Source organism: Thauera phenylacetica B4P (assembly GCF_000310225.1).
Taxonomy (GTDB): domain Bacteria; phylum Pseudomonadota; class Gammaproteobacteria; order Burkholderiales; family Rhodocyclaceae; genus Thauera; species Thauera phenylacetica.
The window spans coordinates 1-42,134 of record NZ_AMXF01000013.1 but is presented as its reverse complement, the minus strand read 5'-3'; the positions used below and the strand labels follow the sequence as shown (position 1 = coordinate 42,134).

At 63.3% G+C, this 42,134-nt stretch carries 30 protein-coding genes, 1 tRNA gene and 1 pseudogene; 26 read left to right on the top strand and 6 right to left on the bottom strand.

Annotated features, from left to right (window positions below; genetic code table 11):
* The 6 genes from C667_RS03865 to C667_RS03840 all read left to right on the top strand — a co-directional run.
* Positions 1 to 339, top strand: a 339-nt coding sequence (locus tag C667_RS03865) for an SPOR domain-containing protein (protein WP_004357379.1), incomplete at its 5' end; no start/stop codon positions are given.
* A gap of 108 nt (positions 340 to 447) precedes the next feature.
* Positions 448 to 1,575, top strand: a complete 1,128-nt coding sequence (locus C667_RS03860; protein WP_004357378.1) for a D-alanyl-D-alanine carboxypeptidase family protein — start codon at positions 448 to 450, stop codon at positions 1,573 to 1,575.
* A gap of 73 nt (positions 1,576 to 1,648) precedes the next feature.
* Positions 1,649 to 1,933: a YbeD family protein gene (locus C667_RS03855; RefSeq protein ID WP_004357377.1), complete on the top strand. Its 285-nt coding sequence runs from the start codon at positions 1,649 to 1,651 to the stop codon at positions 1,931 to 1,933.
* Positions 1,930 to 2,610 (top strand): lipoyl(octanoyl) transferase LipB, encoded by a 681-nt coding sequence (gene lipB / locus C667_RS03850; protein WP_004357376.1) that lies wholly within the window; start codon positions 1,930 to 1,932, stop codon positions 2,608 to 2,610. Before C667_RS03855 ends, lipB begins: the two co-directional genes overlap by 4 nt.
* Positions 2,611 to 2,676: 66 nt before the next feature.
* The gene (gene lipA, locus C667_RS03845) at positions 2,677 to 3,624 is read left to right on the top strand and encodes a lipoyl synthase (protein ID WP_004357374.1); all 948 of its coding nucleotides are present in this window, start codon (positions 2,677 to 2,679) and stop codon (positions 3,622 to 3,624) included.
* 2 nt (positions 3,625 to 3,626) lie between these two features.
* A complete protein-coding gene (locus C667_RS03840; protein WP_039920737.1) occupies positions 3,627 to 4,349 on the top strand; it encodes an SIMPL domain-containing protein in 723 nt (240 codons plus the stop codon).
* A 101-nt stretch (positions 4,350 to 4,450) separates the two neighbouring features.
* On the opposite strand, the gene C667_RS03835 is transcribed toward C667_RS03840, so the two are convergent.
* On the bottom strand, positions 4,451 to 5,098 hold the full coding sequence (locus tag C667_RS03835; RefSeq protein WP_004357372.1) for a pentapeptide repeat-containing protein: 648 nt from the start codon (positions 5,096 to 5,098) through the stop codon (positions 4,451 to 4,453).
* 20 nt (positions 5,099 to 5,118) lie between these two features.
* The gene (locus C667_RS03830) at positions 5,119 to 5,616 is read right to left on the bottom strand and encodes a TlpA disulfide reductase family protein (RefSeq protein WP_004357371.1); all 498 of its coding nucleotides are present in this window, start codon (positions 5,614 to 5,616) and stop codon (positions 5,119 to 5,121) included.
* A 203-nt stretch (positions 5,617 to 5,819) separates the two neighbouring features.
* Here C667_RS03830 and C667_RS03825 point away from each other — a divergent pair, with 203 nt between their 5' ends.
* Together C667_RS03825 and C667_RS03820 are read left to right on the top strand one after the other, a co-directional pair.
* Positions 5,820 to 6,260 carry a bacteriohemerythrin gene (locus C667_RS03825; RefSeq protein WP_004357369.1) on the top strand — a complete coding sequence of 147 codons (441 nt, stop codon included), beginning with the start codon at positions 5,820 to 5,822 and terminating at the stop codon, positions 6,258 to 6,260.
* Positions 6,261 to 6,400: 140 nt separating this feature from the next.
* Positions 6,401 to 8,392 carry a UvrD-helicase domain-containing protein gene (locus C667_RS03820; protein ID WP_004357368.1) on the top strand — a complete coding sequence of 664 codons (1,992 nt, stop codon included), beginning with the start codon at positions 6,401 to 6,403 and terminating at the stop codon, positions 8,390 to 8,392.
* Between the two features lie 97 nt (positions 8,393 to 8,489).
* Here C667_RS03820 and C667_RS03815 read toward each other — a convergent pair whose 3' ends face one another.
* A complete protein-coding gene (locus C667_RS03815; protein ID WP_004357366.1) occupies positions 8,490 to 8,936 on the bottom strand; it encodes a c-type cytochrome in 447 nt (148 codons plus the stop codon).
* A gap of 148 nt (positions 8,937 to 9,084) precedes the next feature.
* Between C667_RS03815 and C667_RS03810 the strand changes: the two genes are divergently transcribed.
* Positions 9,085 to 9,161 (top strand) — tRNA-Arg (locus tag C667_RS03810).
* 142 nt (positions 9,162 to 9,303) lie between these two features.
* Here the strand turns inward: C667_RS03810 and C667_RS03805 are convergent.
* Positions 9,304 to 9,522, bottom strand: coding sequence for a helix-turn-helix domain-containing protein (locus C667_RS03805; RefSeq protein ID WP_004357365.1), 219 nt, complete (start codon positions 9,520 to 9,522; stop codon positions 9,304 to 9,306).
* Between the two features lie 148 nt (positions 9,523 to 9,670).
* On the opposite strand from C667_RS03805, the gene C667_RS03800 reads away from it, so the two are divergent.
* The 9 genes and pseudogenes from C667_RS03800 (at position 9,671) to C667_RS03770 (ending at position 20,458) form a co-directional block, all read left to right on the top strand.
* Positions 9,671 to 9,904, top strand: a complete 234-nt coding sequence (locus C667_RS03800) for a hypothetical protein (RefSeq protein WP_004357363.1) — start codon at positions 9,671 to 9,673, stop codon at positions 9,902 to 9,904.
* 25 nt (positions 9,905 to 9,929) lie between these two features.
* Complete coding sequence (locus C667_RS03795) at positions 9,930 to 11,204, top strand: Arm DNA-binding domain-containing protein (RefSeq protein ID WP_004357361.1); 1,275 nt, start codon at positions 9,930 to 9,932, stop codon at positions 11,202 to 11,204.
* Positions 11,197 to 12,159 carry an HD domain-containing protein gene (locus C667_RS03790; RefSeq protein WP_004357359.1) on the top strand — a complete coding sequence of 321 codons (963 nt, stop codon included), beginning with the start codon at positions 11,197 to 11,199 and terminating at the stop codon, positions 12,157 to 12,159. Before C667_RS03795 ends, C667_RS03790 begins: the two co-directional genes overlap by 8 nt.
* A 1,263-nt stretch (positions 12,160 to 13,422) precedes the next feature.
* Positions 13,423 to 15,702 (top strand): NACHT domain-containing protein, encoded by a 2,280-nt coding sequence (locus C667_RS25550; protein ID WP_004357357.1) that lies wholly within the window; start codon positions 13,423 to 13,425, stop codon positions 15,700 to 15,702.
* A 224-nt stretch (positions 15,703 to 15,926) separates the two neighbouring features.
* Positions 15,927 to 16,163, top strand: a complete 237-nt coding sequence (locus C667_RS24725) for a putative quorum-sensing-regulated virulence factor (protein WP_083881263.1) — start codon at positions 15,927 to 15,929, stop codon at positions 16,161 to 16,163.
* Positions 16,164 to 16,347: 184 nt separating this feature from the next.
* Positions 16,348 to 17,427 carry a tetratricopeptide repeat protein gene (locus C667_RS03785; RefSeq protein WP_004357355.1) on the top strand — a complete coding sequence of 360 codons (1,080 nt, stop codon included), beginning with the start codon at positions 16,348 to 16,350 and terminating at the stop codon, positions 17,425 to 17,427.
* 19 nt (positions 17,428 to 17,446) lie between these two features.
* Positions 17,447 to 17,977, top strand: coding sequence for a hypothetical protein (locus C667_RS03780; RefSeq protein WP_004357353.1), 531 nt, complete (start codon positions 17,447 to 17,449; stop codon positions 17,975 to 17,977).
* A gap of 22 nt (positions 17,978 to 17,999) precedes the next feature.
* Positions 18,000 to 18,683 (top strand): annotated as a pseudogene (locus tag C667_RS03775) (SOS response-associated peptidase).
* Between the two features lie 152 nt (positions 18,684 to 18,835).
* Entirely contained in the window at positions 18,836 to 20,458 is a 1,623-nt protein-coding gene (locus tag C667_RS03770; RefSeq protein ID WP_004357349.1) for an NERD domain-containing protein, read from the top strand.
* Positions 20,459 to 20,538: 80 nt separating this feature from the next.
* On the opposite strand, the gene C667_RS03765 is transcribed toward C667_RS03770, so the two are convergent.
* Entirely contained in the window at positions 20,539 to 22,362 is a 1,824-nt protein-coding gene (locus C667_RS03765; protein ID WP_039920733.1) for a hypothetical protein, read from the bottom strand.
* A gap of 24 nt (positions 22,363 to 22,386) precedes the next feature.
* The gene (locus C667_RS03760; protein WP_004357344.1) at positions 22,387 to 25,500 is read right to left on the bottom strand and encodes an SNF2-related protein; all 3,114 of its coding nucleotides are present in this window, start codon (positions 25,498 to 25,500) and stop codon (positions 22,387 to 22,389) included.
* A gap of 125 nt (positions 25,501 to 25,625) precedes the next feature.
* On the opposite strand from C667_RS03760, the gene C667_RS03755 reads away from it, so the two are divergent.
* The 8 genes from C667_RS03755 to C667_RS03720 are packed head-to-tail and all read left to right on the top strand — an operon-like array spanning position 25,626 to position 42,014.
* A complete protein-coding gene (locus C667_RS03755) occupies positions 25,626 to 26,513 on the top strand; it encodes a helix-turn-helix transcriptional regulator (protein WP_004357342.1) in 888 nt (295 codons plus the stop codon).
* Complete coding sequence (locus C667_RS03750) at positions 26,510 to 27,109, top strand: DUF1819 family protein (protein WP_004357340.1); 600 nt, start codon at positions 26,510 to 26,512, stop codon at positions 27,107 to 27,109. The genes C667_RS03755 and C667_RS03750 overlap by 4 nt, the downstream gene beginning before the upstream one ends.
* A 2-nt stretch (positions 27,110 to 27,111) precedes the next feature.
* The gene (locus C667_RS03745) at positions 27,112 to 27,696 is read left to right on the top strand and encodes a DUF1788 domain-containing protein (protein ID WP_004357338.1); all 585 of its coding nucleotides are present in this window, start codon (positions 27,112 to 27,114) and stop codon (positions 27,694 to 27,696) included.
* A 43-nt stretch (positions 27,697 to 27,739) separates the two neighbouring features.
* Positions 27,740 to 31,351 (top strand): BREX system P-loop protein BrxC, encoded by a 3,612-nt coding sequence (gene brxC, locus C667_RS03740; RefSeq protein WP_004357336.1) that lies wholly within the window; start codon positions 27,740 to 27,742, stop codon positions 31,349 to 31,351.
* 53 nt (positions 31,352 to 31,404) lie between these two features.
* Positions 31,405 to 32,022: a hypothetical protein gene (locus C667_RS03735; RefSeq protein ID WP_004357334.1), complete on the top strand. Its 618-nt coding sequence runs from the start codon at positions 31,405 to 31,407 to the stop codon at positions 32,020 to 32,022.
* The gene (locus C667_RS03730) at positions 32,009 to 32,998 is read left to right on the top strand and encodes a nucleotidyl transferase AbiEii/AbiGii toxin family protein (protein WP_039920730.1); all 990 of its coding nucleotides are present in this window, start codon (positions 32,009 to 32,011) and stop codon (positions 32,996 to 32,998) included. Before C667_RS03735 ends, C667_RS03730 begins: the two co-directional genes overlap by 14 nt.
* Before the next feature lie 3 nt (positions 32,999 to 33,001).
* Complete coding sequence (gene pglX, locus C667_RS03725) at positions 33,002 to 36,598, top strand: BREX-1 system adenine-specific DNA-methyltransferase PglX (protein ID WP_004357330.1); 3,597 nt, start codon at positions 33,002 to 33,004, stop codon at positions 36,596 to 36,598.
* Positions 36,591 to 42,014 (top strand): sacsin N-terminal ATP-binding-like domain-containing protein, encoded by a 5,424-nt coding sequence (locus C667_RS03720; RefSeq protein WP_157302170.1) that lies wholly within the window; start codon positions 36,591 to 36,593, stop codon positions 42,012 to 42,014. The genes pglX and C667_RS03720 overlap by 8 nt, the downstream gene beginning before the upstream one ends.
* Positions 42,015 to 42,134 lie beyond the last annotated feature (120 nt).

Below are 42,134 nucleotides of genomic sequence, written 5' to 3'. Positions count from 1 at the left end.
TCGGTGCGGCCCGCCGACACCGCGATCGCGCTCGCCCCGCCCGAGTGCGAGGAAGGCCCCGCCTGCGGCGCGGCGGGCGGGTTCGCGCCGCCGGTCGCCTCGGCGAGCGCGGGCATCTTCCTGCAGCTCGGCGCCTTCTCCTCGTTCGCCAACGCCGAAGGTTTCCGCGACACCGTGCGCGGCCAGGCCTCGAACCTGGCGGAGCGTTTCGAATTGTTCACCGACGGCGAACGTTTCCGCCTCCACGCCGGTCCCTATGACACGGTCGAGGCGGCACGCGATGCCGCCGAGCGCATGGGCACCGTGCTCAAGCTCAAGCCTTTCGTGGTGGTGCGCTGATCCCGAGGCGCCACGCCCGGGTTGCAACAAAGGCTTTCCATTTTTGGCCCGTCCACGAGCGGCGCCTATAATCCGCCGTTCCCTTTCCCGCTTCTCCAGGTTTGTCCGATGCGTTTTCTGATTGCCGTCCTCGTCTCGCTGTTTTCGCTGTCCGCGCTCGCGCAGACGGTGCCGCCCCCCGCGCTGGCCGCCAAGGCCTGGGCGCTGGTCGACCACGCCACCGGGCAGACGCTCGCCGACAGGGACGCCGACGCCCGCATCGAGCCGGCCTCGCTGACCAAGCTGATGACGGCCTACATCACCTTCTCCAAGCTCAAGGAAGGCACGCTGAAGGCCGACCAGGTGGTGCCGGTGTCGACCAAGGCCTGGCGCATGGAGGGCTCGCGCATGTTCATCGAGCCCAACAAGCCGGTCAGCGTGGACGAGCTGATCCGCGGCGTGATCGTGCAGTCGGGCAACGACGCCTGCGTGGCGCTCGCCGAGACCATCGCCGGCAGCGAGGAGGCCTTCGCCGCGCTGATGAACCGCGAGGCCCAGCGCCTGGGCATGACCAACACCCACTTCACCAACTCCACCGGCCTGCCCGACCCGCAGCTGTACACCAGCGCGCGCGACCTCGCCCTGCTCGCGAGCGCGATCATCCGCGACTTCCCCGAGTACTACGGCCTGTATTCGCTCAAGGAGTTCACCTACAACGGCATCAAGCAGCCCAACCGCAACCGCCTGCTGTACATGGACCCCTCGGTCGATGGCATGAAGACCGGCCACACCAGCAGCGCCGGCTACTGCCTGGTGTCCACCGCCCGCCGCGGCGAGCGCCGCCTGATCTCGGTGGTGCTGGGCGCGGCCTCGGACACCGTGCGCGCGCAGGAGTCGCTCAAGCTGCTCAACTTCGGCTACCAGTTCTACGAGACGGTGAAGCTCTACTCCGCCGACGAGGCGCTGTCGAAGTTCCGTGTGTGGAAGGGTAAGCTCAACGAGCTGCCGGTGGGCTTCCTGAACGACTTCGCGCTCACCGTGCCCAAGGAGGCGGCGAACAAGATCCAGGTCAGCCTGGAGAGCCGCCAGCCGCTAGTGGCGCCACTGCAGCGCGGCCAGGAGGTCGGCACGCTCACGGTCGCGATCGACGGCAAGCCGCTCGGCCAGTACTCGGTGGTTGCCCTGCAGGACGTCGAGGTGGCGGGCTTCTTCGGCCGCCTGTGGGACGCGATCGTGATGTTCTTCAAGAGCCTCTGAGCGCTCGACCGAGGTTGGTTCGCGGCGATGCCGCGCCGCCTCGACCAGGAATCGACGGATACGGTGATGTGCCATGGCTGACCAGCAGGACGCGCAGACGCGTCAGAGCCTGATCGAATATCCCTGCGACTTTCCCATCAAGGTGATGGGCGCGCGGGTGGACGGCTTCGCCCAGGCGGTGATCGAGGTGGTGCTGCGCCATGCGCCCGACTTCGAGCCCGCGGGTGCCGAGATGCGGCCCTCGAGCAAGGGCAACTACCTCGCGGTGACCTGCACCTTCCGCGCGGTGTCGCAGGTGCAGGTGGACGCGATGTACCGCGAGCTCACCGCGCACCCGATGGTCAAGGTGGTGCTGTGATCGTCAAGCGCCTCGGCGAGGTGGAGTACGCGCCGGCGCTCGAGGCGATGCGCGTGTTCACCGCGCAGCGCGGGGCCGACACGCCCGACGAGCTCTGGCTGCTGCAGCACCCGCCGGTCTACACCCTCGGCCAGGCCGGCAAGCCCGAGCACCTGCTGCAGAACCCGGCCAACATCCCGCTGGTGCACATCGACCGCGGCGGCCAGATCACTTACCACGGCCCCGGCCAGCTCGTCGCTTATCTGCTTCTCGACCTGCCGCGCCGCCGGCTCAAGGTGCGCGAGCTGGTGAACCTGATGGAGCAGGCGATCATCGACACCCTGGCCGCATACGGCATCGAAGCCGAGCGCAAGGACGGCGCGCCGGGCGTCTACGTCGCCGGCGACAAGATCGCCGCGCTCGGCCTGCGCGTTCGCAACGGCTGCAGCTACCACGGCCTGGCGATCAACGTGGACGCCGACCTCGCCCCCTTCGGCTGGATCAACCCCTGCGGCTACGAGGGCCTGAAGACGATCCGCATGAAGGACTTCGGCGTCGACGCGGGCGTGGAGCAGGTCGGCGAGGTGCTGCTCGGCCACCTGCAGCGCCTGCTGCCGCCCCCATCGTCGGACATTGGGGAAACCGATAATGCGGCTGCGGCCTCGCCCGTCGCCGTGGCGGCGCGTGCCGGGTCATAATCGCGCCGACGGATCCGTCCGAGATCAGCCCCCTTCCCACCCGGAAACCAACAGAGAACAGCGACCATGGAAACCCCTGCGCGCAAGCAGCGCGGCGCCGACAAGACCGCCCGCATCCCGATCAAGATCGTCCCCGCCGAACGCCTCAAGAAGCCCGAGTGGATCCGCATCAAGCTCGGCGCCGGCATGGAGGCCGAGCGCTTCAACGAGATCAAGGCCACCCTGCGCGACCACAAGCTGCACACCGTGTGCGAGGAAGCCTCCTGCCCGAACATCCACGAATGCTTCGGCAAGGGCACGGCGACCTTCATGATCATGGGCGACATCTGCACCCGGCGCTGCCCCTTCTGCGACGTCGGCCACGGCCGCCCCGAGCCGCTCAACGCCGACGAGCCGCGCGACCTCGCCAAGACCATCGCCGCGATGCGGCTGAACTACGTGGTGATCACCTCGGTGGACCGCGACGACCTGCGCGACGGTGGCGCCCAGCACTTCGTCGACTGCATCCGCGAGACGCGCGCCGCCTCGCCGAGCACCCGCATCGAGGTGCTGGTGCCCGACTTCCGCGGCCGCATGGAGATCGCGCTCGACATCTTCGACGCGGCGCCGCCCGACGTCATGAACCACAACCTCGAGACCGTGCCGCGCCTGTACAAGCAGGCGCGCCCGGGCTCGGACTACGCCTACTCGCTCGAGTTGCTCAAGCAGTTCAAGGCGCGCCACCCGGACGTGGCCACCAAGTCGGGCCTGATGGTGGGCCTGGGCGAGACCGACGACGAGATCCTCGAGGTCATGCGCGACCTGCGCGCGCACGACGTCGAGATGCTCACCATCGGCCAGTACCTGCAGCCCTCCGGCGGCCACCTGCCGGTGCTGCGCTACGTGCATCCGGACACCTTCAAGATGTTCGAGACCGAGGCGCTGAAGATGGGCTTCAGGAACGCCGCCTGCGGCCCGATGGTGCGCTCGAGCTACTGGGCCGACCAGCAGGCGCACGGCGCCGGGGTGGTGTGATCATGGCCGAGGGTCGGATCGGGATCGTTCCGGCGCTCATCCTGGCCGTCGGCATCGGCTTCGCAGGCATGCAGGTGGCGGGAGGCATCGAGCGCTTCCGCATGGCGGAGCGCACCCTCACCGTGAAGGGCCTGGCCGAGCGTGATGTGAAGAGCGACTTTGCGGTGTGGACCGTCCCCTTCCGCCGCGCCGAGAACGACTTCGGCAGCGTGCAGCAGGCCCTGACCGCCGACCGCGAGCGCGTGGTCGCCTTCCTGCGCGAGCAGGGTTTCAGCGACGACGAGATCGAGGTGCGGCCCTTGCAGGTGCAGGACCTGCTGGCGCGCGAGTACGGCTCGGACCGCGTGGCCCTGCGCTTCACCGGGCAGGGGCAGGTCGTGGTCAAGTCGGCCCGCGTCGATCTCGTGGCCGCGGCGTCGAATCGGGTCGATCCGCTGGTCGAGGCGGGCGTGCAGCTGGGGGGTGATGGCAGCGACGGCACGCCGCGCTACCAGCTGCGCGGCTTCAACGACATCAAGCCGATCCTGCTCGAAGAGGCGACCCTGAGCGCGCGCGAACTGGCCAGCAAGTTCGCGGCCGATGCGGGCGCGCGCCTGGGCCCCTTGCGCAGCGCAAACCAGGGCGCGATCCGCATCACCGACGACGACGACTCCGACATGGACACGTCGCGCACGATCGGCAAGCGCCTGCGCGTGGTCAGCACCTTCCAGTTCGGCCTCGAGTAGGGCGGGCCGCGCCACCCGCGCACGCGCTGCCGGAACGTGGCGGCGGGTGCGGGAGACGCCGGGCACGCCCCGCCCGGCTCATGCGCGCCGCCCATCGTCGATCAGGGGCAGCCCTTGCAGCCGTCCGTCTGCGCGTTGAGGAAGATCGCCTGGTCGAGGTTGGCGCCGGTGAGGTCGGCGTTGGTCAGCTGCGCGCGGGTGAAGTTGGCGCCCTGCAGGTTGGCGCCGGCGAAGGAGGCGCCTGTGAGCTTGGCTGCGCGCAGGTTGCTGCGGGTGAGCTCGGCGCCGTCGAAGCGGCTGCGCTCGGCGCGCGCGTTGGTGAGGTCGGCGCCGCCGAGGCGGGCGGCGGACAGGTCGGCGTCGTGCAGGTCGGCGTTCTGCAGGATCGCGTTGCGCAGGTCGGCGTCCTTGAAGCTGGCGCCGGTCAGGCGGGCGCCGCGCAGGTTGGTGCGCAGCATCGAGGCGCCGTCGAGCGTGGCGCCCGCCATCTCGGCCTGGGAGAAGTTCGCCTCGTTCAGCGTGGCGCCGCGCAGGTTGGCGCCGGACAGGTCCGAGCGGGTGAACTGCGAGTTGGCCAGGTTCACCCCTTCGAGGTTCGCCCCGTTGAGGTTGAGGTTGGTGCACAGGGTGCCGCGGCGGATGTCGCAGCCGCCGATGTTGCCGCTGCGCTGGGCGTGGGCGGGCGGGAGCAGGGCGAGCAGGAGGCTGGCCGAAAGAGCGGCGTACAGCGTGGCGCGGATCATGGGCATGGGGAGCGTGGGCTTTCCTGTCAGGCGGGTTCGGCGAGGAGCTGCTCGAGCAGGCCGTGCAGCTTGTCGAAGTCGGGCTCGCCGAGGATCTTCTGCACGATCTGGCCGCGCTTGTCGAGGATGTAGCTGGTCGGCGTCAGGCGGACGCCCTCGAAGCCGCGCGCGATGTTGCCGTCGCGATCGAGGACGAAGGTGAAGGGCAGGGCGCTGCGCTCGACGAAGGCGGCGACCTGGGCGGGCGGGTCGTAGTCCATCGCCACCGCCACCGTGCGGTAGCCGCGCGCCTCGAACTTCTCCTGGGTCGCCTTCAGCGCCGGCATCTCCTTGATGCAGCTGGTGCAGGTGGTGGCCCAGAAGTTCACCAGCACCACCTTGCCGCGCAGGTCGGCGGTGCGGAAGCTCTGTCCCTGCAGCGTGGAGAAGGCCACGTCGGGCGCGGCCGGCTTCTGGGTGAACACGAAGAAGCCGGCGACGGCGAGGACGAGGACCGCGACGGCGGCGGCGATCTTGAGCTTCATGGCAAGGTCCGGAACGGTTGAAGTGCGCGGCGGCAGGCGCTTTGCGGGCGATTTTGAGCGAGCCACCCGGGCTTGTCACCCTCGCGCTGTCGGACAGGCGCTGTCTGCAAAGGTGCCCGGCTTGCTAGACTTGAAGCATCGGGGACGCGCGACCGGCGTCCCGGCGCTTGTTTTCCCCACATTCGATCCGAGGTAAGACCGCAATGAGCAACCCGCCCGTGTTCACCTGGAGTGACCGTTTCCTGCTCGGGCACCGCACGATCGACGACACCCACCGCGAGTTCGTCGATTGCGTGGATGCGCTGCTGCGCGCGCGCGACGCGGAGATCCCCGCCGCGCTCGACGCGTTCGCCCGCCACGCCGAGGCGCACTTCGCGCAGGAGGACGCCTGGCTCTCCGCGGCCGATTTCCCCACCGGCGGCGACTGCCACATCGACGAGCACGCCAAGGTGATGGCCTCGGTGCGCGAGGTGCAGGAGCTCGTCGCCAAGGGCGAGGTGGAGATCGCCCGCGAGCTCGCGCAGGCGCTGATGGACTGGTTCCCCGGGCACGCCGACTACATGGACTCGGCGCTCGCCACCTGGCTGGTGAAAAAATCCCACGACGGGCGTCCGCTGGTGCTGCGGCGCAAGGAACACCTTTGAGCCTCGCGCCGGCCGGGCGCACGCCGCCTCGCCTCCGGCGCGGCCCGGCCGACGCCCGCTGACCCGGACGCGCGATCGGCTAGAATCGTCTTCCACGCCGCCCGGCCGGGCGGCTTTGCTTTTCTGCGATCCAGCCCACGATGTCCGCCCTCCTCAACGCGCCCCAGCGCGAAGCGATCCGCTATCTCGACGGCCCCTGCCTGGTGCTGGCCGGTGCCGGCAGCGGCAAGACGCGGGTGATCACGCACAAGATCGCGCACCTGATCAACGAGTGCGGCATCAGCCCGGCCAACATCGCCGCCATCACCTTCACCAACAAGGCCGCCAAGGAGATGCAGGAGCGCGTCGCCCACATCATGGGCGGGCGGGTGCCGGGCGGGCTTACCGTATGCACCTTCCACGCGCTCGGCGTGCGCATCATCCGCCAGGAGGCCAAGCACTGCGGCTTGAAGCCGCAGTTCTCGATCCTCGACGCCTCCGACACCGTGCAGATCGTCTCGGACGTGGCCGGCGACAGCGACAAGGGCATCGCCAAGCAGATGCAGTGGCAGATCTCGTCGTGGAAGAACGCGATGATCACGCCCGAGGAGGCCGCGCAGCTCGCCGACAACGAGATCGCCTCGGTCGCCGCCAAGCTCTACAAGGAATACGAGCGCACCCTGCGCGCCTACCAGGCGGTGGACTTCGACGACCTCATCTCGCTGCCGGTGCGCCTGTTCGACGAGCACCCCGAAGTGCGCGAGCGCTGGCAGAACAAGCTGCGCTACCTGCTTGTGGACGAGTACCAGGACACCAACCGCGCCCAGTACCGGCTGCTCAAGCTGCTGTCGGGCGTGCGCGGCGCCTTCACCGCGGTGGGCGACGACGACCAGGCGATCTACGCCTGGCGCGGCGCCGATGTCGAGAACCTGAAGCTGCTGCAGCAGGACTATCCCAAGCTCAAGGTCATCAAGCTCGAGCAGAACTACCGCTCCTCGCGCCGCATCCTCGAGGCCGCCAACACCGTCATCGCCAACAACGAGAAGCTGTTCGACAAGCGCCTGTGGTCCGAGCACGGTCAGGGCGAGCAGATCGTCGTCACCAACTGCCGCGACGCCGAGCACGAGGCCGAGTGGGTGGCGACCAAGATCGTCGCGCACAAGTTCGAGCACCGCACCCGCTTCAAGGACTACGCCATCCTCTACCGCGGCAACCACCAGGCCCGCCTCATCGAGCAGCAGCTGCGCAACCACCGCATCCCCTACGTGATGTCGGGCGGGCAGAGCTTCTTCGACAAGGCCGAGATCCGCGACCTGATCGCCTGGCTGCGCCTGCTGGTGAACGAGGACGACGACCTCGCCTTCATCCGCGCCATCACCACGCCGCGCCGCGGCATCGGCGCCGCCACCATCGAGGCCCTCGGCGCCTACGCCGGGCATCGCCACAGCAGCCTCTTCGCCGCGGTGTTCGAGGAGGGGCTCACCCAGCACCTCAACGCCAAGCAGCTGCAGGGCGTGCAGGAGTTCGCCGCCTACATCAACCGCCTGCAGTACCGCGCCCCGCGCGAGCCCGCCGCGCAGCTGCTGGAAGACCTGCTCGGCGCGATCCGCTACGAGGCCTGGCTGTTCGAGCACTGCGACACGCGCGAGGCCGAATCCAAGTGGAGTAACGTGCGCGACTTCGTCGGCTGGCTGGGCAGGAAGGGCGAGGAGGACGGCAAGAACCTGCTCGAGCTCACCCAGACCATCGCGCTGATGTCCATGCTCGACAAGGAAGACCCCGACTTCGACGGCGTGCAGATGGCGACCCTGCACGCCTCCAAGGGGCTGGAGTTTCCGCACGTGTTCCTGGTCGGCGTCGAGGAGGGCCTGCTGCCGCACCAGAGCAGTGTCGACGAGGACAAGGTCGACGAGGAGCGCCGCCTGATGTACGTCGGCATCACCCGCGCCCAGCGCAGCCTCAACCTCACCTGGTGCGAGCGGCGCAAGTCGGGCAAGGAGTTCCGCGCCTGCGAGCCGAGCCGCTTCATCGCCGAGATGGGCGGCGACATCCGCATGAACGACCGCAAGACCGCGCAGCCGGTGACGAAGGAAGAGGGCAAGGCGCGGCTCGCCAACCTGATGGCGATGTTCGAGAACCGCGACAAGGGTTGAACGGCTCGGCGGCGCGTGCCTGGCACAGGCGTGTGCGGCGCGCGCACGAAAAAGGCAGCCCGCAGGCTGCCTCGTCCGTCGTGGTGCGCTTGCGGGCTTACTGCTCGACCGGCGGCTCGGTGTAGCCGGCGCCGGCGAGGTTTGCCAGATAGGCGACCGCGCGCGACACCTCGGTGTCGGTGAGGTCGCTGCCGCCGCCGCGCGGGGGCATCGCGCCCTTGCCGGCGATCACCGAGGCGGTCAAGCCTTCGAATCCGAGCGCGAGACGCGGGCCCCAGGCAGCGGCATCGCCGGTCTTGGGCGCACCCACTGCACCCGCGTCGTGGCAGGCAGCGCAGATGGCCTTGACGATCTGCTCGCCGGTGCGGGTGCCCGGCGTGATGGTCACGGCCTGGATCTCGACGCGCGCGACCGGCTGGATCAGCGTCGCGGTGGTTTCCGGATCGATCTTGCTCTGGTCGCCACAGCCGGCCAGCAGCGCGGCTGCGACCAGGGCGACGGGCATTGCGAGGCGGGCGGGCCGCAGGGTGCGTGGGTTCGACATGCTTTGGTCCTCGGACGGGTGGCGCAAGACGGGGTCTAAAGCACGGATTATAGCGGGCTAAAAACCATTGTGGCAGCGCGCCATGGACTTTGCCGCAGAAGCGGGCTATGCTTCCGCGCCTTGTCCGGGCGCTTCACCCGGACTCCGCGCGCCCGTAGCTCAGCTGGATAGAGTACTGCCCTCCGAAGGCAGGGGTCGGACGTTCGAATCGTCTCGGGCGCGCCATATTTTTCAATGGGTTAGGTCTTCGCGGACCTAGCCCATTGTTCTTTGTGCCCACCCTGTGCCCATTTTGTGCCCGCGTCGTGCCCGACGTTTTTGGCGCAAGACGTACTAAGTCACCACTTCGACCTTTGCCCGCCGTGCCTCACGCGGTGTTCGTTGCGTCGGGGATGTACTCGAACAACTCGCCAACCGTGCATTCGAACAATGCACACAAGCGATCAATGGTTTCGAGATCAACCCGATTTGCCGTCTCGTTGTAGAGCAGGGTGATTGTGTTACGGTGCAAGCCCGTTTCACGGGCTACATCGGCGATCTTCAGTTTGTGCTCGCCCATCAGGCGTGAGAGGTGGCAGCGCACCATTGTCGTCCCCTAGGACTAAATGTCGTTCAGAATGACAAAAAAGCCTTGACAAGGGCGTTTTGCGTCTTAGAATGTCATTCAGGGTGGCAAAAAGATCTTCTCGAAGACTTTCTGTCGTTCTGCATGATTCTAACGAGTGGAGAAAGCCATGTCACTGACTTACCTGACCACCGACGAACTGGCCGGAAGGATCAAATACGACCCGCGTACGATTCGCGAGCGCCTTAAAGACAGCGTCCTGTTGGAGGGAACGCACTACATCCGCCCCTTTGGCGGACGAAAGATCCTCTACATCTGGGAGCACATCGAGCGCGACATGGGCTGCACCTCCGAGCAGTCGTTTGCGATCCCAATGGCCAACGGAGGCGTCTGCCATGGCTAGCATCCGTGCCAGAAAGGATAACGGAATGCTCTTCATCGACTTCCGGTACCAGGACAAGCGTTACCGCGAACAGACCGCGCTCGGCGACACCGCAGCCAACCGCAAGCGCTTGCAGAAGGTGCTTGACCGCATCGAGGCCGACATCGCCGCCGGCACCTTCGACTACCGCCGCTTCTTCCCAGGCAGCAAGAACGCCGCGAAGTTCGATCCAGCCCCTGGGGGGATGGTCGGGCCGGTCAGCGCTGCTGCGGTTGCGTTGCCGTCGGCGGCAGCCAGCGTCGCGAGCACTCCGCTCTTCAAGGACTTCGCAGAGACCTGGTACGGCGAGAAAGAGGTGGAGTGGCGGCGTTCGTACAAGACCACGCTGCGCGCGACCCTCGATCGCGCCCTCATCCCGAGGTTCGGGGAGAAGGAGGTCGGCCAGATCTCCAAGGCGGACGTCCTTGCCTATCGCGCCGAGCTCGGGAAAGCGACCGCGAAAGGCAAGCAAACCAAACTGTCTGCGGCAAGGATCAACAAGATGCTGAACCCGCTCAGGCAAGTCCTCAATGAAGCGGCCGACCGGTTTGATTTTCGCACGCCCTTCGACAGCGTGAAACAGCTCAAGACGAAGCGCACCGACGTCGATCCCTTCACCCTCGCCGAGGTCAAGCAGATCCTCGACACCGTGCGGCCCGACTTCAGGAACTACTTCACCGTGCGCTTCTTCACCGGCCTGCGCACCGGCGAGGTCGACGGACTGCAGTGGAAGTACGTCGACTTCGACAACCGCCTCATCCTGGTTCGCGAGACCATCGTCGGCGGTGAAGAGGAATACACCAAGACGGACGGCAGCCAGCGCGACATCCAGATGAGTCAGCTCGTCTTCGATGCGCTGCAGGCGCAGTTTAAGGCCACCGGCAAGCTCGGCAAGTTCGTGTTCTGCAATCGGCTGGGGACGCCGCTGGACCACAAGAACGTCACCAACCGGGTGTGGTACCCGCTGCTGCGGCACCTCAACCTCAAGCAGCGCCGGCCGTATCAGTGCCGCCACACCGCCGCCACGCTGTGGCTCGCCAGCGGCGAGGCGCCCGAGTGGATCGCCCGTCAGCTCGGGCACACCACCACCGAGATGCTGTTCCGGGTGTATTCGCGCTACGTGCCCAACCTCACGCGGCGGGATGGCTCGGCCTTCGAGCGCCTCATCACGCAGACCCTCGGCACCCAGCTCCTGCCGGTGAAGACCGCCCCTGCGGAGGAGGCGGAGCAGGAGGCCGAGCTGCTGGCAGAGAACGCCGCTCAAGGAGGAGACCATGAGTGAATACCGCCTGCCCATCCCCACGGCCGCCCCGGACAACGTAGTGGCCAAGCTCCCGCCCGTGTTTCGCGTGCAGTCGATCAGCCGCCTGCCACTGGATAACCATTGCGTCCTGAACCGCGCTGGGCTGTTTCATGAGCGGGCCAGTCTGATGGTCGAGTGGCCCTCGCGCAAGGTCGATGTCCGGCTGGGTGCGGGTTGCCTGGTGTCGATTCGCTGGCTCGGTCGGCCTGTGAGCCTCGGCGGTGCGGTGCGCATCAGCCGCCTGGTCGTGCTCGGGCGCCCCGAGGCCAGCCTCGATCTCTTCCAGACGATCCCGACGGTCTGGGTGAAAGAGCGCACGCTCGTCCGTCGCGCCAGCGCGCTGTGGCAGCGCCTGCCAGCGCACTTCCAACATTTGTTCAACGCCATCTTCTGGGACAGCCGACGGCTGCATCGCTACCTGGTGGGCGCCAGCTCCTTGAAGGGCCATCACAGCTGCGTGCACGGCAATCTGTGGCACACCCTGGAGGTTGCCGAGCAGGCGCTCAGGATGGCCCAGGGCCAGCCCCTCGCCTGCCCCGAGGTGCTCCTGATGGCCGCCCTGCTGCACGACGCGGGCAAGGCGGACGAGTACCGTCTCGGCTACAGCGGTCTCGAGCTGACGACCCGCGGCAAGCTCGTCGGCCATCGCAACACCATCATCGAGTGGATCGCCGCCGCCATCGCCCACGCGCGCATCGCTCTCCCCGAGTCCCACTACCTCGGCCTGATCCACGCGCTGACGAGCGCCCGTGGGGCGCCGGATTGGCTCGGTCTGCGCGAGCCCTGCACGCTCGACGCGGTCCTGCTCTCTGCGGCGGACCGGCTCTCGGGGCAGATCGAGTTGATGGCGCGGCACTCGCCGGCGGAGGCCGGGTTCGGGCGGTTTCATCCGCATCTGCGCGGGCGCCCCTACGTGGTTGGGGCGGCTTTCTGAAGGGGGAGTCCGGGAAGGACTCCGCTGCGCGGACCTACATGAAGCAGGCAAGTCAGAGGGGCCTTTCCGCGATGTGGGGACGCGGCGAAGATCGGGTTGTCGGCCGATCCGGCCGTTCCAGTCGCCTCGAATGAACGACCGTAGTTTGCTCTATCGGTGCCGCTCATCGCGCTTCGCCGGTAGAACGGCAGCACCGAGCTGAGAAGTAATACCGAAACCACCTTGTACTAGGTGTAGTGGTTGCTCGGGCACAGCACGCATTCACCCCAAGCCACGCCCGCCTGAGCGTCACCAAGGGACGCGCCTCGTGAGCAAAATCTCAGCGGTGATCTGCGCGACCGAACAGAACACGACCGGTCAAGGGGGAGGAAAGGAAGGAAGCTTGTTTGTCTCGATGTCCTCGCATGCCCAAAGGACCGACGCCCCCAAAAAAATCGGGAGATGGAAGGTTGAGCATCGTCATTGACGGTGGCACATCGATGCTATGCTCACGCCGTAAATCAGAGGAGACACTGTGCCGACACTGACCATGTTTATCGACTACGACAATGTCGATCCCGCTCTTACGCGAGCAGGGCCTGTCAGCCTTACAAAGCTGCTAGTACCAGCCATACCAGCCAGCGTCTTTGCTAAGTACAACACGCTGAGAGCCCGGCTTTACGGCGGCTGGCGGGTTAACGGGGCTCTTACGGTCTCAGCCCAACGACTAGTACCCGACATTCGGTCGAACTCGCCAACCATCGTCAGCAATCCTAACTATTCCCCCGGAAAGCCAATACGGCTAGTAGTTGAACTTGCAGAAGGTCCTATTGGAACGTCTGTAACTCTTCAAGAAACTTTGGCTCGAGATCGCACCCTGCGAAAATTTAGAGCACGAGCTTCCCCCTGGACCGAATGCCATAATTCCGCCGGCAGCTGCGGGTTGGCACACGTTGCTTCCTTGACTCACAATACTTCGTGCTCTACTCCGGGTTGCACAACTCGGATAGGTAACGTACTTGTACGCGACGAACAAAAGATGGTCGACACATTACTAGTTGCAGACCTAGCGCATGAGGCGCTGGTGCAACGTGTCACCGACGTCGTCGTGGTTTCATCAGATGTAGACATGTGGCCTGGAGTGTTGTTAGCTGCCCATTCTGGCTGCAATGTTGTCCACGTACATACAAAGCACGGATGGCGAACGCAGCGACATCTCATTAATACTCTTAGCACCCACACCGCGCCTCGTTATCAACAGCTCAGCGTCTAGGCAAACACAAAATGGATATTAACGATTTTAGGCGGATTCTTACGACGTTTGCCGACGAACCATCCGACGTAGACATCCGTGCTGGAAAGGTCGTAGCACAAGTTCGCGATGAAGTAATCGAGGCGGGCATAACCTATTCTTCCGGCGAAGAACAACAACTACGCATTGTCGAGAATGAACAGGAATACGCCGCCCGTACTTGGCTGATTAACAGAGTAGCGCGACTTCCCCAGCTTGCGGATCGCATTATCAACTCCGCAAGCCCCACGGCAAAGACATCCACCAAAGCGGCATTCATCGTGCCTTCTGGGTTCATCTCCCCCGATCTTTCAAGCGCGAATGAGACGGATGACCCTGTGCCGGATGTACTGCAATGCATGCTTGCCAAGGCGTCTCACCCCATACCAGGCGCTACGTCTGTGTTGTACGTTACCTCAGACGCAGGAGAGGGGAAGACCACGGTTATTAACCGGGCCGCTTACCTCCAAGCTGAACGCTATAAGCAGAAACAGACCCACTCGCTGATAGTGCCTATTCCGCTAAGCGGCAGAGCGTTTCTAACATTCGACGATGCCGTTATTGCTGCCCTGGTGAATAAGCTCCGTTTTAACTATCTCTATTTTGATGGATTCATCGAACTAGTTCGCTTAGGAGCAATTGTTCCCGCCTTTGACGGCTACGAAGAAATGCTTGTTGAAGGGTCGAGAGGCGAAGCAGTTTCTGCGCTGGGGAACTTGGTGCAGCGATTGGACTCTTCCGGGACAGTATTCGTCGCAGCGCGTAAGGCGTTCTTTGAGTACCTTAGCTTTCGGACCCAAGCACGACTGTTCGATGCCATTGGCGATCGCTCTGCGGCGTTTTCTCGTCTTGCGCTATCCCGTTGGAGCAAAGAGCAGTTCTGCGAATACGGCAGGCTTCGTTCCTCAGGGCCCCCTGAGGAAGTGTACGAGATCGTCGCCGCAAGGCTTGGCGACGGACATCCCGTATTGACTCGTGCCGTACTAGTACGCCGCTTATTTGATGTCTTAGAGGGCGTAGCCCGCACCGAGTTGGCTGATCTTCTTGGCGCGAATCCGCACGACTATTTCTTTACGTTTGTCGACGCAATAGTGAAGCGTGAGGCCTCCGAGAAATGGATTTCGAAAGTATCGGGCGATGTTATGGAGCCCCTACTTGAGATCGGAGAGCATCATCAGATCCTGTCTCAAATTGCCCTGGAAATGTGGCAGTCATCAACCACCTCACTTCGCTACGACGTGCTGGATGTGATTGTCGACCTATTTTGCGAGTCGCAAGGGAAGAATGCTGTCGCGACGCGCCAAATTAAAGAGCGGATTAAACAACACTCATTGCTTTCAACCGATACTGCACGAGGACAGGGAGTCGGTTTCGATCATGAAGATTTTCAGAATTTCTATCTGGGTGAAGGGCTGGGGGTGCTGCTAAGCCGAGGAAGTCGTGCGGAGCTTCAAGCATTCTTATCTGTCAGTATCGTTCCGTTAGCAACGATTGAACAGGCTGTGCAGTACCTGATCAGAAGTAACCTTGACTCACAAAACGCCTTAAATGCAGTTGTGGCAATCGATCGGTTCGAAACAGGCTATTCCTTCTGCAAGGAAAATTGCGGTTCACTGGCCATTCGATTGGCAGAATGTAGCCAGGATGCTTCAAGCCCATTAGTGCTTAGCGGGATGTTCTTCCCGTCAAGTGCCCTTGCCGGGCGCACTCTCCGCAGAGCGGAGTTCAAAGAATGCCACTTCCAACCGACGCAGATCTCTAATAGCTCGCTTGATGAAGTAACCTTTACTGCGTGCGAGTTTGAGCGCCTTGAGATTGATAGTAGAGACGCGTCTCTTGGATGCAGGTTCTTGGAATGCAAGGTCGACTCGATCGTAATTCAACCAGAGGAAGAATACGTCTACGATCCGAATCTTATCGAACAGTACCTTGAACAGTTTGGAGCGAGGATCGGCGGCAGCGCAGGGAGCATTACGCCGATTTCGGAGGCGGATGACCGAACCAAGATCGTCGAACGAGTTCTGAGGTCATTTCTTAGGCATAGTCATATCGACGATGAGGGCATCCGTATTCGCCTCGGAAAGGCTTTCACCTCTAAATTTTATGATCAAGTGCTCCCGGATCTGATCGGCAACGGAATCCTTGAAGAAGTGCCGTGGCGAGGCCAAGGGGTGCAGAAGCGCTATAAACTTGTAAGGCCGATGTCGGAAGTAGGGGCCGCGCTGGAGAAGTCGAGCGGAAAATTTGATACCTTTATCGCCGCTTTGAAATAACGGGGTCTTGTGAACGCGCGCCGTGAGATTGCTGATCCTAGACTTGGGGTTGGGCGGTTTTCGACGGACGATTGACATGAACTTGGAAGACGCGTCTGCGGAGCAGCGCCAATGAACGGCAGCAGTGGAGCGCCATGCAGCTGCTCGTTCTGCGGAGCATGAACGGCCGCTCCGGCCGAGGACTTGACATCGCCCCAGCGCGCACCTGAGCTCCCTCTGGGAAGATGCAAGGCGGCCGGGCCATCGCCGAGTTGTCGGGGCACAACCTCGCGTGGTTCGTGCGGCAGAGTTCTCCACCAGGTCAACTAGGGCCGTCGGCACTGATGCATGAACTCGACCATAACAACCTGGTCGGTCTGGTTGAGCCCTTGCGTGGGCGCGGGACATGGGGGAAAAAGTTCGGGCAACGCGTCGTGCAGGGGCGTGCCGGTTGTCAACACTCGATGGGCACAGGTGTGTGAGCAGGGGCGTGGATAAGTGGTGCGACGCTACGCTGGACAAGGTTGCCCGGCCGTCGCTTATTAATTAGGCAACGCACTTTTCCGCGCCACGGCGTCAGGCGGTACGGGGCCCCGTGGGCGAAGCGCCATTTCCGTATGAGACAATCGCGACCGCATACATCCTTTCAGAACTGTCACCGCTCCGATGACCACCCGCCAAGCCCCCGAAATCTTCCAGATCCCGCTCGACGACCTCGACCCAGCGGGCCTGCCGCCACGCGGGACGCCCGAGTTCGAGCAGGCGGTGATCGGGCGCTACGCGCTCGACTACGCGGCGCGCGGCTGGCAGGCCGTGGTGGCGGTCGATGACGCGTTCGTGCGCGTGGTCGCGGTCCCCGAGCGCGGGGTCGAGCCGAAGGCCTACGTGCTGGGGCTGCTGCAAAACGGCTTCCTGGAGGATGCGCTGCCGGTGCTCGAGGCGCTCGACGGCATGCTGGACGACGCCGAGCTCGCCTACAGCCACGGGCTGTGCCTGTCCGAGCTGGGGCGACCGGCAGAGGCGGTCGCCCCGCTGCAGCGGGCGGTCGAACTCGACCCCACGCACGCGAACGCGTTCATCGCGCTCGGGGTAGCGTTCGCGCGCACCGGGCGCACCGATGAGGCGGCCAATGCGCTGCGCGACGCCGTCAAGCTCGAGCCCGCGAACGCCTTCGCCAAGCGCAACCTGGCGGCGGTGCTGATGCGGTCGGGGCGGGCGGCCGAGGCGCTGCCGTTCTTCCGCCAGGCGGCCAGTCTGGCGCCGGCCGACCCGGGGGCGCAGCTCGGGCTCGCGCAGTGCCTGGAAGAGCTCGGGCCGTCGCACGTGAAGGAGGCGGCCGAGCAGTACAAGGCGGTGGTCAAGCGCTTCCCCGATCACCAGGCCGGCGAGATGGCCGAGGAGGCGCTCACGCGCATCGGTCACGAGGAGATGCGTGCGGCGGTCGACGGCGGCCTGCGCATGGACGCGGTGATGTACATGCAGGCGGCGCTGGACCGCTTCGCCAAGCTCGACCAGGCGAAGGTCGGGCAGATCGTGATGGAGATCGCGCTGCTCGGCCGCAACGGGCTCGAGATCAACAAGCCGGCGGTCCGCTACACGCTGCAGAACCTCGAGGGCGAGTTCTCCGGCCTGGCGCTCCTGGCGTACATGCATGTGGGCTTTCGGATGTTCGACGCCAAGGGCGACGCCGGGACCGGGCTCGATCGAGAGTACGAGGCGGCGGTGAAGATGCGCCGCGAGCGCTGAACCCGGCGAGGACCCCGACATGAGCCAGCTCCCCGAACGCTACCGGGCGGCGATCGCGCCGCTGATCGACAAGGCGCGCGAGTTTCTCGAGAAGGGCGAGGAGCTCGCGGCGATGGCCTTCGTCGGCAACTTCACCACCGGCGCCGTGGTGCCGACGCCGCTCTTCGGCCGCGGGCCGGCCGACAAGGATGTCGCGGCGCGCGCGGTGAAGATGCTCGCCGAGCAGCTCGACGCCGACTTCGTCTTCGTGCTGATGGAGGCCTACAGCCTGAGCGCCGACAAGGTCGCCCGCTATGAGGAGATCCTCGAGGAGTACGGCTCGCTGGCCGACTGTCCGGCGAGCTCGCGGATCGACGTCGTGAGCCTGTCGCTCGAGACCCGCCACGGCGTGTGGGTCGCCCAGGTGCCGATCAAGCCGAAGGGCATCAGCAAGAAGAAGCGCACGATCGGGGCGCCAGAGTTCCGGCATTACACCGAGGTGCAGGGGCGGTTCACGGATCTGCTGCCGGTGAAGGAAGGCGAGGGCGGGGCAGGCGGCACGCTGCACTGAGGCCACCGGGGAGGGCGCGCGCATGTGCGGTCGTTACGCCCTCTACGGTCCGGTCTCGCGCCTGCGCGAGGCCTTCGACGCGGTGCCCGAAGGGTTCGAGTTCGAGCCGCGCTGGAATGCGGCGCCGCTGCAGTGGCTGCCGGTGGTGCGCCAGCGGTCGAACGGCGAGCGGGTGATCCACCGCCTGCGCTGGGGCCTCGTGCCGTCGTGGTCGAAGGACGAGGCGATCGCCACCAGGTTGATCAACGCGCGCGGCGAGTCGGTCGCCGAGAAACCTTCGTTCCGGGCGGCGTTCCGCCGCCGGCGCTGCGTCGTGCCGGCGAACGGCTTCTACGAGTGGCAGCACCTCAGTGACCGGCAGGGCGGCGGCAAGCAGCCGTTCTACGTCCACCCGGTCGGGGGCGAGTTCTTCGCGCTCGCCGGGCTGTGGGAGCGCTGGACGAGGCCGACCGACGGCGAGGAGCTCGACACGTTCACGATCGTCACCACCGAGGCCAACGCGGCGATGCGCCCGCTGCACGATCGCATGCCGGTGATCCTGGCGCCGGGGGATTGGTGGGCGTGGCTGAACGGGGCGACTGCGGTCGACTAGGTGCAGGGGCTGGTGAGGCCGTGTCCGGAGGCGGCGCTCGCGGTGTATGCGGTGGGCAGGGCGGTCGGCAATGTGCGCAACGAAGGCGCCGGGTTGATCCAGCCGCTCGTCTAGCTGCTCTGCTTCCCGTCGCTCATAAGTTGCGCGTGATTATCGAGTATCAATGGCCGCATCCAGGCCGCCACTCACGCGGCAGCCGAGCTGCCGTCGGCGCGTTCTCATTGTGGGAGAATCCATGCCGTCATCCTCAACAACAAGCACACCCGATGGCGCAAATATCCCCGGCTCTGGATACCCTCCGGCACGATGCCGGCCTGTACCGCGAGCTTGATGTTCTGGACCGTCTGCAGCAGTCGCTGCCTGGCGGTTACGAGGTCTTCCATAGCGTCGCCTGGCAGACCGCGCATCAGGGCGAGGACCGGCACGGGGAGATCGACCTCGTCGTCCTGGCGCCGAGCGGCAACATCCTCCTTGTCGAGGTCAAGGCGGGCGAGCTCGCGCTGATCGAGGGCAATCTCGTCAAGCTCTACGGGCAACGCGAACACGATGTCGCCCGCCAGACCCGAGTGCAGCATGCGGCCATGCTCAACCGCCTTGCCGAGGCCGGCCTGCATGCGCACGTCACGGGCTGCGTCGTTCTGCCCGATTATCAGGTGGAAGAGGCCCGCATCGTCTCGATGCCGCGCGAGCGCATCATCGACGCGAACGACTACGCGCACCTTGGGACCCGTGTGCGAGAGCTGCTCGAACATGGCAGCAGTCGCAGCGACGTGCAATCGCTCCGCCGTTTCCTGGGGAACGTCTTCAAGGTCTCGATCGACCTTCAGGTGCTCGGTGACCAGTTGCGGCAGACGAGCCGTCGCCTCGCCGATGGCCTCGCGACCTGGGTTCCGCGTATTGACTCACCATCCGGCGTGGTGCGCATCCAGGCGACAGCGGGGGCGGGAAAAACGCAGCTTGCGCTCCGCCTCCTCGACGACGCGGCGGCCGCAGCGCAGCGGGCGCTTTACGTCTGCTTCAACCGGACTCTGGCGGACCACATCGGCCGCATCGCACCGGCGCGTGCGCGGGTGTCGAGTTTTCACGAGCTCTGTGTGGAGCACTGGCGGCGCACGCAGGGTGAGCCGGACTTCACCGCAGAGGGCATCTTCCAGGCGGTCGTCGACCGCTACGGCAGCGACGCGCAGGACTTCGAGGCGCTGTACGACCTCGTGATCATCGACGAAGGGCAGGACTTCGACCCCGAGTGGGTCGCGAGCCTGCTGCCGCAGTTGAGGGAAGACGGGCGGCTCTATCTGCTCGAGGACGAGGCGCAGCGTCTCTACGAGCGCGACGGCTTCGATCTCGACGGTGCGGTCAGCGTGCGCTGCAACGACAACTTCCGTTCGCCGCGCGCCATCGTCGATGTGATCAATGCGTTGGGCTTGGCGGAGGGCGTGGTCGAGGCACGCAGCCCCTACGTGGGCGAACTCCCGGGGTTTCTTGCCTACGACGACGAGCGTGGCCTACGCCGCGAGACGCTGGCGGCGGTGGAGTCTTTGCGCGAACGCGGCATTCCCCTCGCCGACATCGTCGTCCTGAGCGCGCGCGGACACGGTCGTTCGCACCTGCTGAAGGAGGCGAAGCTGGGGGCGTTTGCGCTGCGGAAGTTTCTGGGGCGGTACACGGCCGACGGGGAACCGGTGTGGTCCGAGGGCGAGCTCCTGATCGAGTCCGTGCATCGGTTCAAAGGGCAGAGCGCCATGGGCGTCGTGCTGGCGGAGGTGGACTTCGACCAGCTCGACGAGGCAGCACGCAGGCGCCTGTTCGTGGGGATGACGCGGGCGCAGTTGGGGTTGGAGGTGGTGGTGTCGAGGCGAACAGAGGCGGATCTTGCCGCCTTGCTGTAGGGCGTCTTTTGTTGATCGACGCGGTATTGCATTACGACGCCCTACCGCGTGCCAGACATCGTTAACGGTGAACCTGCCGCTCAGCAGTGTTCCTTTCCGACATAGTTCTCTGCCCAGGATGTGTCTGGCTTTAAGGACAGCTTCGGGGGAGGGAGTGCTCTCGTAACCTTGCCCACCTCGAGGAAGCTCAGGCCATACGCCACGGTCATCCGGTCGTAATTGCTTCGGTGAAGCCCCGGGGCCTCGAGGTTCTTGGGCAACTCGATTCGCCGGGGTTCAGCCCTGAGCCAACTGTAGCCAGGCATCGACTGCATCTGGCTCTGCAGCTTGCTGTAGAACTCCATACGCATGCCGCCTCCGCAATAGAACGCAGGTACGCCGATCAACTGGGCGGGGGTGAGATGCCCATCTCTCCATGCTCGCCAGTAGCTCTTGCCACGCACCTGGCTGACCACCTTTTTCTGGAAGAAGGTGTCGTCGGGGTCGTCCGAGGGCTTGCGTAAGAACACCTTCGCATCATGGACGTAGCGAGTGAAGCGACTCGGCAAAGCGACGGTCCGATCCGTCGGATACTTGTGCTCTGCCAGCGCGCTCGAGATGAGTCCGGCCGCAGGTTCGCTGCACTGCGAAAGCGCCTCTTCCCACCAACCCACACGATGACGATGGAGGTTCATGACACCGTGCGGTTCGACGATCGAGGTGAAAAATTCGAAGTCCCATTTTCCCCCGCGCGCCGGCTTGACGTGGAACAGCGATGAATCGACCGAGCCGGCGCCGACGTCCACCATCAGGTAGATGTTCTGCTCCCTACGATTGAAACGGCTCGAATTCACGAAGCCGTAGATCTGCGCGGCGATCTCCGGAACGACGCTGATCTCGACATCCTCGTCCTCCGACATGCGCTCGGGGGCTGCCGCAATTTCGCGTTTGCGATCCCTTGCTGCTGCGACTGTGGTGCTTGAGATATCTCGAGGCATACACGCTGCAAGCCAGGCCACGTGCGCTACATCGTTGAAGGTCTGGGTCAGCTCATCGTCCAGGTGGTGGGCGACGGGCAGGCCAATCGAGAGCTTCCACAGGAGTCGGGTTCGGGCGAAGACGTCCGCATGCGTTTCGAACAGCCAGCCCCGAGCTTGCCTGATGACCAGGGCGAGCATGGCGGACACGCGCTCGCGCAACACCAGGTCGCCGGGGTTCGCAATCAATGCGAGTTTCAGGTCGCGATGCGTTTCGTCTCCTTCGCATAAGGAGAACCGTCCTGCCGATTCGTGCAAGCGGGTCGGCAGGAGATACCGGGCGACATCGCTTGCCGTTGTGAACGGTACTGCGAAGGCTTTGCCAAGGGCAGGGTCGCCGATCACCACCTTGATGCTCGACGTCCCGAAATCGACCCCCATGGCGATCAGATGCTCGTCATCCGCCGTCTCGTGGCAGCACTGGCTGCTCCGTCCCAACTCCTCGTATACATCCAGCACTTCGAGCTCGACCTGTTCGTCGAGGGTGAGCGCAAGCCTTGCGGCGGAGCCGAGGCGAACCTCATATGGCGACACCTTGCCTTCGGGCGATTTGCCTGCACGCACGGGTGACGAGTCGTAGCAAGCGAGGGGAGCGGCCCTTTGAGACGATTTGACTGGCGCCTTTGCGCGAGCCACCGGATGCTCCGCACGCCACTTCTTGCAAGCTTCGGCGATCGGGTCGGATCTCTTTCCTTCCTTGGGTGCCGTGGGTGCCTTGGGGCCCGCCGGGGGCGATACCGTCGGTGTTTCCGCGCTTTGGCCCGTGTGCTGTGATGACTCGCCACTGCCGGTTGGGAGAACCTTTCGGGTCTCGACCTTGGCGCCTGGAAGCTGCACGCCCTTCTCTGCAAAGGCCTTCTTCAACAGTTCTGCCATCTGGCCAGCCATCTTCTTCTCCCTTTTCGTGCCGGTTCAGACCACTCGGATGACGCCGCCTGACACCATGCTGTCGTGGGCGTGGATCGACTCCTTCAGGCGCAACTCAGCGATCCGTGCCTCGATGCGCTGGGTGAGCTTCTTGAGCCGGCCCTCTTCCGCTGGAATCAGTCGCCTCTGCTTGTCGGTACCGTGCAGTCGATACTTCTCGATTCGTTCGTGGAAGCGCCTGCGCTGGTTATCCAGGTGATGCCGAAGGGTGTTCACCATGAAGCTGACGCGATCTCGGTTCTCGCGGATCTGTGCGTCACGAAATGCGCGAAAACGCTCTTCGAGCTCGGCACGGCAGTCGTCGAGCACCCCGGCGGTGTGCGCATGGTTCAGGCTTGTGCTTGCGCCCAGCCAGTCCCGGCCCTGGAGACCGGCGGCATTCACGAGAAACTCCGCCTGCTCGCCGTCGAGCAACCAACCGTCCGCAAGCCGCTGGACCAGATACTCCAGCCGCTCGATGTCGCGGGCACCCGAGACGGTCCAGCGTGCGATCGCATAGACGTAGATGTCGCGCTCGATGTTTCCAACCGTGTTGCCCAGGATTTCCACCGCCGCAACCGGGCTGTATAGCGGCCCCTTTCCAGCCTTCTTCAACTCATCCGCCACGAAGCGCACGAGCGGATGATCTTGCGTGATCCGTTCCTTTCCGGACGGGTTCCGCCCATGACGGTTCTCGAAGATGAGCCTTGGCGGTGCGGCGCCAAGAAGGCGTGTTGCGCCCTGAAGCCGTTGTTGCTGGAGAAACTCGGAGAAAGCGACGCGGGCCTCGGTCGAGAGCTCGATCACATGCTCGAGCTCGTCGTCATCGTCCGCAAGCAAACGCGTCCCCGGAAACTCTCGCTCGAGAAAATCCTTCACGTAGGCGAGCAGATCTTCGCCTCGGATGAAGCGACCCAGCTCCTTGGCGGCCTGTACCTTGTTCTGGATGAAATCGCCGTGGGCGATCAGTTGGGTGGCTTCCTCTTCCAGCAGCGCCTGCTGCCTGCTCACTCGCTCGATAGCAAGACTGGCGCGGTCGATGCGTTCTTGTTCCTGCTCCGGTGTGAGCTTGTGCGACAGCAGCTCGTAGCTCAGCGTGCGGATCTCGGTGCCCAGCATCGCCTCCATGCTGCCGAGCGCCTGGCGGAAAATGTCGAGGCGCTCCAGCAGTCGGTCGTAGATCCGTTCATCAATCGTGTGCGTGTAGATGAAATTCCAGATCAGGATCTTCTCGGCTTCCTGTCCGATCCGGTCGATACGACCAATGCGCTGTTCGATCCGGGCGGGGTTCCAGGGCAGGTCGTAGTTGATGAGCAGGCTGGAGAACTGGAGGTCCACACCCTCGGAAGCGACCTCTGAAGAAATCAGGATGTCGGGGCCTTCGGTCGACTCGAAGTGCCGCAGCACGCCATGCTTGTCCATCCCGCCGTGAAGCACTGCAGACTGGATCCCTTCTGCCGCCAGCCGGCGTGCGAGGTAGTGGAGCGTGTTGCGGTAGAAGGAGAACAGAACGATCTTCTTGCCGGGGTAGGCGGCCCAGTATTGCTTCAGGTTGCGGACCAGCATGTCGTACTTGCTGTCCACCGATTCGAGTGCCGTGTGGTCGCCAACGCGTCGTGCAATGCCTACGAGTGTTCGCAATAGGGCGCCAAGGTTCGGGCGTTTCTCGTTGTCCTCGGCGTCGCCGTAGAGCTCGAAGACCTCGCTTTCAAGCTCTTCGTCATCGACTTCCGTGCGATCGAGCCAACCCTTGCACGCGGCTGCCACGCAGCTGGACAACTGGCGCTGCGGAATCGTCAGCATGAAGCCTTCGGAGATGTCGATCCGCGCGCAGAACTCGCGAACCGCCTCGGTCACTCGATCGTAGAACTCGCGCTCGATCGGGTTCATTTCCACGCGGATCGTGACTGGATCTCTCTGTACGCGCATTTCCTGCACGTCGCGTTTCAATGTTCGCGTGACAACCTTGGTGAGCGGATTGATGCGGTCCAGCTGATCGGCAATTTCTGAGCGTCCGCGCGGCGAGGAAAGGTCCTCGGCAGAGGGCGGATGATTGATGAGGTGCTCGAGCTGAGCGTTGTCGCCGAAGATGCGACCACCAACTGCCTCACGCAAGGTCTCTACGAAATCCGTGGGCGTGACCACGTGACTCAGGATCCGGTCGCGCAAGGCGACGATCGGTGCGTTTTCCTGCAGGGAGTATTGGAACGAGGTGGGGAAGGGGAAGGAGTCCTCGTCGATCAGGTTGAGCAGGTTGAAAAGATCGTCGCTCCGCAACTGGATCGGTGTCGCCGACAGCATCACCATGCTCTGCACGACTGGACGAAGCAGCCGGGCCAGACGATGGGTAGCCGTTTCGTCGTTTCGCAGGTAGTGCGCCTCGTCGATGATCAGCATGTCGAGCAGGGGCTCTTCGAGGTCCGCCTCGTTCAGAAAGCGCGCCAGCTTTGCAGTGGTTGCCTGGGAGGGCTCCTCATCGTCATTCCAGCCCTTGGCCGGGCGCAAACCCTGCATGCTGGCGATCAGCGCGAACTGCTGCTGGGGGCGTTCTCGTACGCTCTGCAGGTGGTCGAGCAGGCCGCGTGCATCGACGATCTCCGCGCTCACCCCGAAGCGCTCGGAGAGTTCGGCCTTCCACTTTTCGCGAAGCATCGCGGGACAGATCACCAAGAGGCGCTTCGCATCGACACGGGCGCGGAGCTCCGTCCAGATCAGGCCGGCCTCGATGGTCTTGCCGAGGCCGACCTCGTCCGCAATGAGGATGCCGTTCGAAGGCGAGTCGAGGAACTGCAGTACGGGCTTGAACTGGTAGGCAAGGAACTGCGTGTTCGTCGTGTTCAGGCTGTAGATGAGGTTCGCCAGCCGACCGCTTAAGCGGTAATACGTGATCGCGCCACGGAGATCCTCGACTCGGCCGTAACGACCACTGGCCACCATTGCATAGGGGCCGGCCGATGCCCGGTCGACCTTTTCGAGCGAATTCTTGAGCACGAATTGCTCGTCTCCATCCGTGAAGGTGACGAGAACCCGGAGTCGATGCGGTGGGCCATCGGTTTCGTTACCGAGGATGCCAACCCTGCCCGGGTTGGCCTTCAAGCGGACTTTGTCGCCGGGCTGCATTCAGATCTCCGAGGTGGTGCGGGAATCCAGTCGCGTGATGCTGTGCATAGTATGCATCAAAATGATGCCCATCCAGCCCCGGCGCTGGTACCATCCATGACAGATTTCTCAACGGGTGGTATTCCATGCAGCTTCCGCTGTCGCATTCCCAGCGCGAACGCCTTGCCTACCTCGAGCTGAAGGCCTTTTTTGTTGGCGAGCTGCGCCGAGGCGACCTCGAGGCACGCTTCTCGATCAAGCCGGCGGCGGCTACGCGCGACCTCAATGCCTATCGAGAGTGCGCCCCCGACAACCTGGCCTACGACCGCTACGTCAAGGCCTACATCCCCACCGAGCATTTCCGTCCGCTGTTCCCCTTTTCGGCAGAACGCATCCTGTCCTGGCTGCTGCATGGCTTTGGCGATGGGCAGGCACCGACGGTTGCGCGGACCTTTCCGTGCGAGGGCGCGGGTGAGCTGGTCCGGCCGGACTTTGGCCTGTTGGGCGTGATCACCCGGGCGATGCATGGCAATCGTCCCTTGCAGGTGACCTATCTTTCCGTCAACTCGGGGCCGGCAAAGCGGGTGATCGTCCCGGTCGCGCTTGCCGACAACGGCCTGCGCTGGCATGTCCGCGCTTACGACCGTCAGCGAAAGCGCTTCTCCGATTTCGTGCTCACCCGGATCGCCAAGGCCAAGTCGCTCGACGAGCGTGCCGAACCGTACGAGGGCATCGAGGCTGATGAGCAATGGAATCGGCGGATCGAGCTGCACCTCGTTCCGCATCCCGCGCTGAAGCACCCCGAAGGGGTGGTCGCCGATTACGGCATGAAGGACGGCAGGCTCACCCTCAATGTTTCTGCCGCGCTGGCCGGGTACGCGTTGCTGCGCTGGGCTGTGGATTGCTCCGCAGACCACAGCCTGGACTGCGCACGGCATCACCTTTGCCTTGCCAACCGCGCTGTGTTGGAAGGTGTGGAGAGTGCGGTTCTTGCGCCGGGTTACGTCCAGCCCGCCGCTGGAGGCGAAGCGTGAGCGCAGCCATCTACAACGCCGAGATCTCCGCCGGCTCGCTGATGCTGCCCGAGAGCCGGCGCGTCGCCCGCTTCATGCTCACGCAGCCTGACCGTGCGACCTGGTTTGACACGCTCCGAACCGAGAACATCCTGCAGAAGAAGTCGCCTGCGACCGCACGTCGGCAGGCGCGGCTCATCCGCAACCGCCTCGAAACGCTCGACGAGCAAGCGTGGCAGCTGGTGGCCGAAGGCGACCAGGAACTCGCACTGCAGATCCTCCTCGCCGCTTCGGTCAAGCACAGCCGCCTGCTGGGCGATTTCATGCGCGACGTGGTCGCCGGCCACGTTCGCCGATTCGAGGAAAGCCTGGTTCCGTCGGATTGGGAAGCCTTCCTCGCTGATTGCATCCAGCGTGACCCGGCCGTCGCCGGTTGGTCAGACACCACCAAGGCCAAGCTCCTGCAGGTTGTTCTGCGCATCCTGGCCGAGGCCCGCTACCTCGAATCGACCCGCAGCCTGCACCTCACGCCGCCGCTGCTGCATCCCGAGGCGCAGCGCTACCTCAAGTCCCGCTCCGAGGCTGCCGTGCTCGCCGCGATGGAGCTCACGAACTGATCATGAACATGACGCAGACCTTCGAGGAACGCCTCAACCAGATCCTGCCGCGCATCACGTCGGAGGACTTCCTGCAGAACCGGGGGCTCGGCAACGAGATCGGCTTCTGGATCTTCGACTACCCGCCTGAGCAGGAACTGGCGATGCGCGAGTTTCTGGCGAGTGTCGTCGAGCCGGCGCTCAAGAAGCGGCAACCCCCGCTGCGCTTCGCCACGATCAACCTGTTCGAGCTCGTCATCGGCCTGCTCGAGGACCGCAAGCTCCTCGACAAGGCCATCGACATGCAGGGCAAACAGGGCGACGACAAGGCGCTCGAATCGCTGCGACGAGTGCTCAAGGAAGACAAGCTCGCCGAGCGCCTCGTGCAGCAGCACAACCCGGGCGCCCTTGATCTGCTGATGTTGACCGGCGTGGGCTCAGCCTTTCCGATGCTGCGCACCCACACGCTGCTCTCGGCGCTGCACCCACACCTCAATCACACGCCGCTGCTGATGTTCTTCCCGGGCCGTTACGACGGCTATTCGCTGCGGTTATTCAACAAGCTGTCGGAAGATCACTACTACCGCGCCTTCCGCCTCGTGCCTTGAGCTTTTCGCTTTGACCTTTTCGATTGATCACGGACAACAAGAAATGAAGATCGGCGACCTTTTTACCAAGCCTATCAACCGCCCTATAAACGGGGTGATCAAGGCCGACCAGAAGGACGCCGAGAGCGTCTGGCAGGAGCTCGACGAGTACGTCGTCACCAAGCAGCTCACCGAATACTTCCGCCGCTTCTTCGACGCCTACCTGGCAGCGGCCGACAACCCGAACGACCCAGTGCTCGCTGCGCGCATGGGCGTCTGGGTGTCCGGCTTCTTCGGCTCGGGTAAGTCGCACTTCATCAAAATCCTGTCCTACCTGCTCGAGAACCTCGAGGCCACCAACCCCGCCACCGGGGAGAACAAACGCGCCGCTGCCTTCTTCGACGAGCACAAGATCAAGGATTCGATGCTGCTCGCCGACATCCAGCGCGCGGTGCGCGGCAGTGCCGACGTGGTGCTCTTCAACATCGACGCCAAGGCCGACAGCAAGGACGAGCGCGACGTCATCCTCCAGGTGTTCCTGCGCGTGTTCAACGAGAAGCTCGGCTTCAGCGCCGATGCGCCGCACATTGCCCACATGGAGCGCTACCTGGTGGAGAAGGGCGCGTATGACGCCTTCCGTACGGCCTTCGCCCAAAGCAACGGCTCCACCTGGGAGGCCGAGCGCGATGCCGTCGACTTCCTGCGTGACGACGTCGTGCATGCGCTCTCGGTCGCGCTCGGGCAAAGCGAGGAATCCGCCGGCCAATGGTTCGACCGCTCGCGCGACGAGTACCGCATCAACATCGAATCCTTCGCCAAGCTGGTGAACGCCTACCTCGAGACCCGGCCCGCCGGCCACCGCATCATCTTCCTGGTCGATGAGGTAGGTCAGTTCATCGGCGACAACACCAAGCTGATGCTCAACCTGCAGACCATCACCGAGCAGCTCGGCACCGCCACGCAGGGCCGGGCGTGGGTCATCGTCACCAGCCAGGAAGACATCGACGCCGCGCTCGGCGAGGCCAACAAGGCCAAGTCGCAGGACTTCTCCAAGATCCAGGGGCGCTTCCACACCCGACTATCGCTCGCCAGCTCCAACACCGACGAGGTCATCGGCGAGCGTCTGCTCGCCAAGCGCGAGCGCGCGCACGATGCGCTGCGCGACACCTTCGAGAAGTCAGGCGACATCATCAACAATCAGCTCGCCTTCGTCGGCAACTCGGTGAACCTGCGCGGCTACAAGGACGCCGCAGAGTTCGTCAGCGTCTATCCCTACGCGCCGTACCAGTTCACCCTGCTGCAGAAGATCTTCGAATCCATCCGCAAGGTCGGCGCCACCGGCAAGCACCTGTCGCGCGGCGAACGCTCGCTGCTCGACGCCTTCCAGTCCGCCACCGTGCGCAACATGGACCGGGATGTCGGCCTGCTCATCCCGCTGTACGACTTCTACCCCTCGATCGAGAGCTTCATCGACACCGTCGCCAAGCGCTCCATCGACGAGGCGCCCAACAACGGCGCCCTCGAAGCCTTCGACGTGTTGCTGCTCAAGGCCCTGTTCCTGATCCGCTACATCGCCGACATCGTCAAACCCAACGTCGACAACCTCGCCACGCTCTGCGTCGATCGCATCGACACCGACAAACTCGCGCTCAAGCGTCAGATCCAGGAGAGCCTCGGCCGGCTCGAGCAGCAGCGCCTCGTCAGCCGCAACGGCGACCTGTGGTTCTTCCTCACCAACGAAGAGCGTGATGTCGCACGCGAGATCGGCAACGTTGAGGTGTCTTCCTCCGAAAAGGCCCGCCTGCTGTGCGAACTGCTGTTCGACGACATCCTGCAGGGCAGCACCCGCATCCGCCACCGCGACACCAAGGGCGACTACGACATCAACCGCCTGCTCGACGGCGCCCCGTACAAGAACGCCAGCCACGAACTCACCGTCGAGGTCGTCTCGCCGCTGGGCGACGACTGGGAGGCGCTCAACGATGCCCGCGCCGTCCTGCGCAGCAGCGAAGGCAACGGCCGGGCGCTGATCCGCCTCTCTGAGGGCGAGCGCTTCGACATCGAGCTCACCCTCTACCGCCAGATCGAGAAGTACATCGACAGCCCCAAGGCCAGCAACGCCACGCCTTCGCTGCGCAACATCCTCATCAACCGCAAGGACGAAAACCGCGAGCGCCGCGCCCGCCTGCGCGAGCAGCTCGCCACCATGATGCTGCAGGGCGACTTCTATGCGCTGGGCCAGCGTGTCGAGTTCAAGGCGTCCAACCCCGGCAGCCTGCTCGACGAACTGGGCAACTACCTCATCACCAACACCTATACCAAGCTCGGCTACCTCAAGCACCGTAACGCCGACCCGATCGCTGAGATCAAGGCCGTCCTGCTCGCCGACGACACCGCCCAGCGCAAGCTCGCGCTCGGGGGCGAGGAGGGCAACCCGCTCGCGCTCGTCGAACTGCGCGAGTTTCTCCAACTCAAGGCCAGCAACACCCGGGTGATCCTGGACGAGGTGGTCAACCGCTTCACCGGCATCCCCTGGGGTTGGAAGCCTGACTGGGAGGTGGTCCTGCTGGTCGCACGCCTCTTCATGGCCGGCGAGATCAAGTTGATGATGGACAGCGCGGACCTCGAACCCAAGGCCGCCATCGAGCCGCTCACCAAGTCGGCGCGCTTCAAGCACGTGTCGATCCTCAAGCGCAAGGTGGCTGACGCCGCCAGCATCAAGCGCGCGCGCGAGCTGCACCGCGACCTCTTCGCCGAGATGCCGCCCGAGGCCGAGGATGGCCTGGTCGCCGCCACCCGTGAGAGCCTGGCGGCGCTGCAGGCCGACCTCAAGGGCTACGCGCACGTCGCCGCCACGCCGCATCACCCCGGTAAGGCCGTCATCGACAGTGCGATCGCCGCCATCGGCAAGCAGCTCGGGGTGGCCGATAGCTACGAATTCATCGACGCCTTCGTCAAGGGCAAGGACGACTGGCTGGACCTGTCCGACGACATCCACGACGTCATCAGCTTCTACAAGACCCAGACCCCCACTTGGCGCCGCCTGCTCGAGGCCCTGGAGCGCTTCGAGCCCAACCGCGAAGCCCTCGACAAGGACCTCAAGGCCGCCGTGGCACTTTCCAACCTCGAAGGCATCCGCGACAACCCGAACCCCTGGGGGGCCGTCAGCCAGATCGAGCCGCTCATCACCACGGTCGACACGGTCAACGAGGCGCTCGCCCAGAGCAAGCGCGAGCACGCGCTGCTCTCCATCGACGCCAAGATCGCCGAAGTGGAAAAGGCGCTCGACGCCGCACAAGCCTCGGACGGCCTGCGCAACCGCGCGCTGCTCAAGCTGCAGGAGCTCAAGACCAAGGTCGCTGGCCTCACCAGCATCCCGATGATCTTCTACAGCCAGGAGCGGGCAGGCGATGCGCTGGATGCGGCGATGACCATGATCGAGTCCGCCACGCCCAAGGCGGCCCCGATCACGGCCGCCGAAAAGGGCAGCACGACCGCTGCCACCAAGACAAGCGGTCCGGTCGTTGCGCCCAAGCCGACCAAGGCGGTCCGCGCGGCCGATTTCAGCCCCAAGACCTACCTGGAAACCGAAGCGGACATCGACGCCTACCTCGCCAAGCTCAAGGCCGAATTGCTCGCCGTCATCCAAAGCGGCGGGCGTGCTCGGCTGCAATAAGTCGATTCATCGACCATGGCATACTGCATGAAACGTCAACGAGGATTCTGACAATGCCCACCACCGTTTCTGCCGACCTCTCCCGCCTGGGGCAGGGTGCCCGGCTGCATGCCGGCAAGGTCTTCCGCCGCAAGGATCTGGCCGCCTCTCTGCCCAGTGTCGACCGCGAGCTGGGCAGGGCGCTCAAGGCCGGGCTGGTGCGCCGGGTGGCGCAGGGGCTGTACTACGTGCCTCGGCACACCCCCTTTGGCGAAGCGCCGCCCAGCGAGGAGGAGCTGGTCCGCAGCTTCCTCGACGACGACCGTTTCCTGCTCTTCAACCCCAGCGTCTACAACAGCCTCGGCCTGGGCACCACCCAGCTCTATCGGCGCAACGTGGTGTACAACCACAAGCGCCACGGGCTCTTCACGCTCGCCGGCTTCGAGTTCGATTTCCGCGACAAGCCCCGCTTTCCCGCGCGCGATCAGGTCAGCCGCGAATACCTTCTGGTCGACATGCTCAACAACCTCGAACAGCTCGCAGAAGACTCGGAAACGCTGCTCGATGCCGTGCATCGCAAGCTCGATACCTTCGATGCCGCACGCCTGGAGCAGGCGCTGCGTGACTACGGCTCGGCCCGCACGCGCCGCCTGTTTCGCCAATGGATGAGCGAGCACGATGCCCAGGCCTGACGCGGCAACGCCTACCTCGGGCTTCCTGCACGATCACCCTAACTTCGTGGATCTGCTGCGCCAGCTCGCGCAGCAAACCGGCATCGCCACCTACCTCATCGAGAAGGACTACTGGCTCATGCACGGCCTGTGGGTCCTACAGCAGCAGGGCTGGCAGTTTCAGCTCAAGGGCGGCACCTCGCTCTCCAAGGGCTTCGGCATCATCCAGCGCTTCTCCGAAGACATCGACCTGCGCATCGAGCCGCCTGCCGAACAGCAGGTGAAGGCCGGCAAGAACCAGGACAAGCTCGCACACATCGAAACTCGCCGGCAGTATTTTGACTGGCTGGCGGCTGAGATCGGCACCCGTGCGCTGCCCGGCTTCGAGTCGGTCGAGCGCGACACCGAATACGACGACCCCAAATACCGGGGCGCCGGCATCCGCCTGCATTACCCGGTGCGCACCGACTACCTCCCCGGCATCAAGGAAGGCATCCTGCTCGAGGTCGGCTTCGACGACACCGCGCCCAACACCCCCTGCCTGATCAGCGCCTGGGCGCTCGACGCCGCGCTGGCCAGCCCGGTGCAGGTGATCGACAACCGGGCCGTGGACGTGCCGTGCTACAGCCCGGCCTACACCTTCGTCGAAAAGCTGCAGACGGTGTCCACCAAGTTCCGCCTGCAGCAGGCGGCTGATCCGGCCGCCCCGTTTCCGAAGAATTTCCTCCGTCACTACTACGACCTGTATTGCCTGCTCGCCCATCCTGAAGTGCTGGCCTTCATCGGCACGCCGGACTACGAGGCGCGCAAGCGGCAACGTTTCCGGGGCGGTGACGAATTGAACATCGCCCGCAACCCCGCCTTCACCCTGAGCGACCCCACCGTGCGCGAGCGCTACCAGCGCAAGTACGAGGAAACCGCCGGCCTGTACTACGCCGGCCAGGTGCCGTTCGCCGCCATCCTGGTGCGCATCGCCGAACACATCGACCGTCTCTGAGCCATGAACAAAGCCAAACTCAAAACCTACGCCCCCCAGGCCCGCAAGGACTTCATCGCCGCCGTCACCCAGCGCGCCAACCTGCTCGGCCTGTCCGAATCAGCCGGCCGGTTCGAAGCGCTGCCGGCCGAGCGGCGGGGGGATGTGGTGCTGATCGCCGGGCGCGAATGGCCGGCCCGCGTCGCCCAGCAGCGCGATCGCCTGGTGCGCCGCATCCAGCGCGACGGGTTCGCATACACGATGGAGGCGGTGGCCTACACCTGGTTCAACCGCTTCGCCGCGCTGCGCTTCATGGAACTGCACGACTACCTCGGCCACGGCCACCGCGTGCTCTCCAGCGCCACCGCCGGCGGCCTGCCGGACATCCTCGCCCATGCGGCGGATCTCGCCGCCAGCCGCGAACTGCCCGGACTGGACGCTGCCCACATCGCCGAGCTCAAGCTCGCCGGCAACAAGGACGGCGAGCTCTACCGCCTGCTGCTGGTCGCCCAGTGCAACGCGCTTTCCGCCGCCATGCCCTTTCTGTTCGAGCGCATCGACGACGAAACCGAGCTGCTGCTGCCCGACAACCTGCTACGCACCGACTCGGTCATCGCCAAGCTGGTCGCCGAGATCCCGGAACAAGACTGGGCCGAGGTCGAGATCATCGGCTGGCTCTACCAGTTCTACATCAGCGAGAAGAAGGACCAGGTCATCGGCAAGGTGGTCAAGAGCGAGGACATCCCCGCCGCCACCCAGCTCTTCACCCCCAACTGGATCGTGCAATACCTGGTGCAGAACAGCGTCGGCCGCCTGTGGCTGATGGCCAACCCTGCCAGCACGCTCAAGGCCGAGTGGCGGTACTACATCGAACCCGCCGAGCAAACCCCCGAGGTCAACGCCCAACTCGACGCCCTCATCCAGACCCGCATGGCGGAGGACGGCGGCAGCCTCAACCCCGAATCCATCACCGTGCTCGACCCCGCCTGCGGCTCCGGCCACATCCTGGTCGAAGCCTACGCGCTGCTCAAAGGCATCTACCTCGAACGCGGCTACCGCCTGCGCGACATCCCGCGCCTGATCCTGGAAAAGAACCTCTACGGCCTCGACATCGACGATCGCGCCGCGCAGCTCGCCGGCTTTGCGCTGCTGATGAAGGCCCGCGCCGACGACCGCCGCCTGTTCAACGACCCGCCCCGGCTCAATGTGCTGAGCCTGCTGGAGAGCAAGGGGTTGGACCTGGACGAACACTCCACCCACCTCGCGCCCTTCGGCGTGCAGCGTGCCACGGTCAAGGCGCTGCTCGACACCTTCGAACACGCCAAGACCTTCGGGTCATTGATCCAGATTCCCGATGCGCTGAATGCGCAACTGCCGGCGCTGACGGAGGCGTTGGGGAAGGCGAACGAGACCGGGGATCTGTATGCGCAGGCGGCGGCGCAGGATTTGCGGGCGCTGGTGGAGCAGGCACAGGTGTTGGGGCGGAAATTCGATGCGGTCGTGGCGAATCCGCCGTATATGGGCGGTAAAGGAATGAATGGTGCCCTCAAAGCTTTTGTTCGAGATCGTTATTCCGACGCAAATACCGATCTCTATGCAAGTTTTATGGTCCGTGGAGGCAGGTCTCTGAGGGATGGCGGGTTTGTCGCGATGATCACCATGCATGGGTGGATGTTTCAATCAACATTCGAAAGCTTCCGAAAGAAGCAACTCCGAGGTATGGCTTTCCACAGTATTGCACACCTCGGTGCGCGGGCATTCTCGGAAATTTCTGGAGAGGTCGTTCAGGCTTGCGCTCATATTGCAGAGAACATTCCAAGCCCAGAAAACGTGCCAGTTTTTTTCCGTCTCATAGGCGGAGATGATGTAGCAAAGAAAACGAGACTGATGCAACAGGAATTCAGAATCGCTCGATACTCCCAGGCAAAATTCTTGGAGCTGGTAGGCGCCCCTGTTGCATATTGGCTAGAGCCTAAGACGATGGCTTTCCTCGGGATGAAGACGAGGCTGAGCGACGTCGCTCATTTCAAAAAAGGGTGCGATACAGGTAAGAATGAAGAATACTTGCGACTTTGGCATGAGGTCAGTCGCGATAAGATCGCTCTCCCGATTGATTGCGCGCCCGAGAGAGAATCGAAGAAATGGTTTCCGTATAGCAAGGGCGGAAGTTACAGGCGTTGGTACGGTAATCAGGACTACTTAGTCAATTGGGAAAATGACGGGGCTGAAATTCGTCAAAGGAGTAACTCAACGATTAGGAATGAACAGTTTTTCTTTCGAGAAGGGTGTGGTTGGTCGGATGTTGCAACGGGATTGTTTGCATTAAGAAAATTTCCAGCTGGATTCCTGATGGATGCATCTGGGCCAATGGTGTTTTGCGATGCGATGGATGATGAATTTGGCGTTCTCGCTTTTTGCAATAGTAAGCTTTTCCAAGCGTATCTAGATGTTGTAATGCAGGGATTTCATTACAGTGCGGGTGTGCTGGCAGAAGGGCCATATTCAAAGTCTGTTGTATCGCCAGAGCGAGTTGGTGAAAACGTCAGAAAGGCATTGAGTCTTTCTATTGTCGATTGGAATAGCTATGAGGTCTCTTGGGATTTCAGGAGTCTTTCAATCATAGGTTCGTTGAAAGATGCGCCTCGCTCGATTGAGTCCGGATTTAGAGCTTGGATTCGGGAGTCCCGCGATGCGGCTGCGGAGATGAAGCGTCTTGAAGAGGAAAACAATAGCCTTTTCATCGACGCTTACGGTTTAGGAAACGAATTAACTCCCGACGTCCAGATCGATCAGGTCACTCTCACAGTGAACCCTGCCTACCGCTACGGAGTTGCGCTTTCAGAGGATGAGCACTGGGCCCGCTTCCGTCAGGACTCGATGCAGGAACTGATCTCCTACGCGATCGGTTGCATGACGGGCCGCTACAGCCTCGACGAACCCGGCCTGATTTACGCCCACGCCGGCAACGTCGGCTTCGACGCGACCCGCTACAAGACCTTCCCGGCCGACGCCGACGGCATCATGCCGATCACCGACGTGCTCTGGTTCGATGACGATGCCGCCAACCGCGTGCGCGAGTTCCTGCGCGCCGTGTGGGGCGCCGACACGCTGGACGAGAACCTGGCCTGGCTCGCCGAGAGCCTGGGCACCAAGGCCGGCGAGACGCCGGACGAAACCATTCGCCGCTACCTGGCCGACAAGTTCTTCAAGGACCACCTGCAGACCTACAAGAAGCGCCCCATCTACTGGCTGTTCTCCAGCGGCAAACAGGGCGCCTTCCAGGCGCTGGTCTACCTGCACCGCTACCACGAAGGCACGCTCGCCCGCCTGCGCGCCGAATACGTCGTGCCCCTCACCGGCAAGATGCAGGCCCGCATCGAGATGCTGGAAAAAGAAGCCACCGCCGCCCCCAGCACCGCCGCCCGCAATAAGCTCAATAGACAGATCGAGAAGCTGCGCAAGAAGCACGTCGAGCTGCTGGCCTACGACGAAAAACTTCGCCACTACGCCGACATGCGCATCAGCCTCGACCTGGATGACGGGGTGAAGGTGAACTACGGCAAGTTTGGCGATCTGCTTGCGGAGGTGAAGGCGGTGGCGGGTGGGGCGGGTGATGACTGACCTGGTTGTGCCCGTGGCCGCGAAGCACTCTGCGCGTGATGACATCGAGACCAAGACCCGTGGGGAGGTTGAGGCCTACCTCTCGGCGCGTGGGAAAACGCACATCTACGATGGTGCACGCAACCTGTCGCAGAGCGTTTCTGACGACTACGGCGATCGATTTCTGGTCGAGCTGATCCAGAACGCCCACGATGCGCATGAGGCGGGGCGGGCCGATGGTGAGATCGTGTTGGCATTCGCGCCCGACGAGTGTGATCACGGCTGCCTCTATGTTGCCAATCGGGGTAACGGTTTTACGAAACCGAACCTCGAGGCGATCACGAACATCGCGCAGAGCAGCAAGCCGGTCAACGAGGGCATCGGAAACAAGGGTCTGGGCTTTCGCAGCGTGCTGCAGATATGCAGCTGGCCCGAGATTTACTCTGTACGAGGGGCCGGCGGTAGCGGGACGTTTGACGGGTATTGCTTTCGCTTCGCAAGGGAGCCGGATATTCGGCGCTTCCTCCCCCCGGGACAGGATGTTGGCCTGGCGGACGAAATCGTCCAGCGGATGCCGTTCTGGCACCTGCCGGTGTATGCGCAAGATCGGCCTGGGCTGGTTGGGCGCTTTGCAAGGGAGCGGTTCGCGACGGTTGTCCGGATGCCGCTCGACTCCCCCGAGGCTCGCTGCTCCGTGGAGGCGCAACTCGGCGTGCTGTGTTCGCACCCACGTCCCTTGCACCTGTTTCTCGACAGAGTTCATCGGATTGCGATCGAGGGCGGGGACGGTCGCAGTCTCGAGTTGCTGCGGAGGATCGAAAGTCGGTGGGATCTGCCTTGCGGTACGCGCGTTGAGCGTGTGCGTGTGGGCGATGAGATCTATTGCATCGGGACGCAGGAAGTCCCCGAAGGAGACTTCCTTGTTGAGCTCGAGAAGAGCCTCGCACTGAAGCAAGTTCCCGAGTCGTGGAGAAAGTGGCGCGGGGCAGCGCGAGTCAGCGTAGCTGTCAGGATCGGGGCGCGCGTTGAAAAGGGACTGCTTTATTGCTTCCTGCCGCTTGGGGATGAAGGCCGAGCCCCCTTTGCTGGCTTCGTGAACGCAAATTTCTACACGAAGATGGATCGCAGTCGCGTGAGCGACGAGATCCATCTAAACCGATATTTCATGTCGGTTGCTGCCCGGGTGAGTGCGCGGGTAATCGAGTTTGCGATCACTCAGAACGGGGAGGAGTCTCCAGGAGTGGTCATCGATCTGCTGTGCTGGAGCGGACGCTACTCAGACGAAATTCGTCGGGCACTCGAAAGTGGTGGAAGCGACTTCCGCTCGCGAAAGCTACTTCCCGTGATTGCGGGAGGCGGCGCCTGGAATTGGGCGAAAGCGATCGAGACCCTGGTTTGGGAGCAGCCTGCAGAGGCTTGCATCTCGCCCCAGAAAGTTTCGACTGTTTGTGGTGCGCGGCTTCTTCTTGATTCGCTTTCAGACGATCGACGCAAGGCAGTCGAGACCTTCCTTGGTGGCTACGACTGTTCGTTCAAACCGTCGCCGGAGGTGATCGCGACTTGGGTCGAACAGATTGCCAGCGAGATGCACGCGGGCAAGGCTCCCCCCGAGCGATGGGCCGAATTGTATGACGAGGCAGCGCTTCACCTCCGGAAGACGCCCGAAGCGTTGTTTGGAAAACGCTTCTTGCTTGGGGTGAATGGCGAGTTGATTGCCAGCCAACCGGCCGATTCGGCAACGGGGCGAAGGCGCTCGGCCGATGTGTATTTCCCACCGGTGCTGTCGGTGGATGCGGACTCGGATGATGCAGAAACGAGGAAGTCGCTACCGCTCGAAGCGTTCCCTAAGAGCTTGCGCGACGGATTCGCCCTGCTAAGCCGTGATGTGCCCTGGATGAAGGACGACGGTGGTTATCGTCCGGCTCGCGCCTTCCTCCTCGAGGGCAAGCTTGTGCGCGAGTACGACACACGTGATGTCTTGCGCACGCTGGCAGGCGTGACCAGGTCGCGAACTGGTGACATGACGCGAATGCAGGCGCTTGAGTGGGCCTTCAGGCTCTGGTCGAGTGGTCGCGGGTCCTCGGGTAAGGAGACCCGGGACTCCAATTTCTTTGTGCCGACGAGGGGAGGTTGGACCAGCGCACGTGACGCGATGTTTTCGACTGGGTGGAGTGCGCCCAATGCAAAGCGTCTGGAGACTTTCCTGAATGGCGCAGGTGCTGACTTGCCTGACTTGTCTGAAGCACGCGAGAACTTGCTGCCCGGGTACAAGGACTGGTCTCTTGCTGATGTTGGATCCGCCGAGGAGTGGACTCGTTTTCTGTCGGAAACGGGCGTTCGAGATTGCTTGCGACCCGTGGGCGGCGACAACGAGATTAACTGCGAGGACCGTCCGTGGGGCCTGCCGCAGAAGATAGTGAATGCCGCCGCAAAGTACGTGCGTGAGGACACTCTGCAAAGTTGGCGTCCATCGCTGGAGGCCGCAGCGAAGAGCACCCCTCATGGAACGGTGCTGTATCGGGTGCAGATAGCGCTATGGCGAGTGCCGGGTCAGTTTGACCTTCAGAGATTATCGACCGAGCAGCGCGTAGAGTATGCGAGGCAGGTTGCGCGCATGCTCCCCCATCTGGGCAAGGAACATCTCGAAGGGCGTCTTTCACGTCCGGGGAGAGGGGCTGAGTGGGCGCCAAATTCTGTCTGGAAAACGCCGCTCGGGATTTTCTTCGAGGAAATGCCATGGATGCCAGTGCGACGTGCGGGCTCCCCTGTCTGCGAGTTTGTCCCGCCGCGTGAGGCGCGCTTTTTCAAGACTGACGAAGAGACAGCTCCTAGATTCATTGAGCTCGTCGCTTCAGAGGTCGCCAGAGAGCTGGACGACTTGGTGTCCGAACGACTCAGGATGTTGGCTGGGCTTGTTGTTCTCAATGAGCCAGGTGATGCGCGTAAGGCGCTTTCAGCCTACGCCGAAGCTGCACGGCAACGGATCTCCGACCCCAAGGATGTCAAGCGCTTTAGGGAGTTGTTCAGCGCGCTCTGGTCTGAGGCTGTCCTGGATAGTGACGGGCTCGTGCTTTCAGGTATTCCGGTTGTGGTCGGAGGTGAAGTGAGAGCGCTCGATGCGGGTGCTAAGGCTGTCGGGAACGATGACGGCTCGGTGACCGCATACCTTTTCGATGAGGAGAGTCCGGCCAAGCGTCAACTGCTTGATGAGCTAGCGATTCCTTATTTCGATTATGGCCGTGATGCCATGAGCGAGACTGAGGCCCTGCTCGACAAGTTGGCTCCCCACCGATTCAAGCGGATTTCGGACGAACCTTTGTCGGTGCTGGTTGATGGCTTCAAGGTCGAGGCGCTCGGCGATCCTCCGTATCTGTCCGAGGTCTTCGGGAGCTGGATCGTCGACTTCATCGTGTGTGCGGCGGAGCACAAGGGAGGTGTCTTCTTTTCGAGCACCCAGAAGAACCTCGCCAGGATCCGCCGCTCGGCCTCAAGTCTGCGTTTCTTGACGGGGCGTCGGGTACAAATCGGGATGACGTCAAATGTCCGCGATCTTCCAGCATCCCTGAGAGGTGGAGTGGTCGCCCGCTTGGGGGATTGCACGGTATTGGTCGCACAAACGGCCTTGGATATGCCTGATGTGAGTCTCCTGGCCGGCCTCGCAGAGCAACTCGCGGTCGGGTTGGAGGAGCGACGACTCGCCAATGGCCTGGAGGCTGCTTTCCTGAGGCTTGAGCAGCGTCTTCATGGTGTCGATGCTCAAAGCCCGAGTGAGGATGACATTGCCGAGGCTCTCGGCACGACCGTTGAAGGCCTTGCCCAAACCCGTCGTTACGCGCGTGCGGACCTCTCCAGCCAGGTGAGGTTCGCCCTCGTCCTGGCTTGCGCACTGGAGCGCCCGTTGGAGCGCGAGAAGCTCTCACAACTCATGCGAGTGGAGGATCCTGCCGAAACGGATGTTCAGGAAGTGCTCGGCTGCCTTGGCGAGGCGCTTGCGCTGTCTTCCCACGAGATTCTGGAGCGGTTGAGTACCGTGACGAATCTGCACGACCTCAAGGATACGTTCGGACTGAGCCTTACGCAGTTGAATGAAGCGGTTCGTTCCATGCCGGGCGTCTTCAAACCGATCCGATGCGAAGCTGCGAATCGCAGGCAGTTTGCCGCCTTCTTGAGCCAGCATGCGGAGGCACTCGAGGAGCGTTTGAGGGCGGCCTTTGCTCAGGCATTCGAACAACGCGAGGGGATGTCCGACTACGTTTCCTTGCGAGACTCGGTGCAGGCGATTGAACCCGATGAGGATTGGTTCGAGAAGTACGAGGATTTGCCAACGGGGGTCATGCAGGGATGCGTTGAGAAATGGTTCGAAGATCACGAGGTTGAATGTCCCGTCGAGACTTACGCGCTACCCCTGAAGCACGTTCGCAGGGAGAATGCTGCGCGGATCCGGGATTTCGTAGGAAGACATTCGAGGGTGCTGACTGCTTGGATCATGTCCGGTGCGCCAGAGGTAACGACTCGTTTGCGCAGCACGTGGGTTGAAGGGGCAAGCAGCGTCGACGAATGCCAGAGCAGCGCCTACAAGAACGGATGGGGTGACTTTCGCCCGCTTGATGACAAAGAGATTGCGGCTTGGCTTGGTGAGGAAGGGCTTTGGCCGCTTGGCAAACCGGTCAGCCCGCTTCTCGAGGACTGGGGAGTGTCCGAGTCTCAAGTTCGCGATGTCCAGCAGACTTTGGCTGAAGAGCGAGAGGAGCGAAAGCGTCGTAGGTTGCTGATTCAGTTTGACGGCACGGACCTATCTGCCCTCGAGGCGGACTTTGGAAGCTTGGTTGATGTGGTGTCGCAGGGGCTGAGGGGAGTCACAGCGCTGAACGACACAGCGAGTGCGAACGTCAAGTTGAGTGACATCGATAAGCCGGTGGGGAGCGGAGGGTCGTCAGGTGCTGGGACTTCAGCTCGCAGGTCACGGCCGACCGAGTCCTCTCTGTCTGATGAGCAAAAGGTGGCCGTTGGCCTCATCGGCGAGCTGGCTGCCCGTGAGTGGATCAAGACTCACCACCGAATCCGTCACCAACTTGAACTCAGTGACGAATGCTGGGTTTCTGGCTATCGGGATCGCGTGCTCGGGACAAACAAGGGCGACGACATCCTGGGCTTCGATTTCAAGGTGCAGCTCAAGAGCACAACCTATTACTACGAGGTGAAGGCAAGTACGGGCGATGCGCACGTCTTTGAGATGGGGCCAACGGAAATCGGTGCGGCGCTGAGATACCGTGCAGATCAGGACAATAAGTACCGGATTCTCTACATCTCTAATGTCCTCGATCCTAAGCGACTTGCGGTGACGCTGCTACCGAACCCGTTTTCCCGCGAGGGGGAGAAAAAGCTGCGGGCGATCGGGCGAGGAAGCGTTACTTATGAGTTCGCGGTTTGGAATTAGAGCGTTGCGGGCAATCTGCAGTCGTGCCTTGTGGATGTGTTGCCGGCTCCCTGATTCCGCACAAATCTGGCGTCGTTAAACGGCGTCGTCGAGTGGGCGCCGGCGGCGCCGTAAACGGCA

What these genes read in the sequence shown, in the direction of transcription:
- C667_RS03795 (WP_004357361.1), top strand. Translation starts at nt 9,930, where the DNA reads ATGCTCTTCATCGACTTCCGGTACCAGGACAAGCGTTACCGCGAACAG.
- pglX (WP_004357330.1), top strand. Translation starts at nt 33,002, where the DNA reads ATGAACAAAGCCAAACTCAAAACCTACGCCCCCCAGGCCCGCAAGGAC.
- lipA (WP_004357374.1), top strand. Translation starts at nt 2,677, where the DNA reads ATGGAAACCCCTGCGCGCAAGCAGCGCGGCGCCGACAAGACCGCCCGC.
- C667_RS03855 (WP_004357377.1), top strand. Translation starts at nt 1,649, where the DNA reads ATGGCTGACCAGCAGGACGCGCAGACGCGTCAGAGCCTGATCGAATAT.
- C667_RS03800 (WP_004357363.1), top strand. Translation starts at nt 9,671, where the DNA reads ATGTCACTGACTTACCTGACCACCGACGAACTGGCCGGAAGGATCAAA.
- C667_RS03790 (WP_004357359.1), top strand. Translation starts at nt 11,197, where the DNA reads ATGAGTGAATACCGCCTGCCCATCCCCACGGCCGCCCCGGACAACGTA.
- C667_RS03835 (WP_004357372.1), bottom strand. Translation starts at nt 5,098, where the DNA reads ATGCCCATGATCCGCGCCACGCTGTACGCCGCTCTTTCGGCCAGCCTC.
- C667_RS03785 (WP_004357355.1), top strand. Translation starts at nt 16,348, where the DNA reads ATGACCACCCGCCAAGCCCCCGAAATCTTCCAGATCCCGCTCGACGAC.
- C667_RS03745 (WP_004357338.1), top strand. Translation starts at nt 27,112, where the DNA reads ATGAACATGACGCAGACCTTCGAGGAACGCCTCAACCAGATCCTGCCG.
- C667_RS03860 (WP_004357378.1), top strand. Translation starts at nt 448, where the DNA reads ATGCGTTTTCTGATTGCCGTCCTCGTCTCGCTGTTTTCGCTGTCCGCG.
- C667_RS03730 (WP_039920730.1), top strand. Translation starts at nt 32,009, where the DNA reads ATGCCCAGGCCTGACGCGGCAACGCCTACCTCGGGCTTCCTGCACGAT.
- C667_RS03755 (WP_004357342.1), top strand. Translation starts at nt 25,626, where the DNA reads ATGCAGCTTCCGCTGTCGCATTCCCAGCGCGAACGCCTTGCCTACCTC.
- C667_RS03815 (WP_004357366.1), bottom strand. Translation starts at nt 8,936, where the DNA reads ATGTCGAACCCACGCACCCTGCGGCCCGCCCGCCTCGCAATGCCCGTC.
- C667_RS03805 (WP_004357365.1), bottom strand. Translation starts at nt 9,522, where the DNA reads ATGGTGCGCTGCCACCTCTCACGCCTGATGGGCGAGCACAAACTGAAG.
- C667_RS03830 (WP_004357371.1), bottom strand. Translation starts at nt 5,616, where the DNA reads ATGAAGCTCAAGATCGCCGCCGCCGTCGCGGTCCTCGTCCTCGCCGTC.
- C667_RS03765 (WP_039920733.1), bottom strand. Translation starts at nt 22,362, where the DNA reads ATGGCTGGCCAGATGGCAGAACTGTTGAAGAAGGCCTTTGCAGAGAAG.
- C667_RS03840 (WP_039920737.1), top strand. Translation starts at nt 3,627, where the DNA reads ATGGCCGAGGGTCGGATCGGGATCGTTCCGGCGCTCATCCTGGCCGTC.
- C667_RS24725 (WP_083881263.1), top strand. Translation starts at nt 15,927, where the DNA reads ATGCAAGGCGGCCGGGCCATCGCCGAGTTGTCGGGGCACAACCTCGCG.
- brxC (WP_004357336.1), top strand. Translation starts at nt 27,740, where the DNA reads ATGAAGATCGGCGACCTTTTTACCAAGCCTATCAACCGCCCTATAAAC.
- C667_RS03825 (WP_004357369.1), top strand. Translation starts at nt 5,820, where the DNA reads ATGAGCAACCCGCCCGTGTTCACCTGGAGTGACCGTTTCCTGCTCGGG.
- C667_RS03760 (WP_004357344.1), bottom strand. Translation starts at nt 25,500, where the DNA reads ATGCAGCCCGGCGACAAAGTCCGCTTGAAGGCCAACCCGGGCAGGGTT.
- C667_RS03735 (WP_004357334.1), top strand. Translation starts at nt 31,405, where the DNA reads ATGCCCACCACCGTTTCTGCCGACCTCTCCCGCCTGGGGCAGGGTGCC.
- C667_RS25550 (WP_004357357.1), top strand. Translation starts at nt 13,423, where the DNA reads ATGGATATTAACGATTTTAGGCGGATTCTTACGACGTTTGCCGACGAA.
- C667_RS03780 (WP_004357353.1), top strand. Translation starts at nt 17,447, where the DNA reads ATGAGCCAGCTCCCCGAACGCTACCGGGCGGCGATCGCGCCGCTGATC.
- C667_RS03820 (WP_004357368.1), top strand. Translation starts at nt 6,401, where the DNA reads ATGTCCGCCCTCCTCAACGCGCCCCAGCGCGAAGCGATCCGCTATCTC.
- C667_RS03770 (WP_004357349.1), top strand. Translation starts at nt 18,836, where the DNA reads ATGGCGCAAATATCCCCGGCTCTGGATACCCTCCGGCACGATGCCGGC.
- C667_RS03720 (WP_157302170.1), top strand. Translation starts at nt 36,591, where the DNA reads ATGACTGACCTGGTTGTGCCCGTGGCCGCGAAGCACTCTGCGCGTGAT.